The 57,059-nt window shown below is 65.5% G+C and carries 48 protein-coding genes and 2 tRNA genes (1 of these 50 running past the window's edge); 27 read left to right on the top strand and 23 right to left on the bottom strand.

Translation table 11 applies throughout. The features are described 5' to 3' along the window. The 9 genes from JAB8_RS00245 to ybaK form a co-directional block, all read right to left on the bottom strand. Window positions 1-245, bottom strand: the 5' portion of a protein-coding gene (locus JAB8_RS00245; RefSeq protein ID WP_070287754.1) for an ion transporter. 664 nt of this gene lie to the left of the window's left edge; 245 of the gene's 909 nt are visible here — the first part of the coding sequence; its start codon is at window positions 243-245; its stop codon lies beyond the left edge, outside the window. 81 nt (window positions 246-326) lie between these two features. Beyond that, window positions 327-2,078 carry a cation:proton antiporter gene (locus JAB8_RS00240; protein WP_070287752.1) on the bottom strand — a complete coding sequence of 584 codons (1,752 nt, stop codon included), beginning with the start codon at window positions 2,076-2,078 and terminating at the stop codon, window positions 327-329. Between the two features lie 106 nt (window positions 2,079-2,184). Continuing rightward, window positions 2,185-3,429, bottom strand: a complete 1,245-nt coding sequence (locus JAB8_RS00235) for a metal-dependent hydrolase (protein ID WP_070287750.1) — start codon at window positions 3,427-3,429, stop codon at window positions 2,185-2,187. Between the two features lie 102 nt (window positions 3,430-3,531). Continuing rightward, complete coding sequence (locus JAB8_RS00230) at window positions 3,532-5,193, bottom strand: GDYXXLXY domain-containing protein (RefSeq protein WP_254679407.1); 1,662 nt, start codon at window positions 5,191-5,193, stop codon at window positions 3,532-3,534. Continuing rightward, complete coding sequence (locus JAB8_RS00225) at window positions 5,190-6,149, bottom strand: DUF2157 domain-containing protein (RefSeq protein WP_070223085.1); 960 nt, start codon at window positions 6,147-6,149, stop codon at window positions 5,190-5,192. The genes JAB8_RS00230 and JAB8_RS00225 overlap by 4 nt, the downstream gene beginning before the upstream one ends. Window positions 6,150-6,197: 48 nt before the next feature. Then, a complete protein-coding gene (locus tag JAB8_RS00220; protein WP_070223083.1) occupies window positions 6,198-6,488 on the bottom strand; it encodes a DUF427 domain-containing protein in 291 nt (96 codons plus the stop codon). Between the two features lie 70 nt (window positions 6,489-6,558). Next, the gene (locus tag JAB8_RS00215; protein WP_070287748.1) at window positions 6,559-7,230 is read right to left on the bottom strand and encodes a DsbA family oxidoreductase; all 672 of its coding nucleotides are present in this window, start codon (window positions 7,228-7,230) and stop codon (window positions 6,559-6,561) included. Window positions 7,231-7,320: 90 nt separating this feature from the next. Continuing rightward, a complete protein-coding gene (plsY, locus tag JAB8_RS00210) occupies window positions 7,321-7,965 on the bottom strand; it encodes a glycerol-3-phosphate 1-O-acyltransferase PlsY (protein WP_254679406.1) in 645 nt (214 codons plus the stop codon). A 97-nt stretch (window positions 7,966-8,062) separates the two neighbouring features. Next, window positions 8,063-8,554 (bottom strand): Cys-tRNA(Pro) deacylase, encoded by a 492-nt coding sequence (ybaK, locus tag JAB8_RS00205; protein WP_070287745.1) that lies wholly within the window; start codon window positions 8,552-8,554, stop codon window positions 8,063-8,065. Between the two features lie 37 nt (window positions 8,555-8,591). Between ybaK and JAB8_RS00200 the strand changes: the two genes are divergently transcribed. Next, window positions 8,592-9,569, top strand: a complete 978-nt coding sequence (locus tag JAB8_RS00200) for an endonuclease/exonuclease/phosphatase family protein (RefSeq protein WP_070287743.1) — start codon at window positions 8,592-8,594, stop codon at window positions 9,567-9,569. On the opposite strand, the gene JAB8_RS00195 is transcribed toward JAB8_RS00200, so the two are convergent. Continuing rightward, window positions 9,566-12,100 carry a bifunctional diguanylate cyclase/phosphodiesterase gene (locus JAB8_RS00195; protein ID WP_071654366.1) on the bottom strand — a complete coding sequence of 845 codons (2,535 nt, stop codon included), beginning with the start codon at window positions 12,098-12,100 and terminating at the stop codon, window positions 9,566-9,568. The two genes, JAB8_RS00200 and JAB8_RS00195, sit on opposite strands and share 4 nt — an antisense overlap. A 391-nt stretch (window positions 12,101-12,491) precedes the next feature. On the opposite strand from JAB8_RS00195, the gene JAB8_RS00190 reads away from it, so the two are divergent. The 4 genes from JAB8_RS00190 (at window position 12,492) to JAB8_RS00175 (ending at window position 18,233) form a co-directional block, all read left to right on the top strand. Next, window positions 12,492-13,724: an efflux RND transporter periplasmic adaptor subunit gene (locus JAB8_RS00190; RefSeq protein WP_070287740.1), complete on the top strand. Its 1,233-nt coding sequence runs from the start codon at window positions 12,492-12,494 to the stop codon at window positions 13,722-13,724. A gap of 3 nt (window positions 13,725-13,727) precedes the next feature. Beyond that, entirely contained in the window at window positions 13,728-16,841 is a 3,114-nt protein-coding gene (locus tag JAB8_RS00185) for an efflux RND transporter permease subunit (RefSeq protein WP_070287738.1), read from the top strand. A 358-nt stretch (window positions 16,842-17,199) separates the two neighbouring features. After that, complete coding sequence (locus JAB8_RS00180; protein WP_070223069.1) at window positions 17,200-17,922, top strand: MgtC/SapB family protein; 723 nt, start codon at window positions 17,200-17,202, stop codon at window positions 17,920-17,922. After that, a complete protein-coding gene (locus JAB8_RS00175; RefSeq protein ID WP_070287737.1) occupies window positions 17,922-18,233 on the top strand; it encodes a hypothetical protein in 312 nt (103 codons plus the stop codon). The genes JAB8_RS00180 and JAB8_RS00175 overlap by 1 nt, the downstream gene beginning before the upstream one ends. On the opposite strand, the gene JAB8_RS00170 is transcribed toward JAB8_RS00175, so the two are convergent. Together JAB8_RS00170 and JAB8_RS00165 are read right to left on the bottom strand one after the other, a co-directional pair. Next, on the bottom strand, window positions 18,225-19,622 hold the full coding sequence (locus JAB8_RS00170; RefSeq protein ID WP_175445136.1) for an ATP-binding protein: 1,398 nt from the start codon (window positions 19,620-19,622) through the stop codon (window positions 18,225-18,227). The two genes, JAB8_RS00175 and JAB8_RS00170, sit on opposite strands and share 9 nt — an antisense overlap. Then, window positions 19,615-20,295: a response regulator transcription factor gene (locus JAB8_RS00165; protein ID WP_070287908.1), complete on the bottom strand. Its 681-nt coding sequence runs from the start codon at window positions 20,293-20,295 to the stop codon at window positions 19,615-19,617. The genes JAB8_RS00170 and JAB8_RS00165 overlap by 8 nt, the downstream gene beginning before the upstream one ends. 238 nt (window positions 20,296-20,533) lie before the next feature. On the opposite strand from JAB8_RS00165, the gene JAB8_RS00160 reads away from it, so the two are divergent. From JAB8_RS00160 to JAB8_RS00150, 3 genes are read left to right on the top strand one after another with little or no spacing between them, the layout of a single operon-like run. Then, window positions 20,534-21,667 carry an efflux RND transporter periplasmic adaptor subunit gene (locus tag JAB8_RS00160; RefSeq protein WP_070287734.1) on the top strand — a complete coding sequence of 378 codons (1,134 nt, stop codon included), beginning with the start codon at window positions 20,534-20,536 and terminating at the stop codon, window positions 21,665-21,667. Then, complete coding sequence (locus tag JAB8_RS00155; RefSeq protein WP_070287732.1) at window positions 21,660-24,764, top strand: CusA/CzcA family heavy metal efflux RND transporter; 3,105 nt, start codon at window positions 21,660-21,662, stop codon at window positions 24,762-24,764. Before JAB8_RS00160 ends, JAB8_RS00155 begins: the two co-directional genes overlap by 8 nt. Beyond that, entirely contained in the window at window positions 24,751-26,028 is a 1,278-nt protein-coding gene (locus JAB8_RS00150; RefSeq protein WP_070287730.1) for a TolC family protein, read from the top strand. Before JAB8_RS00155 ends, JAB8_RS00150 begins: the two co-directional genes overlap by 14 nt. Before the next feature lie 66 nt (window positions 26,029-26,094). Here the strand turns inward: JAB8_RS00150 and JAB8_RS00145 are convergent, their stop codons facing one another. The 6 genes from JAB8_RS00145 to JAB8_RS00120 form a co-directional block, all read right to left on the bottom strand. Next, window positions 26,095-26,301 carry a hypothetical protein gene (locus JAB8_RS00145; RefSeq protein ID WP_070223057.1) on the bottom strand — a complete coding sequence of 69 codons (207 nt, stop codon included), beginning with the start codon at window positions 26,299-26,301 and terminating at the stop codon, window positions 26,095-26,097. 80 nt (window positions 26,302-26,381) lie between these two features. Further along, window positions 26,382-27,296: a site-specific tyrosine recombinase XerD gene (gene xerD, locus JAB8_RS00140; protein ID WP_175444799.1), complete on the bottom strand. Its 915-nt coding sequence runs from the start codon at window positions 27,294-27,296 to the stop codon at window positions 26,382-26,384. Further along, window positions 27,296-27,796: a methylated-DNA--[protein]-cysteine S-methyltransferase gene (locus tag JAB8_RS00135; RefSeq protein WP_070287728.1), complete on the bottom strand. Its 501-nt coding sequence runs from the start codon at window positions 27,794-27,796 to the stop codon at window positions 27,296-27,298. The genes xerD and JAB8_RS00135 overlap by 1 nt, the downstream gene beginning before the upstream one ends. 425 nt (window positions 27,797-28,221) lie before the next feature. Next, window positions 28,222-29,502 (bottom strand): TRAP transporter large permease subunit, encoded by a 1,281-nt coding sequence (locus JAB8_RS00130; protein ID WP_070223052.1) that lies wholly within the window; start codon window positions 29,500-29,502, stop codon window positions 28,222-28,224. Further along, the gene (locus JAB8_RS00125) at window positions 29,499-30,071 is read right to left on the bottom strand and encodes a TRAP transporter small permease (protein WP_034746865.1); all 573 of its coding nucleotides are present in this window, start codon (window positions 30,069-30,071) and stop codon (window positions 29,499-29,501) included. The genes JAB8_RS00130 and JAB8_RS00125 overlap by 4 nt, the downstream gene beginning before the upstream one ends. Before the next feature lie 116 nt (window positions 30,072-30,187). Continuing rightward, entirely contained in the window at window positions 30,188-31,186 is a 999-nt protein-coding gene (locus tag JAB8_RS00120; protein WP_070223050.1) for a TRAP transporter substrate-binding protein, read from the bottom strand. A gap of 130 nt (window positions 31,187-31,316) precedes the next feature. On the opposite strand from JAB8_RS00120, the gene JAB8_RS00115 reads away from it, so the two are divergent. Beyond that, complete coding sequence (locus JAB8_RS00115; protein ID WP_070287727.1) at window positions 31,317-33,341, top strand: PAS domain S-box protein; 2,025 nt, start codon at window positions 31,317-31,319, stop codon at window positions 33,339-33,341. A 26-nt stretch (window positions 33,342-33,367) separates the two neighbouring features. After that, a complete protein-coding gene (locus JAB8_RS00110; RefSeq protein WP_070287725.1) occupies window positions 33,368-33,952 on the top strand; it encodes a response regulator in 585 nt (194 codons plus the stop codon). A 95-nt stretch (window positions 33,953-34,047) separates the two neighbouring features. Here JAB8_RS00110 and JAB8_RS00105 read toward each other — a convergent pair whose 3' ends face one another. Then, entirely contained in the window at window positions 34,048-34,875 is an 828-nt protein-coding gene (locus JAB8_RS00105; protein ID WP_070287723.1) for a siderophore-interacting protein, read from the bottom strand. A gap of 22 nt (window positions 34,876-34,897) precedes the next feature. Then, window positions 34,898-35,545 (bottom strand): PadR family transcriptional regulator, encoded by a 648-nt coding sequence (locus JAB8_RS00100; RefSeq protein ID WP_070287721.1) that lies wholly within the window; start codon window positions 35,543-35,545, stop codon window positions 34,898-34,900. A gap of 146 nt (window positions 35,546-35,691) precedes the next feature. Here JAB8_RS00100 and JAB8_RS00095 point away from each other — a divergent pair, with 146 nt between their 5' ends. Beyond that, window positions 35,692-36,036, top strand: coding sequence for a DUF3052 family protein (locus tag JAB8_RS00095; protein WP_175444797.1), 345 nt, complete (start codon window positions 35,692-35,694; stop codon window positions 36,034-36,036). 7 nt (window positions 36,037-36,043) lie between these two features. Here the strand turns inward: JAB8_RS00095 and queG are convergent, their stop codons facing one another. Next, window positions 36,044-37,135 (bottom strand): tRNA epoxyqueuosine(34) reductase QueG, encoded by a 1,092-nt coding sequence (queG, locus tag JAB8_RS00090; protein WP_070223039.1) that lies wholly within the window; start codon window positions 37,133-37,135, stop codon window positions 36,044-36,046. A 78-nt stretch (window positions 37,136-37,213) separates the two neighbouring features. Between queG and tsaE the strand changes: the two genes are divergently transcribed. Genes tsaE through JAB8_RS00075 form a run of 3 tightly spaced genes read left to right on the top strand, consistent with a single transcriptional unit; the run spans window position 37,214 to window position 39,914 of the window. Continuing rightward, window positions 37,214-37,702 carry a tRNA (adenosine(37)-N6)-threonylcarbamoyltransferase complex ATPase subunit type 1 TsaE gene (gene tsaE / locus JAB8_RS00085; protein ID WP_070287718.1) on the top strand — a complete coding sequence of 163 codons (489 nt, stop codon included), beginning with the start codon at window positions 37,214-37,216 and terminating at the stop codon, window positions 37,700-37,702. Further along, window positions 37,666-39,063: an N-acetylmuramoyl-L-alanine amidase gene (locus tag JAB8_RS00080; protein ID WP_070287716.1), complete on the top strand. Its 1,398-nt coding sequence runs from the start codon at window positions 37,666-37,668 to the stop codon at window positions 39,061-39,063. The genes tsaE and JAB8_RS00080 overlap by 37 nt, the downstream gene beginning before the upstream one ends. A 14-nt stretch (window positions 39,064-39,077) precedes the next feature. Beyond that, on the top strand, window positions 39,078-39,914 hold the full coding sequence (locus tag JAB8_RS00075; protein WP_070287715.1) for a D-hexose-6-phosphate mutarotase: 837 nt from the start codon (window positions 39,078-39,080) through the stop codon (window positions 39,912-39,914). A gap of 98 nt (window positions 39,915-40,012) precedes the next feature. Here the strand turns inward: JAB8_RS00075 and JAB8_RS00070 are convergent, their stop codons facing one another. Continuing rightward, window positions 40,013-40,912 carry a carbonic anhydrase family protein gene (locus JAB8_RS00070; protein WP_343216092.1) on the bottom strand — a complete coding sequence of 300 codons (900 nt, stop codon included), beginning with the start codon at window positions 40,910-40,912 and terminating at the stop codon, window positions 40,013-40,015. Between JAB8_RS00070 and JAB8_RS29775 the strand changes: the two genes are divergently transcribed. Further along, a complete protein-coding gene (locus JAB8_RS29775) occupies window positions 40,911-41,102 on the top strand; it encodes a hypothetical protein (RefSeq protein ID WP_254679411.1) in 192 nt (63 codons plus the stop codon). The genes JAB8_RS00070 and JAB8_RS29775 overlap by 2 nt on opposite strands. Window positions 41,103-41,201: 99 nt before the next feature. Here the strand turns inward: JAB8_RS29775 and JAB8_RS00065 are convergent, their stop codons facing one another. Beyond that, window positions 41,202-41,852, bottom strand: a complete 651-nt coding sequence (locus tag JAB8_RS00065) for a VTT domain-containing protein (protein ID WP_070223029.1) — start codon at window positions 41,850-41,852, stop codon at window positions 41,202-41,204. A 248-nt stretch (window positions 41,853-42,100) separates the two neighbouring features. On the opposite strand from JAB8_RS00065, the gene JAB8_RS00060 reads away from it, so the two are divergent. From JAB8_RS00060 to JAB8_RS00005, 12 genes are all read left to right on the top strand, one after another. Then, a complete protein-coding gene (locus tag JAB8_RS00060; protein WP_070287711.1) occupies window positions 42,101-43,039 on the top strand; it encodes a peptidylprolyl isomerase in 939 nt (312 codons plus the stop codon). A gap of 143 nt (window positions 43,040-43,182) precedes the next feature. Beyond that, the gene (gene mutL / locus JAB8_RS00055) at window positions 43,183-45,093 is read left to right on the top strand and encodes a DNA mismatch repair endonuclease MutL (protein WP_070287708.1); all 1,911 of its coding nucleotides are present in this window, start codon (window positions 43,183-43,185) and stop codon (window positions 45,091-45,093) included. Window positions 45,094-45,199: 106 nt separating this feature from the next. Further along, the gene (miaA, locus tag JAB8_RS00050) at window positions 45,200-46,147 is read left to right on the top strand and encodes a tRNA (adenosine(37)-N6)-dimethylallyltransferase MiaA (protein WP_070287706.1); all 948 of its coding nucleotides are present in this window, start codon (window positions 45,200-45,202) and stop codon (window positions 46,145-46,147) included. 90 nt (window positions 46,148-46,237) lie between these two features. After that, window positions 46,238-46,314 (top strand) — tRNA-Met (locus JAB8_RS00045). A 59-nt stretch (window positions 46,315-46,373) separates the two neighbouring features. Next, window positions 46,374-46,450: transfer RNA gene (locus tag JAB8_RS00040), tRNA-Met, on the top strand. Between the two features lie 180 nt (window positions 46,451-46,630). Continuing rightward, window positions 46,631-47,158, top strand: coding sequence for a sigma-70 family RNA polymerase sigma factor (locus tag JAB8_RS00035; protein ID WP_070287704.1), 528 nt, complete (start codon window positions 46,631-46,633; stop codon window positions 47,156-47,158). Then, window positions 47,155-48,159, top strand: coding sequence for a FecR domain-containing protein (locus JAB8_RS00030; RefSeq protein ID WP_070287702.1), 1,005 nt, complete (start codon window positions 47,155-47,157; stop codon window positions 48,157-48,159). The genes JAB8_RS00035 and JAB8_RS00030 overlap by 4 nt, the downstream gene beginning before the upstream one ends. A gap of 73 nt (window positions 48,160-48,232) precedes the next feature. After that, window positions 48,233-50,707 carry a TonB-dependent receptor gene (locus JAB8_RS00025; protein WP_070287701.1) on the top strand — a complete coding sequence of 825 codons (2,475 nt, stop codon included), beginning with the start codon at window positions 48,233-48,235 and terminating at the stop codon, window positions 50,705-50,707. Between the two features lie 161 nt (window positions 50,708-50,868). Continuing rightward, a complete protein-coding gene (locus JAB8_RS00020) occupies window positions 50,869-51,888 on the top strand; it encodes a LacI family DNA-binding transcriptional regulator (RefSeq protein WP_070287699.1) in 1,020 nt (339 codons plus the stop codon). Window positions 51,889-52,132: 244 nt separating this feature from the next. Beyond that, a complete protein-coding gene (locus tag JAB8_RS00015) occupies window positions 52,133-53,533 on the top strand; it encodes an alkaline phosphatase family protein (protein WP_070287698.1) in 1,401 nt (466 codons plus the stop codon). Window positions 53,534-53,608: 75 nt separating this feature from the next. Then, window positions 53,609-55,216 carry a histidine-type phosphatase gene (locus JAB8_RS00010; protein ID WP_070287697.1) on the top strand — a complete coding sequence of 536 codons (1,608 nt, stop codon included), beginning with the start codon at window positions 53,609-53,611 and terminating at the stop codon, window positions 55,214-55,216. Between the two features lie 92 nt (window positions 55,217-55,308). Continuing rightward, entirely contained in the window at window positions 55,309-56,895 is a 1,587-nt protein-coding gene (locus tag JAB8_RS00005; RefSeq protein ID WP_070287695.1) for a histidine-type phosphatase, read from the top strand. The last annotated feature ends 164 nt before the right edge of the window (window positions 56,896-57,059 follow it).

The raw sequence follows: 57,059 nt of genomic DNA, 5'->3' as shown, positions 1-57,059 counted from the left end.
CAGGTGCCGTAGCGCTCGGCCACGGAGGCGACACTGCTGAGCACGACCACCGTCACGCTGATCAGGATGGCGGCGATCAGCAGCAGGTCGAAAGCGCGGCCCGTGCGCGTTTCCGCCTCGAAAATGACGGTGTACACCCGCTCGCGCCAGCCCCGCTCGGGCTTGCCGTATTTCTGTTGCGTTTCCTGCGCCGCCAGTTGCTGCGGCGTCAGGGGTGCCGCGCCGCTCTTCGTCGCGGCTTTCATGTGGGTAGTGTGCTCATATACTATTATTGTATAGATAATTGACAAAGCACGGCGATACGCACGTTTGCACTAAGGCTTGCCCTACGACAATTTTTTCGCCAGCAGCACGGCATTGCGCCGGTCGCGCTCCGCCTGCACGATGTCCGTCGTGCGCGCTTCCGACAGGCCCACCGTGTGCAGCACGGTGGCCGTCAGCTGCAGCGCCGACTCCAGCGCCTCGGGCACGACCAGGGTGGCGCCCGCCTGGATCAGGGCCACGGCATGCGCCTCGTCGCGCGCGCGCGCATACACGGGCAACTGCGGATATTCGCGGCGGATCGATTTGACGGCATGCAGCACGGAGGCCGCATGGTCCATCGTCAGCACGACGGCGGCGGCGCGGTCGGCATTGACCTTTTGCAGCAGTTCCGCGCGCGACGCATCGCCGAAATACACGGGAAAGCCGCGCGGATGCAGGGTCGTCACCAGCCGTGCATCGTTTTCAATCGCCACATAGGCGATATCCTGCTCCGTCAGCACCTTGGCCAGCAACTGCCCCACCCGGCCGAAACCGGCGATGATGACGGTGCTGCCCTGCGGCGGCAGCGCGCCGTGCGCCAGGTCGGCCAGCTGGTGGTGGTGGCGCTGTTCCCACCAGTTGCCGAAGGCGCGCGCCGCCTTGGCCAGCGCCGGCGTGGCGAACAGGCTCAGGCCCACCACCAGCATGACGAACTGCGCCACCTGCGGGCCGATCAGCTTGGTACCGAGCGCATACGCGACGACGATGAAGGCGAATTCGCCGCCCTGCCCCAGCAGCACGCCCGTTTCCACGGCGCGCCCCCAGTGAAAGCCGCCGATGCGGAAAATCACGCTGATGACGAGGGTTTTCAAGGCAAACAGGCTCAGCACGGCCAGGGGAATCAGAATCGGCGACTTGAGGATTTCGCGCACGTCGATCTGCATGCCCACCGACATGAAGAACAGGCCCATCAGCAAACCTTTGAAGGGCTCGATCGTCACTTCCACCTCATGGCGAAATTCCGTTTCCGCCAGCAGCAGGCCGGCCAGCAAGGCGCCCAGCGCCATCGACAAGCCCGCCAGATACGTCAGGCCCGCGATACCGAGGGTGCTGAGCAGGGTCAATGCCATGAACACGTCGGGCTGGCGTTTCTTGACGAAAAACTGGAACAGCGGGCGAATCACGCGGCGGCCCAGCAGATAGATCAGCAGGATGGCCCCCGCCGATTTCACGGCCGCAAAGCTGAGCAGATAGGCCAGGTCGTCGCTGCGCCCGCTGGCGAACACGTCGATCAGGATGAACAGCGGCACCACCATCAGATCCTGGAACATCAGAATGGAAAAGCCCGCCTGGCCGGCCGGCGTCTGCAGGGAGCGCTGGTCCGTGAGCAGCTGCATCACCACGGCCGTCGACGACAGCGACAGCACCAGGCCCAGCACGATGGACGCTTCCAGCGACAAGCCGAAGTAATACGCGACGCCGCCGATCAGGCAGGCGCTGACGGCCACCTGCCCCACGCCCGCGCCGAACACCCAGCGCCGCAGCGCCCACAGCCGTTCCGTCGACAGTTCCAGGCCGATCATGAACATCAGAAACATCACGCCCAGCTCGGCCAGGCCGCTGACCTGCTCGGCGCGCACGAAGGAAAAATACGTCAGCCATGGGAAGTCGCCGGCCCACAGGCCGAAGCCGAACGGGCCGAACAGGGCTCCGACGGCCAGGAAGCCGAGCACCTGGTTGACTTTCAGGCGTTGCAATAGCGGAATAAAAATTCCGGCCAGGGCGAGAAACAGCAGGGTTTCCCGCAGATACGGTAAGGCGTGTTGCTCTTCCAAGATAATCCTAACTCAATGATATGCATGCCGAATTGATAATTGTCGCATGCTGGGCGACAGAGAAGTATGGGCACACATGATATTTTTCCACAAGGCAACAAATCCGCTACGGGCGCGCCGCTTGCGGCGGCGCCAGCATGTCGGCGCGGGGGCGGTCCCAGCCCGGCACGTAGGCGGGACATGGCCGGCCGCGGAACTGCTGCAGCTCGACGGTCGTGAAATTGGGCAACATGCCGGGGTTGAAACGCACGTCCGTCAGCATGTCGGCATTCAATCGGGGCATGCGAGCAAAGCGGAACCAGGCGTCGACATAGCAATTGTCTTCCTGCAGCGCACGCAGAGCGGCCAGGCTGCCCGCCGCCTGGGCGGAGACGGCGATGCCGGGCGCCAGTTGCCGGCCTTGCTTGCTGGTTTCAGCCAGCCCGGCCGGGCAGGCGGCGGGCGCCAGCGATGCGGGCAGCAGGCTCAGGGTGCCGCGCCGCAGGGTGTACACGTCCGTCTTGCTGTCGAGCGAGACATAGATCCAGCACAGGGGATTGCTGGGAAACGCCGTCATCGCCACGTCCCACACGCGCGTGCCCGGATCGAGCCGCTGCACGGCCGCCTCGATGCGCGTACGGCCGATGGCCGACGCCACGCCCTGCGTGCCGATAAACGTGACCGCCAGCGCGAAGGCCAGCAGCAGCGGTCCCCGCCCCCGCTCGCCGGCCCGCCCTTGCAGCACGGCCAGTACCGCGCCCAGCGCCAGCAAGACGGCCAGCGCGGAGGGCGCCAGATAGGTTTTATAGGTAAAGAAGCACAGGGCCGCCGCCAGCCCCGCCAGCAGCACGCTTTTGACGATGCCGTAGCGCAAGGACATGATCACGGGCACGCCCAGCAGCACCCAGAACATGGGTTCGACGATGAAGACCATGTCGCCATACAGCCAGCGGCTGTCGAACGGATAGAACGGGTGCAAGCCATAGGAATTGAGGAAATCCATGCCCATGTGCAAGCAGAATCCCAGCAGCAGACAAGCCGCCAGGCCGATGCGGGCCGGCACGCTTTCCTTCAGCAGCCGGCGCGCGCCGGGCCACAGCAGCCACAGCAGGGCCAGCAACAGCAGCGCCTGCGGCAAGGCCAACAGCAAGGTATGCGTGTGGCCACGGTGATGCAGCATGTAGCCGAACGGACGCGGCAGCAGTTTCGTGAGGACCAGGTCCAGGTCGGGCGCGTTGCTGGCAAACCAGGCCGTAAACAGAAATAGCGCACGCCGGGTGCGCTGTGCGGGGGCTTGCGGCTCGGGCGGCAGGCTGCGGTGTACCAGTTCGCCGACCCCGAGGCCGATGACCGAATGCGTAATATTATCCATCGGGCAATTTTACAGGATGCGGCCACCCCAGGAGCAAAGGCGGGGGTCAAACCCTCAGGGTACGCCCCCGGATTCTGCCATTGGGTTTGTTCAATCAAGCGGCTACAGCGCCTGTAAATCTTCCCCGCGCATGCCCACCAGCAAGGCGCGGCCATCGGGCAGCACGCGGAACTCGCCGTAACGGGCCTTTTCCCAGCGCGCCGCCTCGCCTTCCTTGAAAAACCAGGCATCGCTGACCAGCACCCAGTTGCCATCCTTCGGCGTCAGCTCGAGCAGGAATTCGCCGGGCGCCAGCGCCTCTTTGGTGTACGGGCGCAGCAGTTCGGCCACGCCGCGCGCATCGCGCCGGGCCACCACGAGGGGCCGGCCCGGCGCCCTGTCCACGCTGGCCAACGTGGAGAGGACACCCAGGTTGACGAAATTGAGGCGCATGTAATCGCCCTGCATCAGCGAGCGGGGATCGACGGGTTCCAGCGCCACGAAGATGGCCTCGCCCTTGGCGATCAGCTGCTCCTTCTGCCAGATGCCGATATTGGCCACCAGCAGCACCAGCAGCAAGCCGCCCAGCGCACCCAGGCGCAAGAAGCGGCGCTCGACCGCCACGTCCGCCGGTTTGCTTTCCACCAGGTGCAGCACGGCGCCGCGCGTGGCCAGCCACGACAGGGCGCACAGCACGGCGCCGGCCACGGCCAGCAGCGCCGCCTTGCTGGCCAGCGGCCAGGCCAGCTGGTAATAAAAGCTGCCGATGATCCACGCCGCCGCCAGCGCGGCCGCGACGGCCACGCGTGTACGCCCGCTCGTCACGCAATACGCGAGGATCAGCAGCACGGGTCCCAGCGCCGGCATGAACCACGCCAGCACGATCAGCACCAGGGCCACGCCGATGGCGGGCAACTGGCGCAGCGCCGGCCAGCGCCAGCCCGTCCAGGCGGCCGCCGCCGTGGCCAGCACGAGCGAGACGCCGTTCAACGCTTGCGCATACCAGGCGCCGGCATGGTGCCTGCTCACTTCGCGCGCCACTTCGCCCGTGAAGCCGCCACCCAGGGCACCGCCCAGCATGAAAGTCATGCCGGACCAGAAGACCAGCCCCAGCAAGATGGCCAGGACCCACCCCGTCGACAGCGATTCCAGGAAGGCGGCGATGGGCGCGCCGCGGCCATCGTTGAAGGCCTGCTTCTGCAGCCAGTGGGCGGCCAGCCAGCATGCCAGGGCCAGCATCCAGGCCAGATACAGTTGCGTCGGATCATTGTCGAATATCCAGTCGCGCGTGCTGTCGACGATGCCCAGCCCCAGCAAGCCGCAGGCGACCAGCCCCAGCAGCACGCGCAGCCAGTCGCGCGGCAAGGCGGCGGCCACCACCAGGGTTGCCAGGCACAGCAGCAGCGACGCCGTCTGCGTGGAATAGTCGCGGTACAAGGCGTAGCCGAGCAAGCCGCCGCCCACCAGCAGACAGGGCACGGCCAGCTGCTCGACAAACAGCGCCACGCCGCGCGTGCGGATCAGCAGCACGGACACCACCAGCACGATGGCGGCCACGACATACGCGCCGGGACCGTGGCGCACGACGCTTTCCAGGCCCACGCCCAGCGCAATCATCAGGGGAATGGCGGCAAGCCAGGCGCCGAAGGCCGTCATCAGCACCAGCGGCCACGGCCGTATATCCTGCACGGGGCGGCTGGCGTTGGGCGGCAACAGGCCGGCGCGCGTGGCATCGTCGATCAGGGTGCCGAGCGCATCGTCGCGCTGAGTGTTCATCTTGCTCATGCCGCCTCCTGGCGCGTGCGCCACAGAATGCCTTGCACGGTCAGCGCCAGCAGCACGGCTGCCAGCAAGCCCAGCGTGGCCAGCGCGCCGACGCCATCGCCATGACCGTTGAACAGCACGTGCGTCAGCCCTCCCACCAGCAAGGTATTGATACCGAGCGCGACGGCGCTCAGGCCGAACACGTCAAAGTAGCGGCGCGTGGCCAGCAGGGCAGCGGCGACGGCCAGCAAGCCGAGACCGGCCCAGTACGGCGATTCGATCTCATTGCCGAACAGGGCACTGACGGCCGTGCCCGTGATAAGGATGGTGGCGAGTACCAGACCCAGGCGCAAGGCCCAGACACCGGCGCCCGTCCAGCGCGCCAGCAGGGGCGAGACAAACGCACAGGCCAGCAGCACGGCCAGCCAGCCGCTGACGAAAATGGACAGGTCGGCCGAATCGATGCGCCAGCTGTGGCGCGCATGCGCCTGCATCCACAGGGCGGCGGCCGTGGCCAGCACCAGCATCCACGGCGTCCACAGCACGTCGCTGCGCGCGACTAAACACAGGGGCAAGGCCAGCACGGCCCACAGGGCGAACAGCTGCCACGGATCGGCGCCCGTCTGGTAGGTCTGGCCGAAATACGCGAACAGGCCGCCGATGGCCAGCAAGGCCATCAGCAGCAGCGGAATGCGCGCCTTGGGCACGGCGAAGGCGCCCACGCAGGCGGCGGCAAACACGCCTTGCAGCAGGGCAAAGCGGCCCATGCGGCCCAGGTCTTCCCAGTTGGCGGCGACCCAGCAGATCAGACCCATGCCCAGCAGCGCGGCGCCCAGCACGGCCACGCCGCGCGGCAGCCAGTAGGCCAGGCGCGCCGGTTCGCGCTGGAAGCCGGCCGCTTCCTGCAACTGCCGGGTTTGTTGGGCATCGAGCGCATGGGCCGAGGCGAGTTGGTACACGGCGAGGCGTAAATCCATCGTCTGCTTTCTTTGTCAGGGCTTTGTCAGGAAATAGGGGGCGTCAGGTCAGCGCTCGACGCTCACGCCGCGCCAGAAGGCGACGTGGCCGGCAATTTGCTTGGCGGCATCCTTGGGCTGGGGGTAATACCAGGCGGCGTTGGCATTCGTCTGGCCATCGACGACGACATCGTAATAGCTGGCCGTGCCTTTCCACGGGCAGACGCTCGTGTGGCTGCTGGGACGCAAGTACTCCTGCGTCACCTTGGACAAAGGAAAATACACATTGTTTTCAACGACTTGCACCTGCGCATCGGTGGCTTGCGCGATGACGGCGCCATTCCAGCTGGCTGTTGGCATTTGACTATCCTCCTTCTTTGCCGAGTGTAGCCGAAAAAGCCCGCCTTGGCGCGCGCCATTGGCGCCCCGTTCAGGCGCCGCTGATGATCTGGCGCAAGGCTTGCTCAAACACTTCGGGCGGCTGGCCGCCGGAAATCAGGTGGCGCTCGTTGATGATGACGGCGGGCACGGAATTGATGCCGTTCTGCTGATAGAAGCGCTCCTGCGCGCGCACCTCGTCCGCATAGGCATCGGAGGCCAGCACTTCGGCCGCTTTCGCGGTATCAAGGCCCACCTTGCCCGCGACTTTCAGCAGCACCACGTGCGAGGACGGATCCTGGCCCTGCGTGAAGTAGGCATCGAACAAGGCCATCTTGAGTTCCTTCTGGCGCCCTTCCAGAGCAGCCCAGTGCAGCAGCCGGTGCGCATCGAAGGTGTTGTAGATGCGCCCGCGCTTGTCCATGGCAAACGTAAAGCCCAGCTGTTCGCCGCGCGCGCGGATCGCTTCGCGCGACTGCGCCATCTGTTCCGGCGTGGAACCGTATTTGCGGGCGATGTGTTCGCCGATATCCTCGCCCTCGGGCGGCATATTGGCGTTCAGTTCGAAAGGCTGGAAGTGGATGTCGGCCTGGACGGTGCCGTCCAGCTTGGCCAGCGCCTGCTCCAGCGACTTCAGGCCCACCACGCACCAGGGGCAGGAAACGTCGGAAACGAAATCGATACGGATAGGGGTGGGTGTGGCGGAGGTGGTGGAAACGGTCATGGTGGGCAGCCTTTGCGCGAGTCGGTGGCGGCCGCACCGCGCGGCGCCGCAAGCACAGCATATGCGTGCGGGCCGCGGGAAATCAAGCGCTTACTTTTTCTGCACGGGCACCTTGGCCCCATCCTTCTTGCCGCCGATCTTGCTTTCTTTACCAGAGAGCAAGTTCGCGATGTTCTGGCTGTGGCGGTAGGCCAGCAGCACGCTCATGACGATGACGGCCAGCAAGATGGGATCGACGCCGAACAGCAAGCCATAGTAAAACGGCGCGAACAGGGCCGCCACCAGCGCTGCCAGCGAGGAATAGCGAAACGCGTAGGCGATGATCAGCCAGGTGGCCAGGGTCGCCAGGCCCAGCCAGGGATTAATGCCAAGCAATACACCGAGGGCCGTGGCCACACCCTTGCCGCCGACGAAGCGGAAGAACACGGGCCACAGATGGCCGAGGAAGACGGCGATGGCCACCAGGGCCACGGCCGTGTCGCCCACGCCCAGCGTGCTGGCAAAATGGTCGGCCAGGAACACGGCCAGCCAGCCCTTGGCGCCATCGCCCAGCAGGGTCATGATGGCCGCGCCCTTGTTGCCGCTGCGCAGCACGTTGGTGGCGCCGGGGTTTTTCGAGCCATAGGTGCGCGGATCGGCAATGCCGTAGACCTTGCTCATCACCACGGCAAACGATATCGAGCCGAGCAAGTAAGCGGCCACTGTCATCGCCACGGTTGTGATTACTGGATTCATTTCTTCCCTTTATTGTGTTTATTACACCAGCATCGAGGCTGGCGCAGCAGAATATACACCAGCGTCCAGTCCAGGGACAGGGCGGCGTCTGGTTTTCTTAATCTTGCAGCGCGCACTGCACCGGCTTGGCCTTGAGCAAGTCGAGCAAGACCTGCGGCGCCAGCGAGACGAGGAAACCGCGCCGCCCGCCATTGATGTAAATGCGCGGCAAGTCCAGGATCGACGCTTCCACGTAGACGGGCATGGCTTTCTTCGTGCCGAAGGGCGAGGTGCCGCCGATCATGTAGCCGGAATGGCGCTGCGCCACTTCGGGCTTGCACGGCTCGACGGACTTGCAGCCGATGCCGCGCGCCAGGTTCTTGGTCGACACCTTGCAATCGCCATGCATGAGCACGATCATCGGCTTGGCCGCCTCGTCCTGCATCACCAGGGTCTTGATCACCGCGTGTTCCGGCACGCCCAATTCGCGCGCCGAGACGCTGGTGCCGCCGTGCTCCTCGTAAGGATACGGGTGTTCTTCGAAGGAGACTTGATGCTTGCGCAGCAGCTGCGTCGCCTGGGTTTCGGAAATATGCTCTTTTTTAGCCATGCGTGATACGCTGATCGTTCAGTGAGGAGTGCTAATTATGCAGGAAGAAATCCGCTTTGCCACATTCAATGTCTGCAACCTCGCCCCCGCCGGGGCGAAATTGTATGACAACCTGGAACCGTTGAGCCCGGCGCAATACGAGGCCAAGGCGGAATGGACGGCGCGGCAGATCGACCTGCTCGACGCCGACGTGATCGGATTCCAGGAAATTTTCTCGCAGGCAGCCCTGCGCGACGTGCTGTCGCGCACGCGCCATTACCGTGCAGCCACGCTGGCCGGCTACGATGCGACGGATATTGCCGGACGCATGCTGCCCACGGTGGCGCTCGTGTCGCGCCTGCCGCTGGCCGGCGCTGGTGTTGCCTGGGCGAATTTTCCCGCCGGCGTGACCGTGTCCGCCGACAGGCAGCCCGCCGACGACAACGCCTGCCGCTTCGCCCGCGCGCCCCTGCATGTCCAGGTCATCTTGCCGGGCGGACAACTCACGGACGTGGTCGTCGTGCATTTGAAATCGCGCCGGCCCGACTACCGCCATGGCGACGGCAACGATGCCATCGCCTACGCGCTGGCCAACCTGCGCTCGCTGCAGCGGCGCGGTGCGGAAGCCGTGGCCTTGCGCGTGCTGGCAAGCGAACTGGGCCACACTGGCCGTCCCCGCATCGTGCTGGGCGACTTCAACGACATCGCCAATGCCGTCACGACGGCCATCGTCATGGGCGCCGGCGCGCCGTGCGAACCGGGTGCCGAGATGCGCGCGCGCCTGTACGACGCCAACGCCATCCAGCTGCGCCAGGACGCCCTGCGCCACGCGGGCTACACGAATATTCACGACAGCACCTACATGACGATCGACCATATCCTCGTGTCCGAACATTTTCATCCCGCCTCGCCGCGCGCCATCGGCGTGCTGCAGGAAGTGACGTATCTCAACGACCATTTGCTGCTGGGCTTGCCGCATGCCTCCGACCATGGCCAGGTGCTGGCACGCATCAAGCTGCTGGGCAACATTGACTAATTCAATAACTTCGCCAGCGTGCTGCCCGCGACTTGCGCGCTGGCAAAGCGCCCCTGGTATTGCTGGCAGCCCTGCCCCCGCAGATACGCCAGCTGCTGCGCCGTTTCCACGCCTTCGGCGATCACCGTCAATTGCAGCTCGCGCGCCATGGCGATGATGGTGGCGGCGATGGCTGTGTCGGACTCGCCGACCGCGCCATCGGCCGCGGCCGGCAGGAACGACGGGTCGATCTTGAGTTGATCCACCGGGTAATGGCGCAGATTGGCCAGGCGCGAATAGCCGGTGCCGAAGTCGTCGATGGCCAGCCTGGCGCCCAGCGCGCGCAGCTGCGCCAGCACGCCGGCCAGGCGCGCGCCCCCTTTCATCAGCAAGGATTCCGTCACTTCCAGTTCCAGGCAGGCGGCGGGCAAGCCCGACACGGCCAGCGCCTCTTGCACGCTGAGCAATAAGTTATTGTGCAGGCACTGCGCCGGCGACAGATTCACGGCCACTCTCCAGGCATGGCCCGCATCGTGCCAGGCGCGCGCGCGGCGGCAGGCTTGCTGCAGCACCCAGTTACCGATCGACACCATCAAGCCGCATTCCTCGGCCACGGCAATGAAACGCTCGGGCGGCAGCACGCCCAGTTGCGGGTGGCGCCAGCGCAACAGCGCTTCGGCGCCGAGGATTTGCCCGCTGGCGACATCGAGCGCGGGCTGGAATTCGAGCACGAACTCGTCGCGCCCCAGCGCTTCGCGCAAGCCCTGCTCCAGGCTGGCCCGCTCGACGATTTGCGCATTCATCTCGGCATTGAAAAACTGGAAATTGTTGCGCCCGCTTTCCTTGGCGTGGTACATGGCGATGTCGGCGTTGTGCACGAGGCTATCGATGCTGTCGCCGTCGCTGGGAAAGATGGCCACGCCGATCGAGGTCGACACATGCAATTCGTACTCGCCCAGCTGATAGGGTTGCGTGACGGCATGCAGCAGGCTGGCCGCCACGTGGGCCACCTGGTCGATGCCGCCCACCTCGGCCAGGATGATGACGAACTCGTCGCCGCCATGCCGGCTGACCGTATCGACGCCGCGCACGCAGCGCACGAGGCGCCGCGCCACTTCCTTGAGCAGCAAATCGCCCACGTGGTGCCCCATGCTGTCATTGATGTGCTTGAAATGGTCGAGGTCCAGGTACAGGATGGCCAACATGCTCAGCTTGCGCCGCGCGGCCGCCAGCCCCAGCGACAGCCGGTCGAGCAGCAGCACGCGGTTCGGCAAGTCGGTGAGGAAATCGTGCTCGGCCAGGTGGCGCGTGTGCTCCTCGTTTTTCTTGCGCTCGCTGATGTCGCTGAGGATGGCCAGATAATTGCTCAATTGCCCCTGCGGGTCGCGGATGGCCGTCAGCGACAGCCAGGCCGGATAGCGCCCGCCCGCCTTGCGCTGGCCGACGATGTCGCCTTGCCAGTAACCGTTGGCATCGACTTCGTCCCACACGTGGTCGAAAAATGCGGGCACGTCCGGCTCGACGCCGTGCGGGACGAAGGGCTTGCCCAGCATGTCGTCGAGGCTGTAGCCGCTGATCTCGCTGTACGCGGGATTCATGCTGACGACGTGCTGCTGCGGGTCCATCACGACGATGGCCTCGCGCGCATGCTCGACCACCTGCGCCGACAGGTACAGGGCCCGCTCGGCCAGTTTGCGTGAGGAAATATCACGGATCACGGCGTAAAACAGATAGCTATGGTCGAGCGTGACGGACGTAAGCAGCACTTCGCCCCAGAACAGCTGGCCCGTGCACGTCTGGTAACGCCAATCGTAGCGGCAGTTGCCGTCGGCGTGGGCCTGCGCCGCCAGCTGCGTGCCGCGCAACGAGGACAATGCGCCATCGGGCTGGCGCAAGGGCGAAAAGTCGCTGAGGCGGCGCCCCAGCAGGCGTGTCCGGTCTTCGCATTGAAACAGGGCGATGGCGGCCGGATTCGCCTCGGCGATGTGCTCGTCGCGCAGCAGCACGATGGCGTCGGCCGACTTCTCGTACAGCTGGCGGAAATTGTCTCCCATCAGCAGCAGGGCGCCCTGCGCCGCGTCATCCTGGCCGCTGGGCGTGATGTCGGCATCGATGCAGACCACTTGCCGCACCCTTCCGGACTGCATGACCGGAAATACGGTGGAACAGATGCAGCGCGGCGCGGCCCCGTCGACGTCCAGTTTCCACAGGCGCATGCCGCGCGCCTTGCCGCTCTCCCACACGGCCGCCAGTTCGCCGCTAACTTCCTCGGCCAGGGTGGCGGCACCGGGCAGCGAAGCGGCCACCCTGGCCCACGGCTGGCCCAGCGCCAGCTCGGCCGCCACGCCATACAGGCGCGCCGCACCCGCGCTCCAGTAGCGCACGATGCCGTCGCGGTCGATACCGCGCACGGCCAGGCCGGGCGCCTGTTCGACGGCGGCAACGATGATGGACAGCAAGTCGAGCGCCTTGCCGACCGGCCCCGCCTGCGGTTCGGCCGCGGCCAGCAAACGGCCCGGCGACGGGGCGGCTCCGGCAATCCGATCAGACATCAGCCCCCCCGTGGCGCGGCCGCGCGGCAACCGGCGGGCAAATGACCTGTCCGGTAGCGCAACCATCCCGACCATTCTTGCGCGCCGGCGAATCGGCTTCTTGAGAAGGCGCAAGCATCGTGACGTGGACGGCGCGCATGCTGGCGATGGTCTTTGGTCGCCGTTTTTTGCATTCCAGCCCCGATTTTGTGCAATCTGTCGCACGGCGATGGCGGCCGGACTTGAATCTTCCTAAAGTGGCAACATGCGCATCGCCGTGAACGGCCGCAGCGGCAGGCGTGTCGTCTGCGGCCGCCACAGTGATGCGCTACCCGAATTCCCCCGGCCTGCCGCAGGCCGGCCGCACCGAGACCTGGCGCCGAAGCCCTGCGCCGCTCCTGAAAAAAAACCTATGAAAAACGAGACCCTGCCCCCCGCCTCTCCCCTTGCCGCCACGCGCCGCCGGCGCTGGCGCACGCCCCTCTTGATCCTCGTCGTGCTGGGCCTGGCCGGCGGCGGCTGGACGGTCATGCAATCGAAGCAGCAGGCAGCCAAAGTTGCTGAACAGCAAGCGAGCAAGAAGAAGGAACAGGAAAAGACGCCCGTGCATGAACTGGCGCAGGGCGACGTGGCCGCCATCGATGCGCGCGCCCTCAGTATCAGCCTGCCCCTGTCCGGTTCGCTGGCCCCCGTGACCCAGGCCACCATCAAGGCCAAGGTTTCCGGCGTGATCCAGGAAACGACCTTGCAGGAAGGCCAGCAAGTAGCCAACGGGCAAGTCCTCGTGCGCCTGGACGCGGCCGACTTGCGCGCCCGCCTGACGCAGCAGCAAGCCATGCTGGACGAAGCGCAGGCGCGCCTGTCGATGGCGGCCAAGAATGAGGCGAACAGCCAGGCGCTGCTCAAGCAAAAATACATTTCGCAGACGGCCTACGACACGACGCAGAATTCCGTCGACCTGGCGCGCGCCAGCGTCAAGTCCGCCGCCGCCATGGTCGACATCGCCCGCATCGCGCTGGCCGACACGGTGATCCGCGCGCCGATGGCCGGCATCGTCAGCAAGCGCCACCTGCAGGCGGGCGAAAAAGTCGCGCCCGACATGCCCGTCTACACCATCGTCAACCTGGCCCAGCTGACCCTGGAAGCGCCCGTGCCCAGCGCGGAGATTCCCCGCATCAAGCTGGGCCAGGACGTGCGCTTCAAGGTCGACGGCTTCGGCGCGCGCGACTTCGCCGGCAAGGTCACGCGCATCAACCCCACCACCGAGAGCGGCTCGCGCGCCATGCTCGTCTACATCGCCGTCGACAATGGCGATGGCGCGCTGCGCGGCGGCATGTTCGCCAAGGGCAGCATCGTCACCGAGCGATCAATCGTCGCGCCGCTGGTGCCGTTGACGGCCGTGCGCAACGAAAAGCAGGGCCCCGTCGTGTATGCGCTGGTGAACAACAAGGTGGTCGCGCAGCCCGTCACACTGGGACTGCGCAACGAGGACGAAGGCTATGCCGAGGTCAAGTCGGGCCTGGTGCCGGGCGCGAAAGTCATCGTCGCCAGGCTCGATGGCGTGAAACCGGGCCACGGCGTGACCTTCGCCGCGCCCGCCACGGCCCCCGCTGCGCCGGCGGCCGTGCTGGCACGGAAGGATTAAGCCATGTGGATGACCAAAGTCAGCATTCAAAACCCCGTCTTCGCCACCATGGTCATGGTGGCGCTGGTGGTGCTGGGCATCTTCTCCTACCGTGGCCTGGGCGTGGAGAGCATGCCCAGCGTGCAGTTCCCGTTCGCCGCCATTGAAGTGAACTACCCGGGCGCCTCGCCCGAAGCCGTGGAAAACGACATCACGCGCCCCATCGAGGACGCCGTCAACACCGTCAGCGGCATCAAGACCATCCGCGCCAATTCGTGGGAAGGACGCGCCGGCGTCTACCTGGAATTCGAGCTGTCGACGAACATGGACAAGGCCATGCAGGACTTGCGCGACAAGGTGGCCCTGGTGCGCCCGCGCTTCCCGAAGGAAGCCAAGGACCCGTTCATCGCGCGCGCCGAGGGCGACAACGAGCGCCCCATCGCCACCATCGTGCTGACCTCGACGGGGCATGACCTGCGCTCGCTGTCGACCATGACGGAGCAGATCATCAGCAAACGCTTCCAGGGCGTGGCCGGCGTGGGGCAGGTCAAGCTGCGCGGCCTGCGCGCGCGCCAGATCCTCATCAGCATGAAGCCGATCGAGCTCAATGCCCAGGGCATCGGCGTCGATGAAGTCATCCGCGCCATCCAGGCGACGAATACCAACCTGCCGGCCGGTTCCATCAGCCATGGCGCGGCCGAACAGCTGGTGCGCGTGGAAGGCAAGATCAAGGATGCGCGCGAATTCGGCAAGATCATCGTCGCGCGCCGCGCCGTCGGCCCCGTCTACCTGGACCAGGTGGCCACCGTCGTCGACGGCGAGCAGGAAGAACTGTCGATTTCGCGCATGAACGGCCAGCAAGCCGTGACCATGGAAATCACCAAGGTGCAGGACGCCAACGTGGTCGAAGTGGGCACCGGCATCCTGAAAGTGGCGGCGGACCTGCAAAAGACGCTGCCGCCCGATATCACGCTGCGCGTGCTCGATGACGAATCGGAACGCGTGCAAAGCCAGCTCAATAACGTCAAGCGCACCATCATCGAAGGCGCCGTGCTGACCATGGTGATCGTCTTCCTGTTCCTGCACTCGTGGCGCTCGACCATCATCACGGGATTGACCCTGCCGATCTCCGTGCTGGCCAGCTTCATCGCCATGAAGGCCTTCGGCTTCACCCTGAACTTTTTGACCCTGATGGCGCTGTCCCTGTGCATCGGCCTGTTGATCGACGACGCCATCGTGGTGCGCGAAAACATCGTGCGCCACCTGGGCATGGGCAAGAACCACTACCAGGCGGCCAACGACGGCACCAATGAGATCGGCCTGGCCGTGATGGCCACCACGTTCGCCATCGTCGCCGTGTTCGTGCCCGTCGCCTTCATGGACGGCATCATCGGCCGCTTCTTCCTGCAGTTCGGCATCACCGTGGCCGTCGCCGTGCTCGTTTCCCTGTTCGTCAGCTTCACGCTCGACCCCATGCTGTCGTCCGTCTGGCGCGATCCCGTCAAGGACCGCTTCAAGTACGCGCCGTGGCTGGGCCGCTTCATGGCCTGGATCGAGACGGGCATCGACCGCCTGCACGTCTGGTACAGCAAGGTGCTGGCAGTCGCTTTGCGCTGGCGCAAGACCACGCTGGCCACGGCCGTGGCGCTGTTCGTCGGCAGCCTGATGCTCGTGCCCATGATCGGCGGCGAGATGTTCCCCGAGACGGACCAGGGCTGGGTCAACCTGCGCTTCAAGACGCCCGTCGGCTCCAGCCTCGAATACACGGATTCCAAGGTGCGCCAGATCGAAACGGCCCTGAAGGAGTTTCCCGAGATCGACAGCCTGGTGGCCAATATCGGCACGCCCGATGGGCGCAACACGGCCGAGGTGAACCTCAAGCTGACGGACATCAAGACACACAAGCGCCGCTCGCAGCAGGAACTGGAAAAACTGATCCGCGAACGCCTGGCGCCGATCGCCGGCATCACCCTGTCCGTCGGCCAGCGTCCCATCTTCATCGCCATCCTCGGCACGGACGAAGGCAAGCTCGATGCCGTGGCGCACACCCTGATGGACAAGATGCGCAACATCAAGGGCCTGGCCGACATGGAATACAGCCAGGAAGGCGCCAATCCGTCGACCACCGTGAAGATCAACAACGAACTGGCCAGCGACCTGGGATTGTCGGTGCAGCAGATCGGCAATGCCTTGCGGCCGTTCGTGGCGGGCGACACGGTCAGCCACTGGCTGGCGTCCGACGGGCAGAACTACGACGTCAACGTGCAGCTGCCCAAATCGGGCCGGCAAAAGGTGGCCGACCTGGCCGACCTGTCGCTCGCGTCGAGCAAGCTTGATGCGAACGGCAAGCCCGTCATGATTCCGCTGCGCCAGGTGGTCGACTTCGTGCCGTCCTCGAGTCCGCAGGTGCTCAAACGCCAGGCCTTGCAGCGCCGGGTCGCCATCTATGCGGGCGTGCAGGGCCGCCCTGCCGGCGACGTCGACGCCGACGTGCAGAAGGCCATCAAGTCCATCGACCTGCCGCCGGGCGTGCGCTTCGACGTGGCCGGCAATGCGCAGCAGATGGCTGAAACCATGGGCGGCGCGATGATGGCGCTGGGGATCGCCGTGATCTTCATCTACCTGGTGCTGGCCTCGCAGTTCGGCAGCTTCCTGCAGCCGATCGCCATCATGGTGTCCTTGCCGCTGTCCCTGATCGGCGTGCTGGCCGCGCTGCTGATCACGGGCAGCACCCTGAACATCTTCTCCGTGATCGGCTTCATCATGCTCATGGGCTTAGTGACGAAGAACGCGATTCTGCTGGTCGACTTCACCAACCAGCGCCAGCGCGAAGGCCTGGGTCAGTTCGAGTCGCTGATGGAAGCGGGGCAAGTGCGTCTGCGCCCCATCCTGATGACGACCCTGGCGATGGTGTTCGGCATGCTGCCGATGGCCATCGGCATGGGCGACGGCGGCGAATCGCAGGCGCCGATGGGCCGCGCCGTCATCGGCGGCGTCATCACCTCGACCCTGCTGACCCTGGTGGTGGTGCCCGTCGCCTACACCTATCTCGACAGCCTGGGCAAGCGCGCCGCGCGCTTTTTCGGCGGCGGCGAGCATGCCGAATCCGCCGATGATGGCAAAGCACACGCCCACTGATTGACCGGTCGCCTTCACCGTCCCCGCATTGGCGGGGACGACGCGGCGGCTGCCTGAAGAGAGCTTCAGTTGACCAAAGCGGCACCACTGGCTAGACTGTCCCCGTTATCAATGATATGGAGTGACTCGTGGGTGCTTGTTCCAGTGACAGTAGTCGATTGACCATCGGCGATCGGCCTTAGGCAAGACGCGCGCATTCCGCCCGCCCTGCCCTCGGCAAGGTGCGGTTTTACCAGCGGCGGTACTCTCTCGCCGCCACTTCCCCCTCATCGTTCCACCGTGATCGTCTGCTGCCCCCTTGCGGGCGGATTGTCTTCGCCCTTGCACTCGCCTGTTCCTCCCCAGCCGGGAGAAACTGATGGTGGTATTTGACTTTGCGCTGCGCGTTGCCGCGGCATTGACCCTGGGCGCCATGATCGGCGCCGAACGCCAGCTGCGCCAGCGCATGGCGGGGCTGCGCACGAATGCGCTGGTGTCCGTCGGCGCTTCGCTGTTCGTGATGGTTTCCGTGCTCGAAGGCGATGCCTCCGGCCATATGCGCATCGCCGCGCAGGTGGTGTCGGGCATCGGCTTTCTCGGCGCCGGCGTCATCATGCGCGAGGGCATGACGGTGCGCGGCCTGAACACGGCCGCCACCCTGTGGTGCTCGGCCGCCATCGGCATCCTGTGCGGCCTGGGGTTTGCCCTGGAAGCGGCCATCGGCACGGGCTTCGTGCTGATCGCCAACCTGGTGCTGCGCCACCTGGCGCAACGGATCAACGCGCACGGCAGCGAAGCGGGCATCGAGACGGAAAGCATCTATCGCGTGACGGCCGTGTGCGAGGCGGAGCAGGAAGTCCAGGTGCGCAAGCTGATGCTGCGCTTGATCAGCGGCATGCCGGCGCTGATGCTGCAGTCCTTGCACAGCGAAGACGCGGCGCAGGCCGGGCGCATCGAAGTGCGGGCCGACCTGCTCACGCCCTTGTCCAGCCTGGGATTGCTGGAGCAGATCGTCAGCCAGGTGAGCCTGGAAGGCAGCGTCTCGGCCGTGCGCTGGGCGCTCGTGAACAACGCGGAATTTGTCGCTGAACGGGGAGTGTGATGATGAAAAAATTCTTCCATTGGTTTGCCAGGCGCGGTCCCGTCATGGCCACCTACCGCCTGACCGTCACCTGCCCCGCGGCGCAAGCCGACCACGTGGTGCGCCTGCTGCTGGCCGAACTGCAAGACGCGGGCCTGGCGCCGTCGCAGATGCTGCGCAGCTGGGACGAAGCCCGGCAAGTGGTGCGGCTGATCGCCACGGTGCTGTGCCAGGCCGTGCAGCGCGCCGTGCTGGTGCGCTTCGTCAACCGCGCGGGCGCCTGGCCGCAAGTGCGGCAGGTGCGCTGGGAAGGCGTCGCCCCCTCAGCTTGACGCGGGCAGGCGCATGAGGAACAGCGCGCCGCCTTGCGGGCGGTTGCGCGCCTCGATGCTGCCGCCGTACGCGTGCACGATCGCTTGCGACAGGGCCAGGCCCAGGCCGAAGCCGGGCGCCTCGCCCGCGCGCGCCTGGGCGCCACGGTAAAAGCGCTCGAACAGATGCGGCAAGTCTTCCACGCCGATGCCCGGTCCCGCGTCCGCCACGCCAACGAGCGCATGTTCGCCCTCGCGCGCCACGTGCACGCTGATGACACTATCGGGTGGCGAAAACTTCACGGCGTTATCGAGCAGATTGGCCAGCACCAGGTCCACGGGGCCGGCCGCCACGCGCGCGTGCACGGCCACACTGTCATCGAAGACGATGCGGATGCAGCGCTGCGCCGCCGGCTTTTCCAGCCGCTGTGCGGCCGCCCGCACGAGCGGATTGAGCGCGATGGTTTCCACGGCATTGCGCTCCTGCCCCACGTCCAGGCGCGTGAGCATCAGCAGTTCTTCCACCAGGGTCGTCAGGCGCTGCACTTCGTCGAGGCAGGACGCCAGCGCGTCCACATACTCGGGCGCTTCGCGCGGACGGCGCAGGGTAATTTCGATTTCCGTGCGCAGGCGCGACAGGGGCGAGCGCAGTTCGTGCGAGGCGTCGGCCGTGAAGCGGCGCTGCGCATCGTAGCCGTGTTCCAGGCGGTCCAGCATGGCGTTCAGGGTATCGACCAGGCGGCCGATCTCGTCCTGCGTGCCGGGATGGGGCAGGCGCTGGTGCAGGCTGGCCTCGCCGATCGAATGCGCCTGGTCGACCACGTCGTCGATGGCGCCCAGCACGCGGCGCGTGAGCATTTCGCCGGCCAGGCCCACGGCCGCCAGCAAGGCCAGCGCCATGGCGCCAAACAGCACGGTGGCCGCGGCCAGCACGTGATTCGTGTCGTCGAGCGAACCGGCCACCTGCACCGCCAGGAGCGCGCCGGACGAGGGCACGGGAATCGAGACCATGCGCAGCGGCTCTTCGCCAAACTTGGGCAGGGTTTCGAAGACGGTCTCGCCGGCCGCCAGGCGCGCCAGCAGGGCGGGCGGCGCCGGCAGCTGCGCCGCCTCCAGGTTGCGGCTGCGCGCCAGCACGCGGCCTTCGCCATCGATGATCTGCACCAGGCGGTCCAGCCGCGTCAACGACGGCGGCGCCAGTCCCGGCGCCACCTCGTGCACCTGCACGGGCTGGCGCGGCGCGGCCGGCAGCATGGCCATTTCCGTCTCGGCCAGCGCCAGCAGGGCCGCATCGAGCTGGCCATGCACGGCGCGCGACAGGCCCCAGTAGCCGGCCAGCGCCGTGCAGGCGACGATGGCGAGGATGACGGCCAGGTGCACCAGCAGCAATCGCTTGCGAAAGCTAGCCACCATGGTTTTCCGCCAGGCGGAAGCCGCGTCCGCGCACCGTGTGGATCAGGGGCGGCAAACCCGGCGCATCGACCTTGCCCCGCAAATTGCGCACGTGGACGTCGATCAGGTTGTCGATACCGATCAGGTCCGCCTGCCATATCTGCTCGGCCAGGCGCGCGCGGCTGACCACCTCGCCCGCCTGGCGCAGCAGGATCAGCAGAATCGCGTATTCCTTGGGCGTGAGCACCAGCGGCGCGCCGGCGCGCGTCGCCTGGTGGCTGACGGGATCGAGCGTCAGGTCGGCCAGCGCCAGCACCAGCGGGCGGCTGATGTCGGAGCGGCGCAGCAAGGCGCGGATGCGCGCCAGCAGCTCCTCGAATTCGAACGGCTTGGTCAGGTAATCGTCGGCGCCCGTGTTCAGGCCCGCCACCCGGTCGGCCGTGGCGTCGCGCGCCGTGAGCATCAGCACGGGCGTCTGGATGCCGCGCGCGCGCAAATCGCGGCAAAAATCGATGCCCTGCTTGCCCGGCAACATCCAGTCCAGCACGATCGCGTCGTAGTCGACGGCGTAGCTTTCGTCCTCGCCCTCTTCCGCGCTGTGCGCCACGTCGACGACAAAGCCTTCTTCCTGCAAGCCACGGGCCAGCAGGCGTGCCGCCTTGCGGTCGTCTTCCACCAGGAGGATTCTCATGCCTGCCTTTCCCATTGTGCTGTGTTTTCCCGCATTTTCCATCCTTGCATTTTACCGCGCCACACCGCGCGCGCACGCAACCTGAAGAATGATTCAGGCGTTCTTGGGCGCTTCTTCAGGAGCACATTGCTATGCTTCTCCGGCGCTGTCATACCGCTGCCCGCGCTCCCCTCTGACCGCCCGCCTGGGCACGGCATCCACGCATGCCCCATCACCATCAATAACAAGGAAACACGGGATGAACACGACCACCCGCAACGCCCTGGGCGCCAGCTGCGCCCTCGCTCTCGCCTGCTCGGCCCTGGCCGGCTGCGCCAAACCGACGGCGGCAGCCACGCCGCCCGTCCAATCGATGCATCTGGACGACGGCAGCATCGCCGTCGACAGGATGTCGCCGCTGCGCCAGCGCCTGCAGATCGCCGCCGTGCAGGAACAGGAGATCGCCACGCAGACGGAGGCGCCGGGCAGCATCGAAGCGATGCCGGAAAAACTGGTGAAGATCACGCCGCCCCTGGCCGGGCGCATCACGCGCCTGCAGCGCGCCCTGGGCGACAGCGTGAAGGCGGGCGACCCGCTGTTCACGCTCGACTCGGCGGAACTCAGTGCCGCCTACGCGGACGACAGCAAGGCGAAGTCCGCCCTGCTGCAGGCGCGCCAGGAACTGGAGCGCCAGAAAACGCTGTTCGAGGCGGAAATCGCCGCGCGCAAGGAATATGAAGCGGCCCAGGCGGCCTTTGCGCAGGCAGGCAGCGACGCGCAGGCCAGCGCCGACAAGCTGGCCCAGTACGGCGCCGGCGCGCGCGGCACACGTGGCACCCACCGCGACTACGTGCTGCGTTCGCCCATCGCCGGCACCGTGATCGCCATGGAAGGCGCCCAGGGCGGCTACTGGAACGATATCAACGCACCCGTCATGACGGTGGCGGATCTCTCCACCGTGTGGCTGTCGGCCAACGTGGCCGAAAGGGACCTGGCGCAAGTGGCCGTGGGCCAGACGGCCCGCATCACCGTCGATGCCTGGCCCGGCAAGGCTTTCGAGGGCAAGGTCGCGTATGTGGGCGCCGTGCTCGATCCCGAGACACGCACGGTGAAGGTGCGCGTGGCCATCGACAACCGCGCCGGCACCTTCAAGCCGGGCATGTTTGCCCACGCGGGATTCGCCGGCGCCAGCCGCCGCGCCCTCCTCGTGCCCGCGGCGGCCGTGCTGCAAAGCGGGCCATCGACACGCGTGATGGTCGAGCGCAGCCCGCTGGTATTTACGCCGCGCACGGTGGAAGTGGGCGCCAGCCATGGAGAACAGGTGGAAATCCTCGCCGGCCTGAAAGCGGGCGAACGCATCGTCGTCAAGGAAGGAGTGCTGCTCAATGATTGACCGTTTCATCGCCACCTGCTGCCAGCGGCGCGGCATCGTCTGGCTGGTGCTGCTGTTCGTCGCCGTCTACGGCGTCTACTGCTGGAAGCAGCTGCCCATCGAAGCCTATCCCGACATCGCCGACGTGACCTCGCAGATCGTCACGCAGGTGCCGGGCCTGGGCGCCGAGGAGATCGAGCAGCAGATCACCATCCCGCTCGAGCGCGCCCTGCTCGGCACGCCCGGCATGCACGTGCTGCGCACGCGCAGCCTGTTCGCGCTGTCGCTGATCACCGTGGTGTTCGAGGATGGCAGCGACGGCTACTTCACGCGCGAACGGTTGCAGGAGCGCCTGGCCAGCGTGAACCTGCCGTACGACGCCAAGCCGGGACTCGATCCCTACACCTCGCCCACGGGCGAGATCTACCGCTACACGCTGGAATCGAAAACGCGCTCCCTGCGCGAACTATCCGAGCTGCAGTTCTGGACCGTGATTCCGCGCCTGCAGCAGGTGCGCGGCGTGGCCGACGTCAGCAATTTCGGCGGCCTGACGACGCAATTCATGCTGGAACTCGACCCCGCAAAACTGGACAGCTACGGTTTCTCGCTGGCGCAGGTGAAGGACGCCATCAACGCCAATAACCTCAGCGGCGGCGGCAGCGTCATCGACCGCGGCCAGCAATCGTACGTGGTGCGCGGCGTGGGCCTGCTGCATTCGCTCGATGACATGGGTAACGTCGTCGTCAGCAGCAAGGACGGCGTGCCCGTGCTGGTGAAGGACCTGGGCAAGCTCGCTTACGGCAACGTCGAGCGGCGCGGCATCCTGGGCAAGGACGACAACCCCGACACCATCGAAGGCATCACCCTGCTGCTGAAGGATTTCAACCCGTCCGAAGCGCTGGCCGGCATCCATGCGGCCGTGGACGATTTGAATGCGAATGTGCTGCCGAAGGACGTCAAGGTCGTGCCCTACCTGGACCGCAGCTCGCTGATCGACGCCACCCTGCACACGGTGGGATTTACCCTGGGCGAAGGCATGCTGCTCGTCGCCCTCGTGCTGCTGCTGTATCTGGGCAGCCCGCGCGCGGCCGCCATCGTCGCGCTGACGATCCCGCTGGCCCTGCTGATCGCCTTTATCTTCATGCACCACTTTAAGATTCCCGCCAATTTGCTGTCCTTGGGAGCGATCGACTTCGGCATCCTCGTCGACGGTTCCGTGGTGGTGCTGGAAAACATGCTGCGCCGCCGTGAGCGCGAGCAGGACCGCCCGCTCACCCTGCAGGACGCCATCGACGCGACCCTGCAGGTGGCGCGCCCCATCATGTTCGGCATGGCCGTCATCATCGCCGCCTACCTGCCCCTGTTCGCCTTCCAGCGCATCGAGTACAAGCTGTTCTCACCGATGGCGTATGCGGTGGGCGCGGCGCTCGTGGGCGCGCTGGTGGTGGCCCTGGTGCTGATCCCGGGCCTGGCCTGGCTGGCCCTGCGCAAGCCGCGCCGCACCTTCCATAACCGCGTGCTGGACAAGCTGACGGGCGCGTATGGCCGCTTCCTCGAACGCATGGTGGGCAAGAAGCGCTGGGTGGCGATGGTGTGCGCAGGATCGCTCGCAGCGCTTGCCATCCTGGGCGGCAGCATCGGCCGCGATTTTTTACCCTACCTCGATGAGGGGTCGCTGTGGCTGCAGGTGCAGATGCCGCCCGGGATCACCCTGGACAAGGCGTCGGAGATGGCCGGCGAACTGCGGCGCGCCGCGCTGGAATTCCCGGAAGTGTCGACCATCGTCACGCAGACGGGACGCAACGACGACGGCACCGATTACTGGACGCCGTCGCACATCGAGGCAAGCGTGGGACTGCATCCCTATAAAAGCTGGAAGTCGGGCATGAGCAAGCAGCAGCTGATCGCAAAAATGAACGAGCGCTTCGCGCGCATGCCCGGCGTCACAGTCGCCTTCATGCAGCCGATGATCGATGGCGTACAGGACAAATTGTCGGGCGCGCACAGCGACCTGACGGTGAAAATCTTCGGCAACGACCTCGATGAGGTGCGCGCCATCGCCAGCAAGGTGGCCAATGTGCTGAAGACTGTCCACGGCGCCTCCGACGTGGCGGTGGACGTGGAGCCGCCGCTGCCCAACCTGAAGGTGGAACTGGACCGCGCGAAGGCGGCCCGCTACGGCATCAATGCGGCCGACGTGGCCGACCTGATTGCCACCGGCATCGGCGGCGCGCCCATCGGCCAGGTCTACGTGGGCGAAAAAAGCTATGACATCGCCGTGCGCTTCCCGCCCGCCACGCGTTCCAGCCCGGACGCCATCGCCAGCCTGAAGCTCACGGCCGCCAACGGTGCCAGGGTGCCACTGGCGCAGGTGGCCACCATCAGCACCACCTCGGGCGAAAGCGTGATCGTGCGCGAAATGGGGCGGCGCCACATCATCGTGCGCCTCAATGCCCGCGGACGCGACCTGGCCGGCTTCCTGGCCGAAGCGCGCCCGCTGGTGGCGCAAGCCGTGGCGGGCGAGCACCAGCGCATCAGCGTCGAGTGGGGCGGCCAGTTTGAAAACCTGCAGCGCGCGCAAAGCCGCCTGGCCCTGATCCTGCCGATGACCCTGGGCGCCATGTTCCTGCTGCTGTTTGGCCAGTTCCGCAACCTGCGCCAGCCCGCGCTGGTCTTGCTGGCCGTGCCGCTGGCCATGCTCGGTGGCCTGGCCGCGCTGCACCTGCGCGGCATGACCCTGAACGTGTCGAGCGCCGTCGGCTTCATCGCCCTGTTCGGCGTGGCCGTGCTCAATGCCGTGCTGATGCTGGCGCAGATCAACCGCTTGCGCGCGGACGAAGGCAGGAGCTTGCGCGACGCCGTGCTGGAAGGCGCGCGCGACCGCATGCGCCCCGTGCTGATGACGGCCACCGTGGCCGCCCTGGGCCTGACGCCGGCCATGCTGGCGACAGGCCTGGGCAGCGACGTGCAGCGCCCGTTGGCCACCGTGGTGGTGGGCGGGCTGGTGACGGCGACGGCACTGACCCTGCTGCTGTTGCCGGCCCTGTATTACCTGATCGAGGCGTATGTACAACAACGCCGGACCGATACCGAAGGAGTGAACCATGACACGTTTTAATGTATTGCTGGCGGCCTGGCTGATCGCGCCCGGCGCCAGCGCCGCGCCCTTGAGCTTCGAGACCTATTTGTCCGCCGTGGAAAGCCACAGCCTGGAATTGCAGGCGCAGCAGGAAGACATCGTCTCGGCCAAGGCGGGCATCGGCATCGCCGGCCTGCGTCCCGATCCCGAATTCACGCTGGGCGCCACGCGCGAAACCGTGCGCAGCGTCGAGCACCGCCCCGTCACGTGGAATCCGGCCATCAGCATGGCCATCGAGACGGGCGGCAAGCGCGCCGCGCGCTTGAAGGCGGCGCACAGCCATGTCGCGCTGGCCGAGGAAACGGTGGCCGGCTTCAAAAGCGAACTGTATGCCACGGCCGCCGCCGCGTTCACGGAAGCGTGCCGCACGCGCGAGGTCCTCGCGCGCAAGGAGCAGACCATGGCGGCCCTGTCGAAAGTCGTCGATGCGAATGCCGTGCGGCGCAAGGCGGGCGACGTGGGCGGCATCGAGCTGCTGCAGTCGCGCGTGGAACGCGACCAGTTCCAGGCCGAGCTGGCGCAGGCGCGCAGCGAGGCCGACAGCGCCATGTTGAATTTGTCGCCCCCCTTGGGCCGCCGGTTCGACGGCCTGTTTCCGGACGCGCAGCTGGCCTGCGACTTCGCCGCGTATGAAAACAGGGATGCCACGGTGCTGGTGCCGCAGGCGCTCGAGGCGCGCAGCGACGTGCGCATCGCCCGCGCCACCGTGGACAATCTGCGCGACGGCGCTGCGCTCGTGCACGCCAACCGCTCGGTCGACCCGACCGTCACCGTGGGCCTGGCCGCCGCGCGCGGCTACCGTGACGGCGTTGACGCCAGCGGCAATCCCGTCGACGGGTCGCCACGCTCGCGCGCCTTGAGCGTATCGCTGGCCATCCCCATCCCCCTGTCGCGGCGCGACAAGGGCGACGTGGTGCAGGCGGAAGCGGGCGTGACGCAGGCGATGCTGGCCCTGCGCCAGGCGGAACTGGCGGCGGAAACGCAGGTGCGCACGGCGCAGCGGCAGCTGCGTGCGGCGCAGGACAGGCTGGCGCGCTACCGCGACGGCGTGCTGGTCGATGCGCAAAAGGTGGTCGACGGCATGCGCCTGTCCTACTTCAGTGGCAATGCCTCGCTGCTGGAATGGCTGGCGGCGCAGCGTTCGGCCGATGAGGCGTATCAGGGTTATGTGCAGGCGCGCGCCGATGCGGCCATCGCCAGCACGCAGCTGCAACTGGCGATCGGCCAGCGGCCGCGCTTGTAGCGGGGGAAGGAAAAACGCGGGGAGACCGGCGCGGCCATGCCGCACCGGTCGTCAGAAACAGGGGAATTACTGCGGCTGGGCAGGAGCGTCGCCAGCGGCGGCTGGATCAGCGTCGACGTCTGCGTCGTCCGCTTCCGGCTCATCGCCCTCGCTGCCATCGGCCGGCTTCGGATTGTTTTTCGCTTCCAGCTTGCGCCTGGCTTTTTCCTCGGCTTTCTTCTTCTTTTCCAGCTCTTTTTGCCGTTTTTCGTATTGGAAATTTGTCTTGGCCATTTACTACCTCTTTAGTTTTTAGATGTTACAGATAAGCATATAAGGCACATTATGACGTAGTTGGAGCAAACTCCAAATGTTTAGCCTCGCGGATGATGCTGCGCGTGCAGCAGTTTCAGCCGTTCACGGGCCACATGCGTGTAAATCTGCGTGGTGGAAATATCGGAGTGCCCCAGTAACAATTGCACAACACGCAAGTCCGCACCGTGGTTCAGCAAATGCGTGGCGAACGCGTGGCGCAAGGTATGCGGCGACAGCGGCGCCGTGATGCCCGCGTTCAGCGCGTGTTTCTTGATGATGACCCAGAACATTTGCCGCGTCATGGCGCCGCCGCGCCGCGTGACGAACAGCGCGTCGTCCATCTGCCCGTCGAGAATCACGCCACGCGCCTCCTTCAGGTAGCGCTCGATCCACAGCCGCGCCTGTTCGCCGAACGGCACCAGCCGCGTCTTGCTGCCCTTGCCCGTGATGCGCAGCACGCCATCGTTCAGGCTCAGTTCCACGGATTGCAAGTCCACCAGTTCCGACACGCGCAAGCCGCTGGCATACATGAGTTCGAGCATCGTGCGCTCGCGCAAGCCCAGCGGCGTGCTCACGTCGGGCGCCGCCAGCAACGCTTCCACCTGCGCTTCGCTCAGGGTATGCACGAAGCGCGCCGGCTGCTTGGCCGACACCATCTTCAGGCACGGGTCGGCCGCGATATGCTTGTGCCGCAAGGCCAGCTGGTAAAACCGCTTGAGCACAGAGAGGCGCCGGTTCGACGACGTCGCCTTGCTTTCGTCGTGGCGGGCGGCAAAATACGCCTCGATGTCGGCCGTGGATACCTCATACAGGCCCTCGCGCCCGGGCCGCGCCACTTCCAGCCAGCGGGCGAACAGCCGCATGTCGCGCCGGTAGGCATCGAGCGAGTTTTTCGACAGGCCGTCTTCCAGCCACAGGCTGTCGCAGAATTCATCGATCAGGGTGGCGTTGTCGGGCGCCAGCAGACTGTTCATCATCGGTAAGCTTCCACGCCTTCATGCGCCAGCAGCCAGCGCTTGACGCCCAGGTGGAAGCCGGTCGCATCGTCATGGTGGGCAAAGCCGCCCAGACCGCCGGCGGCCGTCACGCGGTGGCAAGGGATCACCACGGGAAACCAGTTGGCGCCGCAGGCCTGGCCCACGGCGCGCGGCGCCGAACCGATCAGGCGCGCCACGTCGCCATACGTGCGCACCTGGCCGCGCGGGATACCGGCGATCGCCGCCCATACGCGTTGCTGGTAAGCGCTGCCCGAAGCGGCCAGCGGCAGGTCGAACGGTGCATCGGGGTCGCGGAAATAGCGCGCCAGTTGTTCGCACGCCCGCTCGGAGACGGCATCCTGCGGATCTTTCTCGGCAAAGTGCGGCGGCAGGTAGACCAGTTCGCATACCTGGCCGTCCTGCGCGCGCACGCCCATGGCGCCGAACGGCGCGGCCACGATGGCGCTGAACAGTTCACTGCCCTGTTGTTTTTTCATCTGCTGATCATTATTCAAGTGTGGCATATATGCAACTTGCCGGCGCCGGAAACCGCGCCACGGGAATTATGCACCGACTTTGGGCGTGCCGGCGGACGTTTCCTGCGCACGAAAAAAAAGCGCACCAGCCGGTGCGCTTCAAATATTGCTTCACGTTCCCGGTCGTTTGGGTCCGCCGGTGCCGGCTTGTGGCCGCAGACAGCTATGACTCAACAACTTCTGTGAAACGTGTGTCTCCTCAATATATCCCCGGTATCAATACCGTTTTTATAGACCACTCCCCCACTAACCTTGTTGCCAATTCTGTATTTCAGCCTTGCTACCGGGGCGCATATGCATATACGTGTTTCCCCTTAAGGCTGCCCATCATAGCGCATTTGTTCGGCAGGATCGACTTTTTTTGCACCATGAAGGGGACAACTGTTTTAGTTGTAAATTAAATTTGGCAACCACAGCGAGATTTGTGGTACGTAGGTAATCAAGCCCAGGAAGGCCAGCATCGTCAGCAGCCATGGCATCACGGCCACGGTCAGCTCCGAGATGCCCATCTTGGTGATGCCGGACGCCACGTACAGGTTCAAGCCCACGGGCGGATGGCACATGCCCACTTCCATGTTGACCACGATCAGGATGCCGAAGTGCACAGGATCGATGCCCAGCTTCATGGCGACGGGGAACAAGATCGGCGCCATGATCAGCACGATGGACGACGGTTCCATGACGTTACCAGCCAACAACAACAGTACGTTGACCACCAGCAAGAAGCTGATCACGCCCAGGCCCTTGCCCGTGATCCATTCGGCCATCGCCTGCGGGATGTTTTCGCTGGTCATCAGGAACGAGAACAGCACGGCATTCGTGATGATGTACAACAGCATCGCCGACATGGCGGCCGAGTCGAGCAAGACCTTGCCCACTTGCTTGATCTTCAAGTCCTTGTAGACGAAGACGGCAATGATGAAGGCGTACACGGCAGCCATGGCGGCCGCTTCCGTCGGCGTAAACGCGCCCGAATAGATGCCGCCCATGACGATGACGATCAGCAGCAGGCCCCAGGCGCTCTTCTTGAACGTGACGAAGCGCTCGCCCCAGCTGGCCTTCTGCATGCGCGGATAGTTGTGCTTGCGCGCCAAGAACCACGTGGTCAGGCCCAGCAGCATGGCCAGCATCATGCCGGGAATCACGCCCGCCATGAACAGCTTGCCCACGGACGTGTTCGTGCTGACGGAATACATCACCATCACGATCGAGGGCGGGATCAGGATGCCCAGCGCGCCCGAAGTCGTGATGACGCCGGCGCCGAAACCGCGCGGATAGCCCTGCTTGACCATGGCCGGCAGGATGATGGAGCCGATCGCCACCACGGTGGCGGGGCTGGAGCCGGAGACGGCGGCAAACAGCGCGCACGCCATCACGCCGGCCAGCGCCAGGCCGCCATGCCAGTGGCCCACCATGGAGCTGGCGAAGTTGATCATGCGCCGCGCCACCCCGCCATGCGTGAGGAAGTTACCCGCCAAAATGAAGAAGGGGATGGCCATGATTTCGAATTTCTCGATGCCCGTGAAGATCTTCAGGGCCACCGATTCGATGGGCACGCTGGTCATGGTGAACAGGAACGTCAATACCGTCAGGCCCAGCGAGATGGAGATCGGCATGCCGGTCAGCATCAGTGCCAGCAGCAGCACAAAAATAATCAGCGCGTTCATGCCTTGGCTCCTTTTTCTTCCGCCGTCAGTTCATCTTCCAGGCCCTCGACGTGCGAGTGGTCGTGTTTTGGCAGGGCGCCCGTCTTGATGAAATGCACCATCACCTGCAGGAAACGGAAGCACATCAGGTAGGAACCGAGCGGCACGGCCAGGTAGACCAGCCACATCGGTATTTCCATGTCGGCCGAAGTCTGGTCCGTGTGGCCGATCGACCACACGAAGCTGGCTCCCAGGGTCCCGACGATGCCCGTAAACAGGGCGCCGGCGCCCAGGCCGAAGACGATGAAACGGTCGCGCCAGCGCGGGTTCATGCGGTTGATCAGGACGTCGACGCCCACGTGGATGCCCGTGCGCACGCCATACGCGGCGCCGAACTTGGCCATCCAGACGAACATGTAGATGCACAGTTCCTGGGCCCAGCTGGTGTTGATTTGAATCAGGAAGTCTTGCAGGCCCGGAATCGGCAAGCCTGCCAGGTAGCGGTGCACGACCGCGACGAAGATGATGAAGGTGGCCGCGCCCATCAGGGTCGCGATCAGCCACTCTTCCAGGTGATCCAGAAATTTCATGGTGGACTTTCAAAGAATGCGGGTGCACGCACTCCCGCGCAGGACGCGCGGGAGTCGTTCAAACGGACCGGCAGGGATGCCCTGCCTGCCGCGCCAGGCGGCGCGGCCAGCGCTGCTTACTTCGCGCTTTCCTTGTTGATGGCCGAGATCAGATCCTTGCCGATGCGCCCTTCCATGGCCTTCTGCACGGGTGCCAGCGCCTTGCGCCATTCGGCCTGTTCCTGCACCGTCAGCGTATAGATCTGCGTCTTGCCCGCTTTCTTGATGGCGTCGAGGGCCTGGTCGTTGTCGCGCTGGGCGATGGCTTTTTCAAACGTGGTCGCCTCGCGCATGGCTTTTTCCAGCTGCGTGCGGATATCGGGCGGCAAGCCGTCCCAGAATTTCTTGTTGACGATGACGGCATAGCCCAGGTAGCCGTGGTTGGACACGGTCACGTGCTTTTGCACTTCATGCATCTTTTGCGTGTACATATTCGATGGCGGATTTTCCGTGCCGTCGACCACGCCCGTCTGCAGCGCCTGATACACTTCCGAGAAGGCCAGCACCTGCGGGTTGGCGCCCAGCGCGCGCATCTGCGCATCGAGTACCTTCGACGACTGGATGCGCATTTTCAGGCCCTTGAAGTCGGCCGGGGTATGCAGCGGCTTGTTGGCCGACATCACCTTGAAGCCATTGTCCCAGTAGGCCAGGCCCGTGATACCCTTGGGTTCGAGTTTTTTCAGCAGGCTCTTGCCGATTTCACCTTCGGTGACGTTGTACAACGCCGTCTTGGTGGGGAAGATGTAGGGCAGGTCGAACGCTTCGAATTCCTTCACGCCCAGCGGGCCGAACTTGGCCAGCGACGGCGCCAGCATCTGCACGGCGCCCAGCTGCAGGGCTTCGAGTTCTTCCTTGTCCTTGTACAACTGGCTGTTCGGGTACAGTTCGACCTTGACCTTGCCATTCGTGGCTTTTTCGGCCAGCTGCTTGAAGCGCTCGGCGGCCTGGCCTTTCGGCGTGTCCGTGGCCACGACGTGGCTGAACTTGATGACGATGGGGGCTTGCGCGTAAGCGTGGACGCCGGCGGTGGCGCCGATGGCCGCGCACAGCGCGACGAACATGGTTTTCATCTGCATTTTTGTCTCCTGAATGGTGTTTAGAAAAACTTTATTATTTGTCTACTTGAATATTGTGCCAAAGAAACTGCCTCGGCTATTGTGGTTAACCACAATAGCCGGTTCCCGATAAGCCGCTACCCTGCCAGCCATGCCGACTCCCCCCACCCTTGCGCGCCGCTTCAAGCTATCGAGTCCGATGCGCTGGCTGCTGCCCGTCATCCTGCTGCTGCTGTTCCTGTCCATCCTGTTCTGGCTACCCTGGCAGGCACGCCAGATGGAAAGCAACGAGCGCCAGGAGCAGCTGATCGCCGATACGCTGTGGGTGGAGCAGACCATCCGCTTCCAGCTGGCGCGCAACGAGGAAAGCCTGTTCAACCTGGGCGTGGACATCGCCAGCGGCTCCCTGTCGGCGGAAAAAGTGCACGAACGGCTGCAGCAGATGCTGCGCAATGGCCGCGAATTGCAGCGCGTGCTGTGGCTCGATACCAACGGCAAGGTGCTGGCCACCAGCGACAACAATCTGCCGCACGCCCTGTCGTTTGCGCCGGCCTCGCTGACGGCGGCCGACAATGCGCGCCGCCTGCACCGGGGCCAATACGCCCAGCCTTCGCAGCAGACGGGCTTTCCCGATGCGCCGCCGGGCGCCATGCTGATGGATTACCACCAGCCCCTGTTCGATGGTCAGCGCTATGTCGGCAGCCTGGTGGCCACCTATCAGATCAGCAGCCTGCTCGATGAAATGGTGCCGTGGTGGTTTGCGCAGGATAACCAGATTTCGCTGATCGACCGCGACGACAAGGTGCTGGCGCGGCGCGCCGCCGCCGGTCCCGGCCACGGCGTGTACACGCACAAGCGCGCGCTCGACGTGCCCGGCGCCACCATCACCCTGTTTACCGACAGCGTGAAAAGCCAGCCCAAGCTGCTGCCCAATCTGCTGGTCGGCTCCGTCATCGCCCTGTCGCTGGGTTTATTATGGAGCTTGCTGGCCCTGTGGCGCCACATCTCGCGCCGCCTGGTGGCCGAAGGCGCGCTGCGCCAGCAGATGCTGTTTCGCACGGCGATGGAAAACTCTTTGGTGACGGGCATGCGCGCGCGCGACCTGGAAGGCCGCGTCACCTACGTGAATCCCGCGTTTTGCCAGATCGTCGGCTATCCGCCCGAGGAAATCCTGGGCCGTTTGCCGCCCATGCCCTACTGGGTGCCGGAGGCGCTGGAGGAATACCAGCAGCGCTTCGTCAAGGCCCTGGCCGGCAATCCCACGCCGCAGTTCGAAACCTATTTCCAGCGCCCGGACGGCACGCGCGTGCCCGTGCTGATCTTCGAAGCGCCGCTGGTGGACAAGAATGGCCAGCAGACGGGCTGGATGGGTTCCGTGCTCGACATCTCGGACCGCAAGCGCGTCGAGGAGCTCAATCGCCAGCAGCAGGAAAAGCTGCAAACGAGCTCGCGCCTGGCCACCATGGGCGAGCTGGCGTCGATGCTGGCGCATGAACTGAACCAGCCGCTGGCGGCCATTTCCAGCTACACGACAGGGGCCTTGAATTTGATCCGCCGCGCCATCGAGCATGACGCCCCCGTCGATCCGGGCACCCTGAAGCCGGCGCTGGAACAGGCCAGCGCGCAGGCGCAGCGGGCCGGCCAGATCATCCGCAGCGTGCACGATTTCGTGCGCAAGAGCGAACCGCAGCGCCAGGATATCGCCCTGCGCACCCTGATCGACGGCATCCGCGCGCTGATCGACCTGCAGGCGCGCAAATACTATGTCACCATCCAGGAAGAGCTGCCGCCGGACCTGCCGCTGCTGCGCGCCGACCCCGTGATGATCGAGCAAGTGCTGCTGAACCTGACGCGCAACGCCATCGAAGCCATGCAGGATGCGGCGCCCGGACGGCGTATCATGCGTCTGCGGGCCAGCCACGACGCGCAGCAAGGCATGGTGACGGTGGACGTGATCGACCATGGCCACGGCATCCCGGTGGACGTGGCCGAGCGGCTGTTTTCGCCGTTTTTCTCGACCAAGTCCGAAGGCATGGGCATGGGCCTGAACATCTGCCGCACTGCCATCGAATTTCACGGCGGCGCGCTGACCTTCGGCGCCAACCCCGCTGGCGGTACCATCTTTACCTTCAGCGTGCCGGCCGCGCCGCGCGCCGCACCAGGCAATAACGCATAACGAATAACCGACAAGCCGGAGACACCATGCTACACATCATCGACGACGAAGAAGTCGTGCGCGACTCCCTCTCCTGGCTGGCCGCCTCGCGCAGCATCGAGGCGCGCAGCTACGCCAGCGCCCAGCAATTTCTCGATAGCCTGGACGGCGGCTTCGACGCCGCCGGCGACTGCGTGCTGCTCGACGTGCGCATGCCCGACATGAACGGCATCGCCCTGTTCGACCAGCTGGTCAAGCGCGACCTGACGGCGCGCCTGCCCGTGATTTTCCTCACCGGCCACGGCGACGTGCCGATGGCCGTCGACAGCCTGAAACGGGGCGCCTTCGATTTCTTTGAAAAGCCGTTCAACGACAACGACCTGATGGACCGCGTGCAGCAGGGCCTGGCCAACTCGCGCCAGGCGGGCGAACTGGCCGCCGTGCACGCGCGCCTGGCCACCCTGTCGACGCGCGAACGCGAAGTGCTGGACCTGATTTTGGCGGGCAAGATGAACAAGGTGGTGGCCGACAAGCTGGGCATCAGCATGCGCACCGTGGAAGTCCACCGCGCGCATATCTTCGACAAGATGCAGGTCAAGACGGCGGTGGAGCTGGCGGGGTTGTTGAAGTAATGGCGGTAACGTTGGATTACGCCGTATATTGCAACGTAGGTCGGCGTAGGTCGGGTTAGCGCAAAGCGCGTAACCCGACACCACCATCACCACCATCACGCATCGTGATGCTCATGGTGCTCCGCCGCCCCATGCTTCCAGTAACTGGCCACATGCAGATGCTGCTTCGGCACCCCGGCGTCGATAAAATGCCCGCGCAAACCCTGCACCTGCGCGTGCTCGCACGCCACCCACACGTAGCCGTCTCCCTCTGACGGCAGCGCGATCTGGCGCAAGGCGTCGAGCAGCAGCGGACCCTGGCGGCCATTGCGTGCCACCCAGCGCACGTCCAGCTGCGCCGCGCACTCGAGCGCGATCTGCTCGCCGTCTTCGACAATCTCGATCACGGCGATGGCCCGCGCCGTGGCCGGCAGCTGCTCCAGGCGGCGGGCGATGGCCGGCAAGGCCGTCTGGTCGCCCACCAGCACATACCAGTCGAAGTCGAGCGGCACCAGCATCGAGCCGCGCGGCCCGCCCACGCCCAGGGTCTGGCCGGGCGCCGCTTGCGCCGCCCACAACGATGCAGGCCCGTCGCCATGCAGCACGAAGTCGATTTCCAGCTCGCGCCGTTCGGCATCGTAGTGGCGCGGCGTGTAATTGCGGGCGATGGGGCGCGGCCCTTCCGCATACTCGATGGGATTGGCGCCATTGCCCAGCACGGGGAACACGGGCGTCGTCTGGCCCGGCGCGGGGAAGAACAGTTTCACGTGGTCGTCGTGCGCGGGCGAGACGAAGCCGTCCAGGTCGTCGCCCGCCAGCGTGATGCGGCGCATGTGCGGCGTCAGCTGTTCGGTGCGCACGACGGTGAGCACGCGCAGTTTCAAGTCATGCCGCACGCGCTCGATGGCATGCGGACGTGGTGTTGCAGGTGAGGCAGTAGTCATTGCTTGTCCTTGTAAAGTGGGCTCAGTGGCCGTCGACGATGGCGTTCGCCGCCTGTTCCAGCACGGCGGACACGCGCTCGGCTTCCGCTTCGCTCCAGTTGGTCTTGTTCAGCAACAGCGCATGCTTGAGGGTGTGCATGGCCTGGCGCACGCGCTCGGGCAAGGCGTTGCGCGCCTGGACGCGGGCAAACATGTCGAGGCGGGCCAGGATGCCGTCCACCTGGGCGCGGTTCTCGTCGAGATAGGCGCGCCCCAGCTCCGTGATCGTGTAGAGCTTCTTGCCGCTGGCGCTTTCGGAGGACGTCACATGATCCTGCTCTTCCAGCAAGGTCAATGTCGGATACACGGCGCCCGGGCTGGGGGCATACGCGCCGCCGCAACGCTCTTCGATGGCCTTGATGATTTCGTAGCCGTGACGGGGGCTGATTTCGATCAGCGCCAGCACGATCAGCGGCAGATCGCCGCGGCCGAAGACGCGCTCGGCCCGTTCGCCGCGCCCGCCCCGGCCACCGGGGCCGCCATGGCCCATGCCGTCGCCGCGCTCGTCGAAGCCGCGCGGGCCGCGGCCGTGCATGAAGTATTCGTGACGGTCTTCGTGGCGATGCCCGCCTTGATGGTGATGGTGATGTTGGCCGCAATGGCTGTGTTCTGCGTGGTGTGAGTTTCTCATGTTTTCTCTTTAAAGATATATCGTTAGTAGGTATCGCTATTTTATAACGATATATCGATAAGTCAAGGAGAAATTTGTTATGCTCGTCTTTTCTCCCTCCACGCGTAAATGCCATGCCCGACAAAACCGTTACTGAAAAAATGGTTGTGAAAAATGCCAGAGCCCTGGCCGTGCTCAATGACGGCGGCGAGCATGCCGCCCTGCTGGCGCAGTTGCCGGCCGAACGGCGGGTGAGCGAAGGAGAGAACGCCGACTGGCTACTGCTGTTCGCGCGCAGCCGCGCGGAACTGGAGCAGTTCCTGCCGGCGGCGCAGGCGCGCCTGGCGCCGGGCGGCGCGGTCTGGGTGGCGTACCGCAAGGGTGGCATCAAGGCGGGCAGCGATATCCACCGCGACGATATTCGCCTGTATGCGCAGGCAACAGGTCTCGACAGCGTGGCGATGATCGCCATCGACAGCGAGTGGTCGGCGCTGCGCCTGAAGCAGACTTAAACGCAGCTCAAGCGATGCCGTGCAAGGCCAGTGCCCATTCGACGTGTTCGCGCACGATGGCCGACGGATGCGCGCGGCGCGACAGCAGGGCCGCGACGATGTCGGCCTGGCCCCGGGCCTTGGCGGCCGCGTTGCCCATGCCGACGGCCAGGTTGCGCAGCCAGCGTTCGTGGCCGATGCGGCGGATCGCGCTGCCTTCCATGCGGCGGTTGAATTCCTCTTCCGTCCAGGCGAACAGTTCCACCATGCCGGCGCTGCCCAGGCTGTGGCGCTCGTCGAAGTCGGGCACGACGGCGCGCTGGGCGAACTTGTTCCACGGGCAGACGGTCTGGCAATCGTCGCAGCCGTACACCTTGTTGCCGATCAGGGGACGCATCTCGACGGGAATCGCGCCCTTCAGCTCAATCGTCAGGTAGGAGATACAGCGGCGCGCGTCAAGCTGGTACGGCCCCAGGATGGCTTGCGTCGGGCACACCGTGATGCACGCCGAGCACTGGCCGCAGCGCGGCGTCTCGGGCGGGTCGACGGGCAGCGGCACGTCGATGAGGATCTCGCCGAGGAAAAAGAAGGAACCGCCCTGGCGGTTGATCAGCAAGGTGTGCTTGCCGCGCCAGCCCAGGCCGCCCTTTTGCGCCAGCTCGACTTCCATCACGGGCGCCGAATCGCTGAAGACGCGGTAGCCGAAGTCGCCGATCTCGCCCTTGATGCGGTCGGCCAGCTGCTGCAAGCGCGAGCGCATCACCTTGTGATAGTCGCGGCCCCGCGCATACACGGAGATCACGGCCGCCGCGGGGTCGGCGTCGCGCGCCGCCTCGTGTGCGCGCCAGTCGGGGCCCAGCGCCGGCGGCAGGTAGTTCATGCGCGCGCTGATGGCACGCACCGTGCCCGGCACCAGTTCGGCCGGGCGCGCGCGCTTCATGCCGTGGCTGGCCATGTAATCCATTTCGCCGTGATACCCTGCATCGAGCCAGGCCTGCAACGGTGCTTCCATGTGCGACAGGTCCACGTCGGCGATGCGCACCTCGGCAAAACCCAGCTCGCGCCCCCATTCCTTGATGGTGCGCGCCAGGACGGCGAGATCGGTGGTGGTGGCGGACATAGGGGACTTTACGGAAAACGGCAGGCGCGCGGGCGGTTACAATGACAGCAGCCTCCATTTTATGCGATACGGAAGATCATGACCGAACACTTCACAGCCCACCTCCACGACGAAGCCGGCACCGCCGCGCTGGGCGCCGCGCTGGCGCGCGCGCTGGCGCCGGGCCTGGCGATCTACCTGCACGGCGACCTGGGCGCCGGCAAGACGGCCCTCACGCGCGCCCTGCTGCACGCGGCCGGCCACGCGGGCCACGTCAAAAGCCCCACCTACACCTTGTCCGAACCGTACACGGTGCAGCTCGACGGCCAGAGCATCAACGTCATCCACTTCGACCTGTACCGCATGGGCAGCGCCGAGGAATTCCTCGACGCGGGCTTCCGCGAAGACTTCGACGGGCGCAATATCTGCATCGTCGAATGGCCGGAGAAAGCCGAACCGGTGCTGCCGCCGGCCGACCTGAATATTTATTTGAACGTTGCGGGTACAGGACGTGATGTAGAATTGCAAGCGTCTTCTGAATTGGGTCTGTCATGCCTTCACCGTCTCAAATTCGCCCCGAACCTTTGATCTCCTCGCCCATCACCCGGCGCACGGTGCTCAAGGCCGGCGGCACCCTGCTGTTGTCCGTGTTCGCGCCCATGTCGGCGATGGCGGCGCAAATTCTCGCCGTGCGCGTCTGGCCGGCCGAGGACTACACGCGCGTCACCCTGGAAAACGACAGCATCCTCAAGGCGACCCACTTCATCGTCAAGGATCCGGAACGGCTGGTGGTCGACATCGAAGGGCTGGAACTCAATCCCACCTTGAAGGGCCTGGTGGCGAAGATCCAGTCGAACGACCCGTACATCAAGCAGGTGCGCGTGGGCCAGAACCGGCCCAACGTGGTGCGCCTCGTGTTCGACCTGAAGGAAGAAGTCACGCCGCAGCTGTTTACCCTGCCGCCGGCCGGCTCCTACAACCACCGTCTGATCTTCGACCTGTATCCCGTGCGCGAGCCGGACCTGATCGCGCAAATGATCGAAAAGGGCGACTGGTCGAGCGACCCGGCCAAGCCCCTGATGTCCGACACGCATACGCCGCCGCCCGCGCTGCCGCTGCCCGAGAGCGGCAAGCCGCCCGTGGCCGCCGTGACGCCGCCGGCGCCCACCGTGCCGCCCGTGCCCGAACTGCGTCCGGAACAGCGCCCCGAAGCGCGCCCCCTGCCGGGCCAGAAAGTGGTGCGCATGATTACCATCGCGCTCGATCCCGGCCACGGCGGCGAAGACCCGGGCGCCATGGGCAGCCGGGGCAGCCGCGAAAAAGACGTGGTGCTGGCCATCGCCAAGCGCCTCAAGACCAAGCTGGAATTGCAGCCGAACATGCGCGTCATGCTCACGCGCGACGCCGACTTCTTCGTCCCGCTGGGCATGCGCGTGGAAAAGGCGCGCAAGGTGCAGGCCGACCTGTTCGTCTCGATCCACGCCGACGCCTTCATCCAGCCGACGGCGCGCGGCTCGTCTGTCTTCGTGCTGTCCGAAAAGGGCGCCACCTCGACGGCCGCGCGCTGGCTGGCCAACAAGGAAAACCAGGCCGACCTGATCGGCGGCGTGAACGTGAAGAACCACGACAAGCAGCTGGCCAGCGTGCTGCTCGACCTGTCGACGACGGCGCAGATCAATGACAGCATGAAGCTGGGCAAGGCCGTGCTGCGCGAAATCGGCGGCATCAACCGCCTGCACAAGGGTTCCGTCGAGCAGGCCGGCTTCGCCGTGCTGAAAGCGCCGGACATCCCGTCCATCCTGATCGAGACGGCCTTCATCTCGAATCCGGAGGAAGAAGCCAAGCTGACCGACAACGGCTACCAGGACCAGATGGCCGACGCCATCGTCACGGGCATCAAGAATTACTTTGCCAAGAATCCGCCGCTGGCGAAAAGCCGTTTGACCTGACATGAAAGCCTAGCATGAGCGACAGCACCTTTGGCCAGTTGCCGGCCGTGACCATCCGCGCCGCCGATGGCGCGCAGGCGACCGTCACCCTGTACGGCGGCCACCTGGTCTCGTGGCAAACCAGCGATGGCCAGGAGCGCCTGTTCTGCAGCCGCGATTCCGCCCTCGACGGCAGCCGCGCCATCCGGGGCGGCGTGCCCTTGATCTTCCCCCAGTTCGGCGCGCGCGGCACGGGCATGCGCCACGGCTTTGCGCGCGTGGCGACCTGGCAGCTGGAATCGACGGGCGAGACCGATGGGGCCGCATGGGCGCAATTCATCCTGCAGCACACGGACCTGCCGGAGGCGATCGCCGCCAGCTGGCCATGGGCCTTCACCCTGCGCCTGCGCGTGGCGGTGCAAGGCCAATCGCTGGAACTGTACCTGTCCGTGCACAACACGGGCGAACAGGCGTTTCCGTTCTCGGCCGCCCTGCACAGCTATTTTGCGATCGATCGATTGAGCGAGGCCCGCGTTGGCGGCCTGCAGCGCGTGCGCTATTCGGATGAGACGCCGCAAGATGCCTTGCAGGCGGAAGAGGAGTTGCAATTTTCGGACAAGCTGGACCGCATCTATTACCAGTTGCCGGGCGCCCTGACCCTGCAGTCCGGCGGCCACACCTTGCGCCTGGAGCAGCAGGGCTTCACGGATGCCGTCGTGTGGAACCCCGGCGCGCAGGACGCGGCCGCCCTGCCCGACCTGGGCGACGACGAGTACCAGCGCTTCATCTGCATCGAGCCTGCCCTGATCCAGCCCGATACGCTGGCTGCCGGCGCCGCATGGAGCGGCCGCCAGCGCCTCGAATTTATGTAAGAGTGACTGAAAAAGTCCAGGGCTAGGCGCCTTGCCGAAGGCAGTACGCATGTACGACGAGGCATGGCAACAACGCCATGGGCTTTTTTCAGGCGCTCTTAGTTTGATTCCTTGATGATGCGTCCATTACCGGCTTGCACCGGGCGCGCATTGAGCGGATACAAACGGCTGAACAGCGCCATCTGCGCCGGCGAAGCCTGCACCGGCTGCTTCATCACCAGCCACAGCACGCCCTCGCTGCACGGCGGCGAAGTCAGCGATCCCATATACGTGTAGTAGTCGCGCCGCGCAGGCAGCATCTCGGCGGGATCGAGCAGGATGGTCGGCTGCATGGTGTCGAATTTTTCCAGCGGCAGGTTGTTCCACACGGTCTGGATGGTCGCTTGCGGCGCGCCCCGCTCCAGCAGCAGCGCCAGCACCGCCAGCCGGCCTTCCGCATCGCGATGCACCAGGTGCACCACCATTTCGAATGCCTTGCCATTGATGCGCTCTTCGGACGGACGGTGGAAATGGAATTGCTGCAGCTCGAACATGCGGTTCTGCACCGTGATGTAATTGCCGCCGCTCACGCCCACCTGCACCGTGTGGCCGTTGTCGACCACATTGAACGACGACGGATGGTAGTCAAAGCTGATCTGCTCGAGTTCCACCTTCATGCCATCGCGGATATCGATCGGCGACTGGCGGTTGCCATTGCCGCACTTGGCCCAGTCGACATTGATCTTGCTCCAGTTGGCCGGACCACTCTCCCCCTCGTACGACCAGTGCGTGCCGCGCGCCACGGGCGGCGGTGGCGGCGGCGCGGCCTTCACCACGGCGGCGCGCTTGGCGCGGGCGGCGGCGCGGGCCGCCTGGGTGGCGCGCATTTCCGCCAGGCGCGCCGCGATGCGTTCGGACAGGTCGACTTCGGCCGCTTCTTCCTTCTCGCGCGCCGTGGGCGCGACGACGACAGGCGCCTTGGCCTCCTTGCCCTTCACCGATTCGGTCAGGGTTTTCATGGCGGCCGCGCGCGCCGACGCCGACATCGGCGCGGAGGCGGCCACGCTCGCCGAAGCGGGGGCATCTTTGGCGCTTGCCATGGCCGCCATCGCGGCAAGGCTGCAAGCTAACAGGGCGCTCAAATGTCGCATGGAAATCCAGAAAGTGAGAATACCTTCTGGTTTACGGCTGGAAAGCAACAAAACTTGAATCAGCGCAGGCGTAATACAGAAACAACGCGGAGAAAAACGGGATCCGGGGCCGGCTGCGGGCTGTGCCGCAGCTCGCTTGCCCCGGATCCATGCGGCCTTAGGCCGACTTGCCGACCATGCGCTTGTAGAGTTTCCACAAGCCGCCCAGTACCACCGGCACGACCGCGGCGCCGACACCGATCAGCACGATCAAGGTCAGGTGGTCGCGGATCCACGGAATATTGCCGAAGAAGTAGCCCGCCGTCACCAGACCGACCACCCACAACAGGGCGCCCGTCACGTTGTACATCTGGAAGCGCGCATGCGTCATGTCGGAAATGCCGGCCACGAACGGGGCGAAGGTGCGCACCACCGGCACGAAACGGGCCAGGATGATGGTCTTGCCGCCGTGCTTTTCAAAAAATTCATGCGTGCGGCGCATGGCATCCTTGTTGATCCAGCGGTAATCGTGGGTAAACACCCTTTGCCCGATGGCCTCGCCTATCCAGTAATTGAGCGTGTTGCCCGTGACGGCGGCCGTCACCAGCAAGGCGATCAGCAAGCCCAGGTGCATCTGTCCCGTCGCGCAAAACGCGCCGGCGATAAACAATAAGGTATCCCCAGGGAAGAAAAACAGCACCACGAGGCCTGTCTCGCAAAAAATAATGGCAAACAGCACCGCATACACGAGAGTACCGTACTGCTCGATCAAGAGGCCCAGCGTCTTGTCGACATGCACGATCATGTCGAGGAATTGCACAAAATCCATATATTTTTCCCTAAAGGTAGCGGCGGAATCATACACCACCCGGCCAGCGCAACGGCAGTCCCCGGGCCGATATTTCGTGATTAATTCGGCAGCGCCCTTGGCGATGTGGCATTTTAAGTAAAGGTTAAGGAAACGCCATATCGGCAGGCAACTGTCAGGATTACCATCTGCAATGTTTTTACAACGAAATATTGCCATTCCGGTATACACTTTCTCCACGGCGCAACCCGCGCCCACCAGGAGAAAACATGTATCGACACCCATTGAGCGGCCTGACCATGGCCACCGTACTGGGCCTTGCACATCTGACGGCCCACGCGGCCCCTGTCCAGATCAAGGCGCCCGCCGAACTGCCCGCCAAGGCAACCTTGGCCGACGTGATCAAGGCCTCGAAACCGTCCGACTGGCGTGCGCTGGACCCGGACAACACCCTGTACCTGGACATTCCCGCCGGCCGCGTGGTGATCGAACTGGCGCCCGACTTCGCACCGAAGCACGTGGCCAACATCAAGGCCCTGGTGGCCGAACAGTATTACGACGGCCTGGCCATCACGCGCGCGCAGGACAACTGGGTGGCGCAGTGGGGCGATCCGAACGAGAAAAATCCCAAGCCCATCCAGCACGCCCAGCGCACCCTGCCCGGCGAATTCACCGTGCCATTGAAAAACATCAAGAGCTTCACGCGCCTGCCGGACGTTGACGGCTATGCGCCGCAGGTCGGCCATTCGAACGGCTTCCCATCCGCGCGCGACCCGAAAACCGGCACGGCCTGGCTCACGCATTGCTATGCCACCGTGGGCGTGGGCCGCGACAGCGCCAGCGACAGCGGCGGCGGCACCGAGCTGTACGCCGTCATCGGCCAGTCGCCGCGCCACCTGGACCGCGACATCACGGTCGTCGGCCGGGTCGTCTCCGGCATGCCATTGCTGTCCACCCTGCCACGCGGCACGGCCCCCATGGGCTTTTACGACAGCCCCGAGAAAAACGTGCCGATCAAGTCCATCCGCCTGGCCGCCAGCGTGCCACCCGAGCAGCGCAGCCACCTGGAAGTGATGCGCACCGACAGCGCCGCCTACCAGGCCGTGCTGGAAGCCCAGCGCCATCGCGGCGGCCCGTGGAGCAAGGTCACGGCCGGCCACGTTGACCTGTGCAATGCGCCGATACCGGTGCGGGAGGTGGCGAAGTAAATATGGATCAAGGCTGGGGTCAGACCCCCGGGTACGTTAGCGCAAAATTTTGTGTTAACGGTGTTGAGGGTCTGACCCCAAGTACGTTGGCGCTACGCTTTGCGTAGGCGGCGTTGCGGGTCTGACCCCGGTATAATTAAGGCATGAACGCTCCCATCACGCCCCACCGCCCGATCCAGGCCCTGCCTGACCAGTTGATTTCGCAAATCGCCGCCGGCGAGGTGGTCGAGCGGCCGTCGGCCGTGGTCAAGGAGCTGCTGGAAAACGCGCTCGACTCGGGCGCCACGCAGATCACGGTGCGGCTGGAAGAAGGGGGCGTGAAACGCATCGCGATCACCGACAACGGGCGCGGCATCGACAAAGACCAGCTGCCGCTGGCCCTGGCGCGCCACGCCACCTCGAAGATCGCATCGCTGCACGACCTGGAAAACGTGGGCACCCTGGGCTTCCGGGGCGAGGCACTGGCCTCGATCGCCTCGGTGGCCGCCGTCACCGTGACCTCGCGCACGATGGATGCGGCCCATGCGTGGGAAATCGTCGGCTCGCACAACGGCAGCGTGTCGCCGTCGTCGGGCGCGCACGGCACCACGGTCGACGTGCAGGACCTGTATTTCAACACGCCCGCGCGGCGCAAATTCCTCAAATCCGAGCAGACGGAGTACGGCCACTGCGCCGAAGTCGTGCGCCGCATCGCGCTGGCGCGGCCCGACGTGTCGTTCTCGCTGTCGCACAACGGCCGCACCATCGACCAGTGGAATATCAGCGAACTGGCCAAGCGCAGCGCCCACATCCTGGGCAACGACTTCGCCGAAGCGCGCCTGGCGCTGGACGAGTCGGCTGGCAGCCTGCGCATTCACGGCTTTGCCGGCTTGCCGACGGCGTCGAAGGCGCGCGCCGACGGCCAGTTCTTTTACGTCAACGGGCGCTTCGTGCGCGACAAGCTGCTCGTGCACGCCGTGCGCATGGCGTATCAAGACGTGCTGCATGGCGACCGCTTCCCGTCGTACGTGCTGGCGCTCGACCTCGATCCGGCCCTGGTCGACGTCAACGTGCACCCGTCGAAGATCGAAGTACGCTTCCGCGACAGCCGCTCCGTGCACCAGTTCGTCTTCCACGCGGTGCAGCGCGCGCTGGCGCAGACATCGGCCACGGCCTTCGGCAGCGTGCCGGCACCGCTGCCGGCCGCCTCCACCCTGGGCGGCGACGCCGGTTCCGCTAACGGCGGCCCCGGTATCTGGCGCCGCGAGCAGACGCAGACCTCGTTCGGCGCGCAATTTACGAATACCTTCGCGCCCGCCCCGCCCGGCGCGGCCCGCCCCTTCTTCGCCGAGGCGCCAGGCGTGGCCCAGGACACGGCGGCCTACGGCGCCCTGTTCGGCGGCGGCGCAGGTGCCGCCAACTCGCCGATCACGCAGGTGGAGCCCTACATCGCCTCGCCCGAAGCGATGGCGCGCGAAGAATATCCGCTGGGCTTTGCCCTGGCCCAGCTGCACGGCATCTACATCCTGGCGCAAAACACCAAGGGCCTGGTGCTGGTCGACATGCACGCGGCGCACGAGCGCATCCTGTACGAACAGCTGAAAAACGCGCTGCAGGCGCAGGTCTCCGGCCAGGACATGCAGGTGCAATCCTTGCTGATCCCCGTGACGTTCTACGCGGACGCCATCGAAGTGTCGACGGCGAATGAAAACCAGGAGACGTTAAAAGCGCTGGGCTTCGATATCGCCGCCCTGTCGCCCACCACCCTGGCCGTGCGCTCCGTGCCGACCCTGCTCAAGAACGCCGACGCGCAAACCCTGGCGCGCGACGTGCTGCGCGACGTGCGCGAATACGGCGGCTCGCGCGTGCTGATCGAGCGCCAGAACGAATTGCTGGGCACCCTGGCCTGCCACACGGCCGTGCGCGCCAACCGGATCTTGTCGGTGCAAGAGATGAACGCCCTGCTGCGCCAGATGGAGAGCACGGAACGCGCCGACCAGTGCAACCATGGCCGACCCACCTGGGTGCAGGTCGAGATCAACGCGCTAGACAAGCTGTTCCTGCGCGGCCAATAAACGGTAGGTCGGATTAGCGCAAGCGTAATCCGACACTGCAGCGGCGTCATCACGTCGGCTTACGCTTGCGCTAAGCCGACCTACGCATCACCTTACACGAGTCAACATGCAAAACACCCCACACCTCCCCCTGGCCGTCGCCATCATGGGCCCCACGGCCAGCGGCAAGACGGCCAGTGCGCTGGCCATCGCGCAAGCGATCCCGTCCGAGATCATTTCCGTCGATTCCGCCCTCGTCTACCGGGGCATGGATATCGGCACGGCCAAGCCGTCGCAAGATGAACTGGCCCAGGTACCGCATCATCTGATCGACATCATCGACCCGCTCGATGCGTATTCCGTGGCCCAGTTCCGCAACGATACCCTGCGTCTGGTGGCGGACATCTCCGCGCGCGGCAAGCTGCCGCTGCTCGTCGGCGGCACCATGCTGTACTTCAAGGGCCTGGCCGATGGCCTCGACGACTTGCCCGGCGCCGATCCGGTGCTGCGCGCCCGGCTGGAAGAAGACGCGGCCGCCATCGGCTGGCCCGCCATGCATGCGCGCCTGGCCGAGCAGGACCCCGTCACGGCCGCGCGCCTGGCGCCGCAGGACGCGCAGCGCATCGGCCGCGCGCTGGAAATCATCGCCCTGTCCGGTCAGCCCATGTCGGCCCTGCTGGACCGCCGCGAAAAGACCGTGCTGCCGTTCCGGCTGCAATCGTTCGCGCTGGAGCCGTCCGACCGCGCCGTGCTGCACGCGCGCATCGCCACGCGCTTCGACCTGATGCTGAAAAACGACGCCCTGCTCGACGAAGTGGAACAGCTGCGCCGCCGTGGCGACCTGCACCCGGGCCTGCCGTCGATGCGCTGCGTGGGCTACCGCCAGGCCTGGGAATACCTCGACGGCCGCATCGACCGCGCCGCCTTGCGCGAGACGGGCATCATCGCCACGCGCCAGCTGGCCAAACGGCAGCTGACCTGGCTGCGCTCGATGCCGGAACGCATCGTCATCGATTGCCTGGGACGTGACCCGGCCGCGGCCATGCTGGCGCAGATTCAAGCGTTGCTGAAATAGCCATACAACAATCCACCACGAAAAACCCGCACATTTTTTTGCTCCAGCATTGACAAGGAAATCGGAAGACTGGATAATGCTCGGCTGTTGGGTGATATAGCTCAGTTGGTTAGAGCACAGCATTCATAATGCTGGGGTCGGTGGTTCAAGTCCACCTATCACCACCAAAGAACATCGATCAGGTTTCACCTGGTCACAACCAGCATCCGGTCTGACCGGTCTGTTTGGTGATATAGCTCAGTTGGTTAGAGCACAGCATTCATAATGCTGGGGTCGGTGGTTCAAGTCCACCTATCACCACCAAGAATTTGCAGCATTGATGAACCCGCCCTGCCCCGTGCAGCGGCGGGTTTTTTCATTTCCGGCCGCCGCGCATGCGGCCTGCGCGCAACACCCGCCCCCTCCGCATGCAATCGGGGATTGTGGCGAGACGCCGCCGGCGCTTACAATGAGAATAATTCTCATTTATATTATTCATACCCCATGTCCGCCATTCAGTCCAGCCTGCAACAGCAAGTGCAGTCGCTCTACAGCGAGCATCATGGCTGGCTGGTGGGCTGGCTGCGCAAAAAGCTCAGCTGTCCGCATGGCGCGGCCGATGTGGCACAAGACACGTTCGTGCGCATCATCGCTTCGCGCGACGCCCTGTTCGGCATGCGCGAGCCGCGCGCCTATCTGTCCACCACGGCGAAGCGCTTGCTGCTCGACCGCGCGCGCCGGCAGGTACTTGAACGTAGCTACCTGGCGGAACTGGCCCTGCTGGCCGACAGCCTGCCCGGCGCGCCGTCGCCGGACGAGATCCTGATGGCAGTGCAGGCGCTCGGGCAGATCGCCACGGCGCTGGCCGGCTTGTCCGCCAAGGCGCGCGACGCCTTCTTGCTGCACTACCTGGAAGAGCAGCCGCAGGCCGCCGTCGCCGCGCAGCTGAACGTCTCCACGCGCATGGTGCAAAAATACCTGGTGCAAGCCTTGCTGGCCTGCCGCCACGCCTGCCCGGCCATGGCGGCATGAAGGGCGCGCGCACCGACGCGGCAGCCGAACAGGCCGCGCAGTGGATCGTGCGCCTGAGCGCCGACGACCCGGCCGAGCGCGAACAGGCACGCTCCGGCTTCGCCGCATGGAAGGCGGCCGACCCGCTGCACGCGAACGCAGCGGCCGGCATGGAAAACCTGCTGCGCCAGTTGCACGCCGTGCGCGAGCCGGCCGGCGGCGACCATCGCCCCGCCCGGGCCGCCCTGGCCGCCATCGCCCCCGATCGTCCCCGCCAGCGCCTGCGCCAGCTGGCCGCCGCGAGTGCCGTTGCCGTGCTGGTGCTGGGCACGGCCATGGTCGCCAGCGAGCGCCCCGCCTACCTGCTGGCCGACCTGCGCAGCCCCACAGGGCAATGGCAGTCGCACATCCTGGCCGACGGCAGCCGGATCACCCTGGCCGGCGACAGCGCCGTCAACGTGCGCTTTACTGCGGGCGAGCGGCACGTGGAACTGGTGCGTGGCGACATCCTCGTCGACGTCGCCAAGGATGCGCAGCGCCCCTTCATCGTCGACAGCAGGCAGGCGGCGATCCGCGCGCTGGGCACGCGCTTTAGCGTGCGCCGGGAAGACGGCGCCACCATCCTGAACATGCTGGAGTCAAAAGTGCTGGCGCAAGTGCCGCAACATCCGGCCATCGTGGTGCGGGCGGGTCAGCGCACGCGCATCACGGACGACGGCGTCGGACCGCTAACAACCATCGATGCGGTCAGCGTGCAGCAAGCGTGGCACGCGCACCAGCTGGTGGTCGACGACCAGCCATTGGCCGAGGTGCTCGACGAGCTGGCGCGCCACCGTCCCGGCCAGCTGCATTACGACCGCGCGCAGATCGCCGGCATCCGCGTGGCGGCCGTGCTGCCGCTGGACGACACGGACAAGGCGCTGCAGCTGTTGATCGACAATTTCCCGCAACTGCGCATCCGCATGCTGACACGCTACCTGGTGATGGTCGACGCGCCAAGCACTGGCACCGCAAAAAAATAATTTGCCACGCAGGTTCGTGTTGGCGCATCTCGCGCGTCAAGGCAGCTGAGATCATTCAAAAAAGGCTGTCACCATGTACGTTCAAGTCGTTGCCGCTTCCTCCCCGAACACCCTGCGCACGCGTCTGCGCCCGCTGGCCCTGGCGGCCATGCTGGTCGCTGGCGCCGCCCTGCATGCCCAGGCAACCGCCCAGGCCGTGCCGGCGGTCGCCAGCTACGCCATTCCCGCCGGCCCGCTGGCCGGCGCCCTGAACCGCTATGCACAGCAGGCGGGCGTGTCCATCGTCATCGACGCGGCCAAGGTACAGGGGCTGCAGACGGCCGGCCTGCAAGGCAGCTACGCCATCGACGACGGCTTCGCCATGCTGCTGCGCGGCAGCGGCTATGCCATCGGCAAGACGTCCACCGGCTACGTGCTGGTGGCCGCGCCGGCGTCCGCCCCCACGGCGGCGGCCAGTGCCGCCTCGGCGGCCGAGCGCACCATGCCCTCGATTACCATCGTCGGCCAGGCCGAGCAAGGCGCCACCACGGAAGGCAGCGGTTCCTACACGGCGCGCAAGATCAGCATCGGTAAGGGTGAACAGGCGATGAAGGAGATTCCCCAATCGGTGAGCGTGCTGACGCGCCAGCGCCTGGACGACCAGGGCATCACGGACTTGCGCGAAGCCGTCAACAACGTCACCGGCGTGGTCGGCGTGCATGGCGTGGGCCCGGGCGTGGTCATCACGGCGCGCGGCTTCCAGATCGACCAGTGGCAGTACGACGGCGTGCCGATCGACCGCAACACCTATGCGCTGGGTAACTGGGGCCAGGAAAACATGGTCATCTACGACCGCCTGGAAGTGCTGCGCGGCGCCTCCAGCATGCTGGTCGGCACGGGCAGCCCCGGCGGTTCCGTCAACCTCGTGCGCAAGCGCCCTCTGGCCACACGCGCGATCACGCTGACGGGCCGCGCCGGGTCCTGGGACCACTATGGCGCCCAAATCGATATCAGCACGCCCCTGAACGCGGAAGGCAGCCTGCGCGGACGCGCCATCGTCGACGAGGACGACAGCCACTCCTTCATCGACCAGGTATGGAGCAAGAACCGCACTCTGTATGCAGCGCTCGACTACGACCTGGCGCCCGCCACCACCGTGGGCCTGGCCGCCAGCCACGTCAAGGCCCACGGCCGCCCCACGTTCATCGGCCTGCCCCGCTACGTCGACGGCAGCGCACTGCCGCTGCCGCGCTCCACCTTCACGGGCGCCGACTGGAACCGCAGCCTGGTGGAACAGAGCACCGTCTACCTGGACCTGGAACACCACTTCAATACGCAATGGAGCCTGAAGGCCTCGGCACTGGGCATGAATGAAAGCACCAGCTCCACGCACCAGCGCACGGCCTTCGCCATCAAACCCGACGGCAGCGGCGCGCGCTATGGCGACTTTTCCACCGATTTCGACAACCGCAAGCGCGGCATCGACGCCTTCGTGCGCGGCAAATTCGATGGCCTGGGCATCGCGCAGGAAGTCGTCGCCGGCGCCAGCTATGTCAGCATGACGTCGAACGACCGCTATGCGCGTGCGTGGGAAACGGGCGCGGATATCTTCAACATCAAGCACCATCGCCCGTGGCAGGACTTCGACACCATCGCCGCGCGCGGCGTGAGCAGCTACAGCACCTACGACATGCGCCAGAAAGGCCTGTACGCCACTTGGAACGGCCAGCTGACGGGCAAGCTGAAAGCCCTGCTGGGCGGGCGCTTCAGCTGGTACGACTTCCTGTATGCCACGCCGGACGGCTACCGCGACGCCACCCGCGCCACGGCCAGGTTCACGCCATCGGTAGGGCTGATCTATGCTTTGACGCCGCAATGGTCGGCCTATGCCAGCTATGCGGACGTGTTCCAGCCGCAGACGAACCACGATGTGGCAGGCCGGACCCTCAAGCCGATCACGGGCAGCAGCTACGAGGGCGGCATCAAGGGTGAACTGCTGGACGGCAAGGTGAACACCGCGCTGGCCGTGTTCCGCTATGACCACAAGGACCGCGCCGTCACCGACTACGCTGCCGGTTTCGCCTGCGACGGCTGGTACTGCTCGCGCGCCTCGGGCAAGGTGCGCAGCCAGGGCCTGGAAGCGGAAGTGTCGGGCGAAGTGGCGCGCGGCCTGCAGCTGTCGGCCGGCTATGCCTACACGACGACGACCTACCTCGATGATCCGGACAACAAGGGCCAAGTCTTTTCCACGTGGACGCCGAAACACATGCTGCGCCTTTGGTCCAGCTATACCCTGCCCGGCGCGTGGGACAAGTTCAGCGTGGGCGCCGGCACCAACCTGCAAAGCCATACGGTCGATACCGAGCGCACGTTCAAGGTTGCCGGTTTCTCGATCTGGAATGCACGCCTGGGCTGGCAAGCCACGCCGCAAGTGGCCCTGTCGGTCAACGTCAACAATCTGTTCGACAAGCGCTACATCATCCCGGCCTACAACACCACCGGGTCGAACAACTATTATGGCGACCCGCGCAACGTGCAGTTCACCCTGAAATACACGCCGCAGTGGTAAGACGATCGAGAGGCTGAGCGTCGGCGCAATGGCCGCGTTGCGTGACTGGTATTGGAACTGGCATTCAGTTCGCGCCGCGGCCGGGATTTTCGGCTAAGATGATGGCGCGGCGTTGCGCCGCACCGCATCGTGCATCGGCCTCTCAATCATCTACACCGTCAATGGAACAAAAAGACAAGTCCTGGGTCACTTCGGTGGACGTCGCCAAACGGGCCGGCGTCTCGCGCTCCGCCGTCTCGCGCACGTTCACGCCCGGCGCCAGCGTGGCGCCCGAAACGCGGGCCCGCGTGATGGAAGCGGCGCAGTCGCTGGGCTACCAGGTCAACATCCTGGCGCGCAGCATGAACCAGGGCCAGAGCAATCTGGTGGGCGTCGTCATCACAGGCTTCACGGACCCGTTCCGCGTGGCCCTGCTGGGCGAAGTCACGCGCAGCCTGAGCGAACATGCGCTGGTGCCGCTGCTGATGAATGCGGAAGATCCAGAACGCCTCAGCGAATTGCTGCGCATCCTCCTCAGCTACAAGATTTCCGGCGTCATCATGACGTCCGGCTCGCCGCCGTCCGCCGTGGCGACGGAATACCTGCAGCGGCAAGTACCGGTGGCCATGATCAACCGCGCGCGCGACCTGAAAGGCGTGGACGTGGTCAACAGCGACAACCGCCATGGCGGCGAACTGGCGGCCAGCACCCTGCTCGACAGCGGCGCCAAACGGCTGGCCTTCGTCAATACGCGCGCCAGCAGTTTCAGCGGCATCGCACGCGGCAAGGCCTTCCTCGACCATCTGGCGCCGGCCGTGGCGAAAAAGCGCTGCACGGCCGGCGAATACCTGGCCGACGCCATCGGCTACCAGGCGGGCCAGGAAGCGGCCGACGCCCTGCTCGCCTCGGGCAAGCTGCCAGACGGCGTCTTTTGCGCCACCGACCTGATCGCCTGCGGCTTCATCGACGCGGCGCGCAGCAAGTACGGCATCGACGTGCCCGCGCAATTGCAGGTGATCGGCTTCGACGACATTCCCATGGCGTCGCTCGACGCCTACCAGCTGACCACCATCCGCCAGGATGCGGGCGAACTGGCGCGCCGCGCCGTCAAGAGCCTGGTCGAGCGCATGGAAAAATTCGCCATGCCGGGCCGCCTGAAGGAAGTCCCCGTCACCCTGGTGCGGCGCGGCACGACGCGCTAAGCGCTTCGACACGGCAGATGGCGCAACGCCGTCGTCTGCCGCCCGCCACCGCCCCGCACCGCCCGCCGTTCCCCGTTTTCCACACTTTTTCATCCCCCGCCTGTACTTGTTGACATCGAAAAAAATCCGGGTTACTGTTTGCACACGCGTGCTGCACACGTGTGCAATTTCTTCAAAAAGCCTGTTCTGGCCACACCACTAAAAAAAGCGCCCCGTCCACGGAGGCGCCATCAAGGAGACTGTTATGTTGAACCACGTTCTAAGAATCGCCCTGTTCGGCGCCGGGGCCATCGGCCTGGCGGCCTGCACCACCCCCGCCGGCATGCAGCACAATACCGCTGCCACAACCGCCGCCGATCCGAAACTGGCGAAGATCGGCCAGATCGTCGTCGTGTACATGGAAAACCGCAGCTTCGACCACCTGTTCGGCACCTTCCCCGGCGCCGACGGCATCGCCAATGGCCGCTCGCCCGACACCACCACGCAGACCGGCCCCGATGGCAAGCCGTATGCGATGCTGCCCGCCGTGGCGCTCGACAAGGGCGGCCTGGACCAGCGCTTCAAGGGCGACATCGCCAACGCGCCCTTCCGCATGGAGCCGAGCGTATCGCTGGGCGACAAGACGGCCAGTCCCGTGCACGCATTCTGGACCCACAAGCGCCAGATCAACGACGGCAAGAACGACCGCTTCGTCGTCGAGGGCAACACGGGCGCCCTGCCCATGGGCTATTTCGACGGCAGCAAGCTCAAACTGTGGGCCCTGGCGCAGCGCTACACCCTGGCCGACCGCTTCTTCCAGTCCGCCTACGGCGGTTCCTTCCTCAACCACATGTGGCTGACCTGCGCCTGCACGCCCGTGTTCCCGAACGCGCCCAAGTCCATCGTCGCCCAGGATGAGCGCGGCACGGGCCACAAGAAGGGCGAGGAAGCGGAAGTGACGCAGGACGGCTACGCCGTCAACACCATGCAGGGCCCGCTGCTGTTCGATCCGACCAAGAAGCAGACCTTCCTGCCGCCGCAAACCATGCCCACCATCGGCGACCGCCTGACGGACAAGGGCATATCCTGGGTCTATTATGCGGACGGCTACGACATCGCCGTCGCCTCGACCAAGTCGGGCAAGAAGGCCGACGATTTCTCGTATCATCACCAGCCGTTCACCTACTTCAAGCGCTTCATCGACAGCCCTCAGCAGCGCGCCACGCACCTGAAGGACCGCTCCGACATGATCGCAGACGTCCAGGCGGGCAAGCTGCCGCCCGTCTCGTTCTACAAGCCCATGGGCAAGAAGAACATGCATCCGGGGATGGACAAATCGAGCGTGGCGGCCGGCGACGACGAGGGCGTGGCCATCATCAACGCCATCATGGAAGGTCCGCAATGGAAGGATACCGTCATCATCGTCACCACCGATGAAAACGGCGGTTTCTGGGACCACGTGGCGCCGCCCAAAGGCGACCGCTTCGGCCCGGCCACGCGCATCCCCGCCCTCGTCATCTCGCCCTTCAGCGAAGGCGGCCATATCGACCATACCGAATATGAAACCGTGTCGATCCTGAAGTTCATCGAGGAGCGCCATGGCCTGGCGCCATTGAGCGAGCGCGATGCGCGCGCCAACAGCCTGGCCAAGGCCCTCAAGCTGTAACTCTCCCCTCCTGCCTGCCCCGGGTGCGCCGTCCTGCGCGGCGCACCCGGGCTAACCACACCTGAAGGAAACGCCATGCTGCACGCACGCCATCTTCCCCTGTCCCTCCTGATGCTCTCCCTGGCCGCCTGTGGCGGCGGCGAGACAACGCCGCCGGTGACGCCACCGGTCACGCCCCCTGTCACGCCGCCAGCCACCTATTACCAGACCAAGACGCCGTACACGCCGCAGCAGGATGCGGCCACGTATGAAGCGGCGCCGGCCGGCTACGCGCCCGTGTTCACCGAACTGGTGGCGCGCCACGGCTCGCGCGGCCTGTCGAGCATGAAGTACGACGCCGCCTTCTACAACGTCTGGCAAAGGGCCGCCGCCGACGATGCGCTCACGCCGCTGGGGCAAAAGCTGGGCGCCGACATCCTGAAACTGATGAAGGCCAACGCGCTGCTCGGCTACGGCGTGGACGGCATCACGGCGCCCGGCTACGGCAACCTGTCGCAGACGGGCATCAATGAGCACAAGCAGCTGGCCGTGCGCATGCTGGCGCGCCTGCCCGCCCTGTTCACGCAACTGGGCGCGAACGCCACCAGCGCGCCGCGCCAGATCGTCACCGTCAGTTCCGGCGTGGACCGTGCAAAGGACAGCGCCGCGTATTTTGCGCAGTCGCTGGCCGCCACGGCACCAAACGTCGCGCCGCTGATCACCCTGCCGCCCGCGCCCACCGGCTACCCGGCCGGCAAGCCCGTGGCGCAGCCAGCTGGCACCAACCGCTTCCTGCTGTATGCGCACAAGCTGGTGCCCAAGACGGACCTGGTCAGCGATGCCCTCGACGGCTACTACCAGACCTACCAGGACAGCCAGGCTTACCAGGCCTACCTGGAAAGCCCGGCTTTCCTGGCCAAGTACTCGGCCATCGACACGGATGCCACGGCGCGCACCCTGGGGCGCGAAGTGCTGGAGCGGCTGTTCACCAAAGCCTTCGTCGACAAGATCGACAACGGCACCTACCGCTTCGCCAACACGGGCACCTACAGCTTCACCAGCGACGACGGCAAATTCACCAACACCGTCACGGGCGACGGCGGCACCACCATCAAGGGACTGGCCGACGCCGCATCGGTGCTGTACAACCTGTACGCCATCATGGCCGGCATGACGAATGAGGTCAAAGCCGACTTCGTGCAGTACATGCCGTCGGACGCGGCCAAGTACCAGGCCTTCGTGCAGGACTATCAGGATTTCTACAACAAGGGTCCCGGCACCACGGAAAGCGCCGGCGTCACCTGGAACTACGTGCGCGCGCTGCGCGAAGACTTCTTCACGGAAGTGGACGCCATTGCGCGCGGCGATCTGTCGCACGGCGCCAAGCTGCGCTTCACGCATGCGGAAGCCATCATCCCGCTGGCCACGGCCATGGGCCTGAAGACCGTCGTCGGCGCGCTGCCGGCGGCGCAGACCTACAGCTATGACAACAGCAGCTGGCGCGGCCTGTACGTGGCGCCGATGGCGGCCAACATGCAGTGGGACGTGTACCGCGACGCCAGCGGCAATGTGCTGGTCAAGCTGCTGTACAACGAAAAGGAAACCGACTTCCAGGCCGCCTGCGATGGCGCGCGCTTCGCTGCCGGCAGCCATTTCTATGTGTATGCGAAGCTGAAGACCTGCTACGGCCACGTGGCGCAGTAAGCGGGAAGCGTGGGCGGGCCGGCTCCAGCCGTGCCCGCCTGTTTGACGTTTGATGCTAGGCTTGCGCCTAGATAATCACGTCACGGACTCCCATGCCTCCATCGCTTCCCCTGGCCAGCATCCCGCTGGCCCTGGCCCTCGCCATGTCCGCCGGTCCCACGCTGGCCGTCGAAGGCGATTACCAGACCAAGACGCCATATGCGCAGCAGCAGGACCCGGCCACCTATGCCGCGCCGCCGGCCGGCTTCCAGCCCATCTTCACGCAACTGGTGGCGCGCCACGGTTCGCGCGGGCTCACCAGCATGAAGAACGACGCGGCCCTGTATGCGATGTGGCAGCAGGCCGCCGCGCAGGATGCGCTCACGCCCCTGGGACGCGAACTCGGTCCCGACATCCTGGCCCTGATGAAGGCCAATGCCTTGCTCGGCTATGGCGTGGCGGGCATCGAGCGGCCCGGCTACGGCAACCTGTCGCAGACGGGCATCGACGAACACCGGCAGCTGGCCGTGCGCATGCTGGCGCGCCTGCCCACCCTGTTCGCGCAGGTGGGCCAGGACGCCGCGACGGCGCCGCGCCAGATCGTCACCATCCATTCCGGCGTGGACCGCGCGCGCGACAGCGCACGCTTTTTCACGCAGTCGCTGCTCGCTCACGCTCCCGCGCTGACGCCCTTGCTGTACCTGCCGCCCGCGCCGGCGCCGTATCCGCAGGGACGCAAGCCCACGGTACAGCCGATATTGCAGCCCGATGGCGTCAACCGCTTCCTTTTGTACGCGCACAAGCTGGCGCCGCAGACGGACCGCGTCACCGATCCGGCCAACCCGTATTACGCCACCTATGCCGCCAGCCAGGCCTACCAGTACTATGAACGAACCAAGCAGCTGGATGCGCTGATGGGCGCCCCGGCCAGGCTGCCCGCGGCGACAGCGCATGCGCGCCACGTGCTCGAACGGCTGTTTTCTTCCGCCTTCCTCGACCAGTTTGAAGGCGGCCGCGCCAGCTATGCGGACACGGGCAGCTCTACCTTCACCAGCGCCGACGGCAAGTTCACGCGCACCATGACGGGCAGCGGCAAGACCGTCATCCGCAGCCTGAATGCCGCCGCGACGAAATTGTACGAGCTGTATGCGATCGCCGCCGGCATGCGGCATGAAGTGCCGGCCGATTTCAGCCGCTACATGCCTGCCGAGGACGCGCGCTACTACGCCTATGTCGCCGACCACGAGGATTTTTACCAGAAGGGCCCCGCCACCACGGAAAGCAGCGGCGTGACCTGGCGCTTTGCGCTGGCCTTGCGCGACGATTTTTTCAATGAGGTCGATGCGCTGGCCAGGGGAGATGTGCGCCACGCGGCCAAGCTGCGCTTCACGCACGCCGAGATGATCATTCCGCTCGCTTCGGCCATGGGCTTGAAGCAGGCGCTGGCCCCCTTGCCGGCATCGCTCAGCTACAGTTATGAAAACAATCCATGGCGCGGCCAGAACGTCTCGCCGCTGGCGGCCAATATGCAGTGGGATGTGTACCGCAACGACGCAGGACAGCTCATCGTGCGCCTGCTGTACAACGAAAAGGAAACGGACTTCCAGGCCGCTTGCGACGGCGCCCGCATTGCGCCGGACAGCGTCTTTTACGACTATGCGAAACTGAAAACCTGCTACGGACACGTGGCGGCGCGCTGACGCGCTGATACTGCGCGCCGCCAGCGCGCCTTACTTCAAGGTCGGCATGGCAAACTCGGCCCCGGCCGCCGTCGAGGCCGGCCAGCGCTGCGTCACCGCTTTCTGCTTGGTATAGAAACGCACCGATTCCGGGCCGTGCGCATGGTGGTCGCCGAACAGGCTGC

It is taken from the genome of Janthinobacterium sp. HH106 (assembly GCF_001758725.1).
Lineage (GTDB): Bacteria > Pseudomonadota > Gammaproteobacteria > Burkholderiales > Burkholderiaceae_D > Janthinobacterium.
The sequence above is the reverse complement of the archived record's forward strand: the minus strand, read 5'-3'. Positions and strand labels throughout refer to the sequence as shown.

What these genes read in the sequence shown, in the direction of transcription:
- JAB8_RS00235 (WP_070287750.1), bottom strand. Translation starts at nt 3,429, where the DNA reads ATGGATAATATTACGCATTCGGTCATCGGCCTCGGGGTCGGCGAACTG.
- JAB8_RS00230 (WP_254679407.1), bottom strand. Translation starts at nt 5,193, where the DNA reads ATGAGCAAGATGAACACTCAGCGCGACGATGCGCTCGGCACCCTGATC.
- JAB8_RS00225 (WP_070223085.1), bottom strand. Translation starts at nt 6,149, where the DNA reads ATGGATTTACGCCTCGCCGTGTACCAACTCGCCTCGGCCCATGCGCTC.
- JAB8_RS00220 (WP_070223083.1), bottom strand. Translation starts at nt 6,488, where the DNA reads ATGCCAACAGCCAGCTGGAATGGCGCCGTCATCGCGCAAGCCACCGAT.
- JAB8_RS00215 (WP_070287748.1), bottom strand. Translation starts at nt 7,230, where the DNA reads ATGACCGTTTCCACCACCTCCGCCACACCCACCCCTATCCGTATCGAT.
- plsY (WP_254679406.1), bottom strand. Translation starts at nt 7,965, where the DNA reads ATGAATCCAGTAATCACAACCGTGGCGATGACAGTGGCCGCTTACTTG.
- ybaK (WP_070287745.1), bottom strand. Translation starts at nt 8,554, where the DNA reads ATGGCTAAAAAAGAGCATATTTCCGAAACCCAGGCGACGCAGCTGCTG.
- JAB8_RS00200 (WP_070287743.1), top strand. Translation starts at nt 8,592, where the DNA reads ATGCAGGAAGAAATCCGCTTTGCCACATTCAATGTCTGCAACCTCGCC.
- JAB8_RS00195 (WP_071654366.1), bottom strand. Translation starts at nt 12,100, where the DNA reads ATGTCTGATCGGATTGCCGGAGCCGCCCCGTCGCCGGGCCGTTTGCTG.
- JAB8_RS00190 (WP_070287740.1), top strand. Translation starts at nt 12,492, where the DNA reads ATGAAAAACGAGACCCTGCCCCCCGCCTCTCCCCTTGCCGCCACGCGC.
- JAB8_RS00185 (WP_070287738.1), top strand. Translation starts at nt 13,728, where the DNA reads ATGTGGATGACCAAAGTCAGCATTCAAAACCCCGTCTTCGCCACCATG.
- JAB8_RS00180 (WP_070223069.1), top strand. Translation starts at nt 17,200, where the DNA reads ATGGTGGTATTTGACTTTGCGCTGCGCGTTGCCGCGGCATTGACCCTG.
- JAB8_RS00175 (WP_070287737.1), top strand. Translation starts at nt 17,922, where the DNA reads ATGATGAAAAAATTCTTCCATTGGTTTGCCAGGCGCGGTCCCGTCATG.
- JAB8_RS00165 (WP_070287908.1), bottom strand. Translation starts at nt 20,295, where the DNA reads ATGAGAATCCTCCTGGTGGAAGACGACCGCAAGGCGGCACGCCTGCTG.
- JAB8_RS00160 (WP_070287734.1), top strand. Translation starts at nt 20,534, where the DNA reads ATGAACACGACCACCCGCAACGCCCTGGGCGCCAGCTGCGCCCTCGCT.
- JAB8_RS00155 (WP_070287732.1), top strand. Translation starts at nt 21,660, where the DNA reads ATGATTGACCGTTTCATCGCCACCTGCTGCCAGCGGCGCGGCATCGTC.
- JAB8_RS00150 (WP_070287730.1), top strand. Translation starts at nt 24,751, where the DNA reads ATGACACGTTTTAATGTATTGCTGGCGGCCTGGCTGATCGCGCCCGGC.
- JAB8_RS00145 (WP_070223057.1), bottom strand. Translation starts at nt 26,301, where the DNA reads ATGGCCAAGACAAATTTCCAATACGAAAAACGGCAAAAAGAGCTGGAA.
- xerD (WP_175444799.1), bottom strand. Translation starts at nt 27,296, where the DNA reads ATGAACAGTCTGCTGGCGCCCGACAACGCCACCCTGATCGATGAATTC.
- JAB8_RS00135 (WP_070287728.1), bottom strand. Translation starts at nt 27,796, where the DNA reads ATGAAAAAACAACAGGGCAGTGAACTGTTCAGCGCCATCGTGGCCGCG.
- JAB8_RS00130 (WP_070223052.1), bottom strand. Translation starts at nt 29,502, where the DNA reads ATGAACGCGCTGATTATTTTTGTGCTGCTGCTGGCACTGATGCTGACC.
- JAB8_RS00125 (WP_034746865.1), bottom strand. Translation starts at nt 30,071, where the DNA reads ATGAAATTTCTGGATCACCTGGAAGAGTGGCTGATCGCGACCCTGATG.
- JAB8_RS00120 (WP_070223050.1), bottom strand. Translation starts at nt 31,186, where the DNA reads ATGCAGATGAAAACCATGTTCGTCGCGCTGTGCGCGGCCATCGGCGCC.
- JAB8_RS00115 (WP_070287727.1), top strand. Translation starts at nt 31,317, where the DNA reads ATGCCGACTCCCCCCACCCTTGCGCGCCGCTTCAAGCTATCGAGTCCG.
- JAB8_RS00110 (WP_070287725.1), top strand. Translation starts at nt 33,368, where the DNA reads ATGCTACACATCATCGACGACGAAGAAGTCGTGCGCGACTCCCTCTCC.
- JAB8_RS00105 (WP_070287723.1), bottom strand. Translation starts at nt 34,875, where the DNA reads ATGACTACTGCCTCACCTGCAACACCACGTCCGCATGCCATCGAGCGC.
- JAB8_RS00100 (WP_070287721.1), bottom strand. Translation starts at nt 35,545, where the DNA reads ATGAGAAACTCACACCACGCAGAACACAGCCATTGCGGCCAACATCAC.
- queG (WP_070223039.1), bottom strand. Translation starts at nt 37,135, where the DNA reads ATGTCCGCCACCACCACCGATCTCGCCGTCCTGGCGCGCACCATCAAG.
- tsaE (WP_070287718.1), top strand. Translation starts at nt 37,214, where the DNA reads ATGACCGAACACTTCACAGCCCACCTCCACGACGAAGCCGGCACCGCC.
- JAB8_RS00080 (WP_070287716.1), top strand. Translation starts at nt 37,666, where the DNA reads ATGCCTTCACCGTCTCAAATTCGCCCCGAACCTTTGATCTCCTCGCCC.
- JAB8_RS00075 (WP_070287715.1), top strand. Translation starts at nt 39,078, where the DNA reads ATGAGCGACAGCACCTTTGGCCAGTTGCCGGCCGTGACCATCCGCGCC.
- JAB8_RS29775 (WP_254679411.1), top strand. Translation starts at nt 40,911, where the DNA reads ATGGCGGCCGCGCGCGCCGACGCCGACATCGGCGCGGAGGCGGCCACG.
- JAB8_RS00070 (WP_343216092.1), bottom strand. Translation starts at nt 40,912, where the DNA reads ATGAAAACCCTGACCGAATCGGTGAAGGGCAAGGAGGCCAAGGCGCCT.
- JAB8_RS00065 (WP_070223029.1), bottom strand. Translation starts at nt 41,852, where the DNA reads ATGGATTTTGTGCAATTCCTCGACATGATCGTGCATGTCGACAAGACG.
- JAB8_RS00060 (WP_070287711.1), top strand. Translation starts at nt 42,101, where the DNA reads ATGTATCGACACCCATTGAGCGGCCTGACCATGGCCACCGTACTGGGC.
- mutL (WP_070287708.1), top strand. Translation starts at nt 43,183, where the DNA reads ATGAACGCTCCCATCACGCCCCACCGCCCGATCCAGGCCCTGCCTGAC.
- miaA (WP_070287706.1), top strand. Translation starts at nt 45,200, where the DNA reads ATGCAAAACACCCCACACCTCCCCCTGGCCGTCGCCATCATGGGCCCC.
- JAB8_RS00035 (WP_070287704.1), top strand. Translation starts at nt 46,631, where the DNA reads ATGTCCGCCATTCAGTCCAGCCTGCAACAGCAAGTGCAGTCGCTCTAC.
- JAB8_RS00030 (WP_070287702.1), top strand. Translation starts at nt 47,155, where the DNA reads ATGAAGGGCGCGCGCACCGACGCGGCAGCCGAACAGGCCGCGCAGTGG.
- JAB8_RS00025 (WP_070287701.1), top strand. Translation starts at nt 48,233, where the DNA reads ATGTACGTTCAAGTCGTTGCCGCTTCCTCCCCGAACACCCTGCGCACG.
- JAB8_RS00020 (WP_070287699.1), top strand. Translation starts at nt 50,869, where the DNA reads ATGGAACAAAAAGACAAGTCCTGGGTCACTTCGGTGGACGTCGCCAAA.
- JAB8_RS00015 (WP_070287698.1), top strand. Translation starts at nt 52,133, where the DNA reads ATGTTGAACCACGTTCTAAGAATCGCCCTGTTCGGCGCCGGGGCCATC.
- JAB8_RS00010 (WP_070287697.1), top strand. Translation starts at nt 53,609, where the DNA reads ATGCTGCACGCACGCCATCTTCCCCTGTCCCTCCTGATGCTCTCCCTG.
- JAB8_RS00005 (WP_070287695.1), top strand. Translation starts at nt 55,309, where the DNA reads ATGCCTCCATCGCTTCCCCTGGCCAGCATCCCGCTGGCCCTGGCCCTC.